This is a genomic window from Vibrio maerlii (genome assembly GCF_003415655.1).
Taxonomy (GTDB): domain Bacteria; phylum Pseudomonadota; class Gammaproteobacteria; order Enterobacterales; family Vibrionaceae; genus Vibrio; species Vibrio maerlii.
Genome location: NZ_QRHC01000005.1, coordinates 1 through 57671, shown reverse-complemented (window position 1 = coordinate 57671; position 57671 = coordinate 1). Strand labels below are relative to the sequence as shown.

The 57671-nt window shown below is 41.7% G+C and carries 51 protein-coding genes, 1 tRNA gene and 2 pseudogenes (1 of these 54 running past the window's edge); 31 read left to right on the top strand and 23 right to left on the bottom strand.

The window, feature by feature from the left end:
- From DPF91_RS09950 to DPF91_RS09930, 5 genes are all read left to right on the top strand, one after another.
- Positions 1–84, top strand: the final stretch of a protein-coding gene (locus DPF91_RS09950; protein ID WP_117234278.1) for a hybrid sensor histidine kinase/response regulator. It extends 2358 nt beyond the left edge of the window; 84 of the gene's 2442 nt are visible here — the last part of the coding sequence; the start codon falls outside the window, past its left edge; its stop codon occupies positions 82–84.
- Positions 85–340: 256 nt separating this feature from the next.
- Positions 341–790: an L-alanine exporter AlaE gene (locus tag DPF91_RS09945; RefSeq protein ID WP_117234277.1), complete on the top strand. Its 450-nt coding sequence runs from the start codon at positions 341–343 to the stop codon at positions 788–790.
- A 131-nt stretch (positions 791–921) separates the two neighbouring features.
- Positions 922–1009, top strand: a tRNA-Ser gene (locus DPF91_RS09940).
- Positions 1010–1290: 281 nt separating this feature from the next.
- Complete coding sequence (locus DPF91_RS09935; protein WP_117234276.1) at positions 1291–2082, top strand: oxalate:formate antiporter; 792 nt, start codon at positions 1291–1293, stop codon at positions 2080–2082.
- 9 nt (positions 2083–2091) lie between these two features.
- On the top strand, positions 2092–2835 hold the full coding sequence (locus tag DPF91_RS09930; RefSeq protein ID WP_117234275.1) for a glutathione S-transferase family protein: 744 nt from the start codon (positions 2092–2094) through the stop codon (positions 2833–2835).
- Positions 2836–2969: 134 nt separating this feature from the next.
- Here DPF91_RS09930 and DPF91_RS09925 read toward each other — a convergent pair whose 3' ends face one another.
- Positions 2970–3902, bottom strand: coding sequence for a sensor domain-containing diguanylate cyclase (locus DPF91_RS09925; protein WP_117234274.1), 933 nt, complete (start codon positions 3900–3902; stop codon positions 2970–2972).
- A gap of 227 nt (positions 3903–4129) precedes the next feature.
- Between DPF91_RS09925 and DPF91_RS09920 the strand changes: the two genes are divergently transcribed.
- The 3 genes from DPF91_RS09920 (at position 4130) to DPF91_RS09910 (ending at position 7179) form a co-directional block, all read left to right on the top strand.
- Positions 4130–4807, top strand: coding sequence for a glutathione S-transferase family protein (locus DPF91_RS09920; RefSeq protein WP_117234273.1), 678 nt, complete (start codon positions 4130–4132; stop codon positions 4805–4807).
- Between the two features lie 69 nt (positions 4808–4876).
- On the top strand, positions 4877–5728 hold the full coding sequence (gene yghU / locus DPF91_RS09915) for a glutathione-dependent disulfide-bond oxidoreductase (protein ID WP_117234272.1): 852 nt from the start codon (positions 4877–4879) through the stop codon (positions 5726–5728).
- Positions 5729–5847: 119 nt separating this feature from the next.
- Complete coding sequence (locus tag DPF91_RS09910; RefSeq protein WP_117234271.1) at positions 5848–7179, top strand: patatin-like phospholipase family protein; 1332 nt, start codon at positions 5848–5850, stop codon at positions 7177–7179.
- A gap of 124 nt (positions 7180–7303) precedes the next feature.
- Here the strand turns inward: DPF91_RS09910 and DPF91_RS09905 are convergent, their stop codons facing one another.
- The 5 genes from DPF91_RS09905 to DPF91_RS09885 form a co-directional block, all read right to left on the bottom strand.
- Positions 7304–7855, bottom strand: a complete 552-nt coding sequence (locus DPF91_RS09905) for a carboxymuconolactone decarboxylase family protein (protein ID WP_117234270.1) — start codon at positions 7853–7855, stop codon at positions 7304–7306.
- Between the two features lie 256 nt (positions 7856–8111).
- A complete protein-coding gene (locus DPF91_RS09900) occupies positions 8112–8657 on the bottom strand; it encodes a carboxymuconolactone decarboxylase family protein (protein WP_117234269.1) in 546 nt (181 codons plus the stop codon).
- A gap of 127 nt (positions 8658–8784) precedes the next feature.
- Positions 8785–9336 carry a carboxymuconolactone decarboxylase family protein gene (locus DPF91_RS09895; RefSeq protein WP_117234268.1) on the bottom strand — a complete coding sequence of 184 codons (552 nt, stop codon included), beginning with the start codon at positions 9334–9336 and terminating at the stop codon, positions 8785–8787.
- Positions 9337–9629: 293 nt separating this feature from the next.
- The gene (locus DPF91_RS09890) at positions 9630–10220 is read right to left on the bottom strand and encodes a TetR/AcrR family transcriptional regulator (RefSeq protein ID WP_117234267.1); all 591 of its coding nucleotides are present in this window, start codon (positions 10218–10220) and stop codon (positions 9630–9632) included.
- A gap of 66 nt (positions 10221–10286) precedes the next feature.
- The gene (locus DPF91_RS09885; protein WP_117234266.1) at positions 10287–10949 is read right to left on the bottom strand and encodes a DsbA family oxidoreductase; all 663 of its coding nucleotides are present in this window, start codon (positions 10947–10949) and stop codon (positions 10287–10289) included.
- A 282-nt stretch (positions 10950–11231) separates the two neighbouring features.
- On the opposite strand from DPF91_RS09885, the gene DPF91_RS09880 reads away from it, so the two are divergent.
- From DPF91_RS09880 to DPF91_RS09870, 3 genes and pseudogenes are all read left to right on the top strand, one after another.
- The gene (locus DPF91_RS09880; RefSeq protein ID WP_117234265.1) at positions 11232–11747 is read left to right on the top strand and encodes a hypothetical protein; all 516 of its coding nucleotides are present in this window, start codon (positions 11232–11234) and stop codon (positions 11745–11747) included.
- A 65-nt stretch (positions 11748–11812) separates the two neighbouring features.
- Positions 11813–12484 (top strand): haloacid dehalogenase type II, encoded by a 672-nt coding sequence (locus DPF91_RS09875; protein ID WP_117234264.1) that lies wholly within the window; start codon positions 11813–11815, stop codon positions 12482–12484.
- Between the two features lie 113 nt (positions 12485–12597).
- A pseudogene (locus DPF91_RS09870) lies at positions 12598–13257 on the top strand (alpha/beta fold hydrolase); the annotation flags it as partial.
- Between the two features lie 192 nt (positions 13258–13449).
- Here the strand turns inward: DPF91_RS09870 and DPF91_RS09865 are convergent.
- The gene (locus DPF91_RS09865) at positions 13450–14376 is read right to left on the bottom strand and encodes a sensor domain-containing diguanylate cyclase (protein ID WP_117234262.1); all 927 of its coding nucleotides are present in this window, start codon (positions 14374–14376) and stop codon (positions 13450–13452) included.
- Positions 14377–14500: 124 nt separating this feature from the next.
- Here DPF91_RS09865 and DPF91_RS09860 point away from each other — a divergent pair, with 124 nt between their 5' ends.
- The 3 genes from DPF91_RS09860 to nrtS all read left to right on the top strand — a co-directional run bounded on the left by DPF91_RS09860 (position 14501) and on the right by nrtS (position 16039).
- On the top strand, positions 14501–14881 hold the full coding sequence (locus DPF91_RS09860; RefSeq protein ID WP_117234261.1) for an HD-GYP domain-containing protein: 381 nt from the start codon (positions 14501–14503) through the stop codon (positions 14879–14881).
- A 329-nt stretch (positions 14882–15210) separates the two neighbouring features.
- On the top strand, positions 15211–15807 hold the full coding sequence (locus DPF91_RS09855; protein ID WP_164684122.1) for a TetR/AcrR family transcriptional regulator: 597 nt from the start codon (positions 15211–15213) through the stop codon (positions 15805–15807).
- Position 15808: 1 nt separating this feature from the next.
- A complete protein-coding gene (nrtS, locus tag DPF91_RS09850) occupies positions 15809–16039 on the top strand; it encodes a nitrate/nitrite transporter NrtS (RefSeq protein ID WP_117234259.1) in 231 nt (76 codons plus the stop codon).
- A 50-nt stretch (positions 16040–16089) separates the two neighbouring features.
- Here nrtS and DPF91_RS09845 read toward each other — a convergent pair whose 3' ends face one another.
- The gene (locus DPF91_RS09845; protein WP_117234258.1) at positions 16090–17013 is read right to left on the bottom strand and encodes a LysR family transcriptional regulator; all 924 of its coding nucleotides are present in this window, start codon (positions 17011–17013) and stop codon (positions 16090–16092) included.
- A gap of 91 nt (positions 17014–17104) precedes the next feature.
- On the opposite strand from DPF91_RS09845, the gene DPF91_RS09840 reads away from it, so the two are divergent.
- A complete protein-coding gene (locus DPF91_RS09840; RefSeq protein WP_117234257.1) occupies positions 17105–17350 on the top strand; it encodes a DUF2798 domain-containing protein in 246 nt (81 codons plus the stop codon).
- A gap of 100 nt (positions 17351–17450) precedes the next feature.
- Here DPF91_RS09840 and DPF91_RS22170 read toward each other — a convergent pair whose 3' ends face one another.
- The 5 genes from DPF91_RS22170 to DPF91_RS09820 form a co-directional block, all read right to left on the bottom strand.
- A complete protein-coding gene (locus tag DPF91_RS22170; RefSeq protein WP_277392917.1) occupies positions 17451–17852 on the bottom strand; it encodes a DMT family transporter in 402 nt (133 codons plus the stop codon).
- 80 nt (positions 17853–17932) lie between these two features.
- Positions 17933–18340, bottom strand: coding sequence for a DMT family transporter (locus tag DPF91_RS22165; protein ID WP_206355556.1), 408 nt, complete (start codon positions 18338–18340; stop codon positions 17933–17935).
- Positions 18337–18789: a hypothetical protein gene (locus DPF91_RS09830; protein WP_117234256.1), complete on the bottom strand. Its 453-nt coding sequence runs from the start codon at positions 18787–18789 to the stop codon at positions 18337–18339. Before DPF91_RS09830 ends, DPF91_RS22165 begins: the two co-directional genes overlap by 4 nt.
- 17 nt (positions 18790–18806) lie before the next feature.
- Positions 18807–19211 carry a hypothetical protein gene (locus DPF91_RS09825; RefSeq protein WP_117234255.1) on the bottom strand — a complete coding sequence of 135 codons (405 nt, stop codon included), beginning with the start codon at positions 19209–19211 and terminating at the stop codon, positions 18807–18809.
- 231 nt (positions 19212–19442) lie between these two features.
- Positions 19443–20093, bottom strand: coding sequence for a cation diffusion facilitator family transporter (locus DPF91_RS09820; RefSeq protein WP_117234254.1), 651 nt, complete (start codon positions 20091–20093; stop codon positions 19443–19445).
- A 121-nt stretch (positions 20094–20214) separates the two neighbouring features.
- On the opposite strand from DPF91_RS09820, the gene DPF91_RS09815 reads away from it, so the two are divergent.
- Together DPF91_RS09815 and DPF91_RS09810 are read left to right on the top strand one after the other, a co-directional pair.
- Complete coding sequence (locus tag DPF91_RS09815; RefSeq protein WP_117234253.1) at positions 20215–20400, top strand: hypothetical protein; 186 nt, start codon at positions 20215–20217, stop codon at positions 20398–20400.
- A 113-nt stretch (positions 20401–20513) separates the two neighbouring features.
- A pseudogene (locus tag DPF91_RS09810) lies at positions 20514–20738 on the top strand (pyridine nucleotide-disulfide oxidoreductase); the annotation flags it as partial.
- 41 nt (positions 20739–20779) lie between these two features.
- On the opposite strand, the gene DPF91_RS09805 reads toward DPF91_RS09810, so the two are convergent.
- Entirely contained in the window at positions 20780–21589 is an 810-nt protein-coding gene (locus tag DPF91_RS09805) for a peroxiredoxin family protein (RefSeq protein ID WP_117234252.1), read from the bottom strand.
- Between the two features lie 384 nt (positions 21590–21973).
- On the opposite strand from DPF91_RS09805, the gene fabB reads away from it, so the two are divergent.
- From fabB to DPF91_RS09775, 6 genes are all read left to right on the top strand, one after another.
- Entirely contained in the window at positions 21974–23200 is a 1227-nt protein-coding gene (gene fabB / locus DPF91_RS09800) for a beta-ketoacyl-ACP synthase I (protein ID WP_117234251.1), read from the top strand.
- A 215-nt stretch (positions 23201–23415) separates the two neighbouring features.
- Positions 23416–24216 carry an SDR family NAD(P)-dependent oxidoreductase gene (locus tag DPF91_RS09795; protein WP_117234250.1) on the top strand — a complete coding sequence of 267 codons (801 nt, stop codon included), beginning with the start codon at positions 23416–23418 and terminating at the stop codon, positions 24214–24216.
- Between the two features lie 106 nt (positions 24217–24322).
- Entirely contained in the window at positions 24323–24859 is a 537-nt protein-coding gene (locus DPF91_RS09790; protein WP_117234249.1) for a DUF924 family protein, read from the top strand.
- A 905-nt stretch (positions 24860–25764) separates the two neighbouring features.
- A complete protein-coding gene (locus DPF91_RS09785) occupies positions 25765–32169 on the top strand; it encodes a beta strand repeat-containing protein (RefSeq protein ID WP_117234248.1) in 6405 nt (2134 codons plus the stop codon).
- A gap of 336 nt (positions 32170–32505) precedes the next feature.
- A complete protein-coding gene (locus tag DPF91_RS09780) occupies positions 32506–33966 on the top strand; it encodes a methyl-accepting chemotaxis protein (RefSeq protein WP_117234247.1) in 1461 nt (486 codons plus the stop codon).
- 2 nt (positions 33967–33968) lie between these two features.
- The gene (locus DPF91_RS09775) at positions 33969–34379 is read left to right on the top strand and encodes a hypothetical protein (protein ID WP_117234246.1); all 411 of its coding nucleotides are present in this window, start codon (positions 33969–33971) and stop codon (positions 34377–34379) included.
- A 71-nt stretch (positions 34380–34450) separates the two neighbouring features.
- Here the strand turns inward: DPF91_RS09775 and DPF91_RS09770 are convergent, their stop codons facing one another.
- The 5 genes from DPF91_RS09770 to DPF91_RS09750 form a co-directional block, all read right to left on the bottom strand.
- Positions 34451–34789: a cytosolic protein gene (locus tag DPF91_RS09770; protein ID WP_117234245.1), complete on the bottom strand. Its 339-nt coding sequence runs from the start codon at positions 34787–34789 to the stop codon at positions 34451–34453.
- Positions 34790–34926: 137 nt separating this feature from the next.
- A complete protein-coding gene (dgcA, locus tag DPF91_RS09765) occupies positions 34927–35895 on the bottom strand; it encodes an N-acetyl-D-Glu racemase DgcA (RefSeq protein ID WP_117234544.1) in 969 nt (322 codons plus the stop codon).
- Positions 35896–35907: 12 nt separating this feature from the next.
- Positions 35908–36783, bottom strand: coding sequence for a serine hydrolase (locus tag DPF91_RS09760; protein WP_123766761.1), 876 nt, complete (start codon positions 36781–36783; stop codon positions 35908–35910).
- 10 nt (positions 36784–36793) lie between these two features.
- Positions 36794–37495 carry a murein tripeptide amidase MpaA gene (gene mpaA / locus DPF91_RS09755; RefSeq protein WP_117234543.1) on the bottom strand — a complete coding sequence of 234 codons (702 nt, stop codon included), beginning with the start codon at positions 37493–37495 and terminating at the stop codon, positions 36794–36796.
- 42 nt (positions 37496–37537) lie between these two features.
- A complete protein-coding gene (locus DPF91_RS09750) occupies positions 37538–39190 on the bottom strand; it encodes an ABC transporter substrate-binding protein (RefSeq protein WP_117234243.1) in 1653 nt (550 codons plus the stop codon).
- Positions 39191–39757: 567 nt separating this feature from the next.
- Between DPF91_RS09750 and dptF the strand changes: the two genes are divergently transcribed.
- The 5 genes from dptF to DPF91_RS09725 are packed head-to-tail and all read left to right on the top strand — an operon-like array spanning position 39758 to position 49911.
- On the top strand, positions 39758–41347 hold the full coding sequence (gene dptF, locus DPF91_RS09745) for a DNA phosphorothioation-dependent restriction protein DptF (protein WP_117234242.1): 1590 nt from the start codon (positions 39758–39760) through the stop codon (positions 41345–41347).
- 1 nt (position 41348) lies between these two features.
- The gene (dptG, locus tag DPF91_RS09740) at positions 41349–42689 is read left to right on the top strand and encodes a DNA phosphorothioation-dependent restriction protein DptG (RefSeq protein ID WP_117234241.1); all 1341 of its coding nucleotides are present in this window, start codon (positions 41349–41351) and stop codon (positions 42687–42689) included.
- Positions 42670–47754 carry a DNA phosphorothioation-dependent restriction protein DptH gene (gene dptH, locus DPF91_RS09735; RefSeq protein ID WP_117234240.1) on the top strand — a complete coding sequence of 1695 codons (5085 nt, stop codon included), beginning with the start codon at positions 42670–42672 and terminating at the stop codon, positions 47752–47754. The genes dptG and dptH overlap by 20 nt, the downstream gene beginning before the upstream one ends.
- 58 nt (positions 47755–47812) lie before the next feature.
- The gene (locus tag DPF91_RS09730) at positions 47813–49471 is read left to right on the top strand and encodes an ATP-binding protein (protein ID WP_117234239.1); all 1659 of its coding nucleotides are present in this window, start codon (positions 47813–47815) and stop codon (positions 49469–49471) included.
- Positions 49471–49911: a GIY-YIG nuclease family protein gene (locus tag DPF91_RS09725; protein WP_117234238.1), complete on the top strand. Its 441-nt coding sequence runs from the start codon at positions 49471–49473 to the stop codon at positions 49909–49911. The genes DPF91_RS09730 and DPF91_RS09725 overlap by 1 nt, the downstream gene beginning before the upstream one ends.
- A gap of 49 nt (positions 49912–49960) precedes the next feature.
- On the opposite strand, the gene dndE is transcribed toward DPF91_RS09725, so the two are convergent.
- From dndE to dndB, 4 genes are read right to left on the bottom strand one after another with little or no spacing between them, the layout of a single operon-like run.
- Positions 49961–50323: a DNA sulfur modification protein DndE gene (gene dndE, locus DPF91_RS09720; RefSeq protein ID WP_117234237.1), complete on the bottom strand. Its 363-nt coding sequence runs from the start codon at positions 50321–50323 to the stop codon at positions 49961–49963.
- Entirely contained in the window at positions 50320–52290 is a 1971-nt protein-coding gene (gene dndD, locus DPF91_RS09715) for a DNA sulfur modification protein DndD (protein WP_117234236.1), read from the bottom strand. Before dndD ends, dndE begins: the two co-directional genes overlap by 4 nt.
- Positions 52290–54251, bottom strand: coding sequence for a DNA phosphorothioation system sulfurtransferase DndC (gene dndC / locus DPF91_RS09710; protein WP_117234235.1), 1962 nt, complete (start codon positions 54249–54251; stop codon positions 52290–52292). The genes dndD and dndC overlap by 1 nt, the downstream gene beginning before the upstream one ends.
- A 20-nt stretch (positions 54252–54271) precedes the next feature.
- Complete coding sequence (dndB, locus tag DPF91_RS09705; RefSeq protein WP_117234234.1) at positions 54272–55366, bottom strand: DNA sulfur modification protein DndB; 1095 nt, start codon at positions 55364–55366, stop codon at positions 54272–54274.
- 114 nt (positions 55367–55480) lie between these two features.
- On the opposite strand from dndB, the gene dndA reads away from it, so the two are divergent.
- The 3 genes from dndA to DPF91_RS09690 form a co-directional block, all read left to right on the top strand.
- Positions 55481–56605, top strand: a complete 1125-nt coding sequence (gene dndA / locus DPF91_RS09700; protein ID WP_117234233.1) for a cysteine desulfurase DndA — start codon at positions 55481–55483, stop codon at positions 56603–56605.
- 2 nt (positions 56606–56607) lie between these two features.
- A complete protein-coding gene (locus DPF91_RS09695) occupies positions 56608–57414 on the top strand; it encodes a restriction endonuclease (RefSeq protein WP_117234232.1) in 807 nt (268 codons plus the stop codon).
- Between the two features lie 50 nt (positions 57415–57464).
- Positions 57465–57671, top strand: a 207-nt coding sequence (locus DPF91_RS09690) for a transposase (protein ID WP_206355536.1), incomplete at its 3' end; no start/stop codon positions are given.

Sequence of the window (57671 nt, the reverse complement as noted above, 5' to 3'; positions counted from 1 at the left end):
CTGGTGAGAATAAAGATCAAGCTAGAGCAAGGTGTAGAGCCATCACCAGAAGATGTTGATGAGCTTACGATGTCAATGGCTTAGTTAACGTGAAGTATTCAATTTGTACTTTTATTTCATGATTTGAATAAAATGTGACCTAAACCCCAAAAAGTAGTGAATGCATCTAGTTTAATCGGAAATATTAGTAATTTAATTACCACTTACTGAAAACTTTAAACTTTATAACTAGGTAATGTGTGATTTAATAGCGAAATAAACTGGATGGTAGCTAGTGTGCTAGTTCATGCATCTATCATTCTTTCGTTACTCTAGTTTTTAGTTCTTTTTGGTAAGTTAAATGAAGTCAAAAGGCCCATTCTGTATCCGCAACGCCGCAGCGGACACCTTCGCTATGGTTGTGTTCTGTTTTGTTTCTGGAATGATCATCGAGATCTTTATCTCGGGTATGACATTTGAGCAATCTTTGGCTTCGCGCTTACTTTCGATACCTGTGAACATTGCTATTGCTTGGCCTTATGGTGTGTTCCGCGATTGGGTTCTACGACAAGGTGCTCGCGTATCCACTTCATCGATTGCAAAGAACGTGTCAGATCTCATTGCTTACGTATTGTTCCAATCGCCGGTTTATGCAGGCATTTTGTTAGCAGTGGGCGCATCGACTGACCAAATCATCACTGCTGTATCAAGTAATGCTGTAATATCATGTGGCATGGGTGTGCTGTATGGCTACTTCTTAGATATGTGTCGTAAGTGGTTCCGAGTACCTGGTTACTACCAAAGTGCTTAAAAAATCACATAATGAGTGATTAAGTGACCAGTCGGTTCGATAAAAGGTCTTTTTATCGAAAAAGCGCTTGACCAACAGCTAGATAGTCATTAAATTAGCGCCTCGTTGACACACGCTGTCAGCCAAAATTTGGAGAGATGTCCGAGTGGCCGAAGGAGCACGCCTGGAAAGTGTGTATACGGAAACGTATCGAGGGTTCGAATCCCTCTCTCTCCGCCAAATTCTAAACCCCAGCAGAAATGCTGGGGTTTTTTCTTAGGTGGCAATCTCCTACAGCATAATGCTAAATCGTCTCACTAGATTAAATCTGTTTATCTTCGAGCTGGCCCATATGTGGCTAGCTCAGATCTGCCCCCAAGTTTGTTTCGGACAAAAATCTCCAATGATCTATTGGTTACTTCTCTTGCAATTATAAATTGGATTTTGATATTCTGGACTACTGCATAAATTTTACCGCACTAGCAGTTGCAATTATCGAAGCAAATTTAATAGGTAAAAATATGAAGTTTCCTGCATCACTTCCTTCTTCTCACAAGACTCTTTTAGTTCATATCGTGAACGTACTGTCTCAGGACGAACGATTCTGTGGCATCGGTTGTAGCGGCTCTTACGCATCAAACTCGATGGATCAGTACAGCGATTTAGATTTTGTCATTGCTGTAAAACCTGAATATCACCAAGAGGTTATGTCACAGCGCTTTGACATTCTAAATCAGTTCAACGATATACTCGCTGCCTTTACTGGTGAGCACGTTGGAGAACCAAGATTGATTGTTTCACTGTTTGGTGGTGACACCGTTGTTCATGTCGATTTCAAGTTTGTCTCATTACCAGATGCAGCTCAACGTGTAGACGATACTCAAGTATTGTGGGAACGAGGCACAATGTTGAGTGATGTCTTTGCAACGAGAGTCCCTCAATATCCACAACCAGACCCGCAATGGATAGAAGACCGAATGTGGATTTGGGTGCATTATGCAGCAACCAAGATTGCTCGTGGAGAGTATTTTGAAACACTGGAGTTTATCTCTTTCCTTCGTTTTTCCGCTCTTTCACCACTTGCACTTAAACAAGCTGGGTTAACGCCATCAGGAGTTCGTACTATTGAGAAAAGGCTACCAGAGTTTGCACAGAAGCTCGCAAAAACAGTCGCACTACCAGAAAAAGAGTCACTTATTTCAGCACTGATGCATTGCGTTTATATTTACTTAGAACTTCAGCAAAAAGAGCATGTTGTAATTCGTGAAAGCGCAAAAGCAGCCAGCATCGATTACCTAGAGCAATTACAATAAGAGGCAAACATGAGCGATACCGTTACTATTTTTCACGACCCAACTTCAGAGCCGAGTAGAGCCGTTCACTGGTTAGCACTTGAAGCTGGAATTGCTTTTGACATTCGATACATTTGGCTTACTCGCGGTGAACACATATCGAAAGAGTTCCTGAAGGTGAATCCACTGCATCAGGTTCCTGCGATGCAACACGGTGATTTTTGCTTGTCAGAAGCAACAGCAATTATGAACTACATCACTGATATTAAAGGATGCAGTGATGAGTGGTTTGGTTACGATATTTGTACTAAAGCGACCGTAAACAAATACTTATCCTGGTATCATACCAACCTAAGAAAAGTATCAACGCTTGATTATTTTTTGCCTGTCCTGTTGATGCCAGCATACCTTGGTTTCTCTAAGCCGCCAGAGGCTGAGATTGAAGCGAAATTAGAGGCGCTACACTCGATGTTCAAGCAGCTGGATTTGATGCTATCTGGCAAGCAATACTTGTGTGGTGATGTCATTTCTGCGGCAGATATTTTGTATGCCTGCGAGGTAGTCGCGCTAGAGATTGACGAGAATTATGAAGCTGTTCTGGAAAAATACTCGAACATAAAGAGTTGGTTAGCCAGCTTGAAAACGCGACCTTGCTATGTCGAATCGCATAAAGCTTGGGAGCAAGTTGTGCCTCAAATTCTCGCACTTAAAGGTGGTACTAAAGGGACTCCTGAGTGGGTTGCTTTGGAATGTGAGAAGGTGTTAATCAAGTAGAATACTGTGGAAGTGACTTGTGGATTTCAAGTCACTTTCGAAACTCACAATTGTCCAGAGACGTGTTACAGCTGAATTGTACTCCGACCTGTTGCATAGCAATGTATCTTAGCAGGCCATCAAAGTAGGCTGGGTTAATTCAAGCGTGCAGAATAAGACTGAACTTGGTTACGCCCATGGTTCTTCGAAGCATACAGAGCAATATCTGCACGATGGTATAGCTCTTTAATATCTCGCTCCCCTTGCTGGGTTTGGCTTAAACCAATTGAGATGGTAATGGCTAGGTCTTCCCCCGAGAAATTAAAGGCATCGCCCTCGATGGCACAGCGGATACGCTCAGCAACATTTACGGCTTGCTCGAAGTCAGCTTGCGTTAGTAGCACTGCAAACTCTTCACCTCCAACTCGACCAACATAATCATGTGATCGTACTTGCTCTGACATGATTTTGGCTACTCGCTTAATGACTTCATCACCGACTAAGTGACCATACTGGTCATTGACGTTCTTGAAGTGGTCGATATCAAGTAAGAGTAGAGTAGATTGTGTTTTGTGCGGCTTATTCAAGCTTTGTAAAGTTTTGGCTGTAAATGAGCGCTTGTTGAGAATATTGGTTAGATAGTCCACCTCGGACATTTTCTTGAGATCTAACTTGGCTTTCTCACTCTCTGTAACGTTTCTAACAATCCAAACGACCGCAGGCTCACCATTGATATCCTCAGGCAGGCGTTGGATCCTACCTTCATACCATTCCTGACTATTCAACGTGATATGAGTTGCAACATTTGGCATCAGTCCAGGTCCCAGTTCGTACATGAACTTTTGTGTTTCGCCTGTTTCAATCGCTTTCTGTATAACACCGTGATAATGCTTTGCACGGGGTAGGTCATCTGAAAATAGGTCGTAAAAGCTCTTTCCAATAAGCTGCTCATTTACGTACTCAATGTTGATATCCGTACCACCATATACTTTCAGAAAAACACTCTCGGCTGAAATAACAAATATACGATCAGGGAGCACGCCTAGCATCGTTTCTAAGTTAAAGTTACCTATTGCATCTTTCTGCATTACACCACCTCGCTATTCTTAACTCGCTCTATAATAGTCAACCTTTAACGATCGTTCAATAATGTAATCATTCAGGCTTGAAAGTTTGCCTTTCAGAAATGGTTGTATTGATGTGGGCTTATACTGTTTAGAAGATTTCAAAAATAAATACAAACCACTTGAACAATCGTTCCAAAGGTGGTTTAATTTTCCTTGTTGAATGAATGTTCAAGATAAGGGAGAACATTATGCTTAAGTTTTATTTCCACCAAACCCCAAACCCAATGAAGATAGCCCTGTTCCTAGAAGAGACAGGTCTTGATTTCCAATTGGTACCAGTAGATACATTAAAAGGTGACCAGCATACTCCAGAGTACCGTTTGATTAACCCTAACGGTAAAACGCCTGCAATTGAAGATGATGGTCAACGTGTATTTGATTCAAATGCTATCTTGCTATATCTATCGGAGAAAACAGGCAAGCTAGGTGGTCAACCTGAAGATCGTGCAGAGCTTCTATCGTGGTTGATGTTTATTGCAACAGGTCTAGGTCCATACTCTGGTCAGTCTGTTCATTTCCGTCATGCCGCACCTGAAGGTCTAGATTACGCTGTTAACCGTTACCTACGTGAAGCTCAGCGTCACTACGAAGTGTTAGAGCAACATATGGAAGGTCGTGAATTTATCGTTGGTAACGAGTTCACGCTTGTAGACGTTGCCGCTTGGGGCTGGATTGACAAAGCAACTGTAGTGCTTGGTGAAGAAGGTCTTAAACAATATCCAAACCTAAGCCGTTGGTTTGATGCTGTAAACAGTCGTCCTGCTGCGCTGCGTGCTCGTGAAATCGACAAAGGTGTAGAGTTTAAAAGCGAATTTGATGAAGAAGCTCGCCGTGCATTTTTCCCATCAAACTACCCAAAAGCATGAGTTAAACGCTAACAACAAATAGTTAAGAGCAAGCTCATTCGAGCTTGCTTATTTTGAAGGAATATCGGAATGACTAACGAATATCAACCACCAAAAGTATGGACTCACGACAGCGAAAATGGCGGTGAGTGGGCTAAAATTAATCGTCCTGAGTCTGGTGCTACTCATGAGGAAGTACTACCAGCAGGTAAGCATCCCCTCCAACTTTACTCAATCGCAACACCTAACGGTCAAAAAGCGACTATCATGCTGGAAGAGTTGTTAGCGGCAGGTAAAAATGCAGAATATGATGCGCATCTTATTAAAATTGGTGAAGGTGACCAGTTCTCATCAGGTTTTGTCGATGTAAACCCTAACTCAAAGATTCCAGCATTGGTGGATAACTCGACTGAGACACCAACGAATGTTTTTGAATCAGCTTCTATCCTACTTTACCTTGCTGAAAAGTTTGATGCATTCCTTCCGAAAGATGCGCAAGCAAAAGTGAAAGTGATGAATTGGTTATTCTGGCTTCATGGTTCTGCACCATATCTAGGTGGTGGTTTTGGGCATTTCTATGCGTATGCTCCAGAAAAGTTTGAATACCCAATTAATCGTTTTACGATGGAAACTAAGCGTCAACTAGACGTATTAGACAAGCAGTTAGCGAATAATCGTTACTTAGGTGGTGACGAGTATTCGATTGCAGATATTGCTACTTGGCCATGGTACGGCAACCTAGTTCTAGGTGCGTTATACAGTGCTAAAGAGTTTTTGGATGTGGATAGCTACCCAAATGTTTTACGTTGGGCAAATGAGATTGCAGAGCGTCCTGCTGTGAAGCGAGGTAGAACGGTTAATCGTACCTGGGGTGAAGATTGGGAGAATGTTCCTGAACGTCACAGTGCTGAAGATATTGATGCTGTGCTCAAGTTGAAATAAATTCTGATATTACAATTTAAACCGCTAGGTCACCACCTGGCGGTTTTTTTTAACCTGTTGAAACATCGACATTACTCTATAGTATTACAGAGTGAATGATTGGATAGAGTCGGTCGATAGTGAAGTCAACAGTATTCGTAACACTTGGTATTACTGCCATATTACAAGGGTGTGCTACCTACGGCACTCCACAGAATAAACCTACGCTTCAGGATAGCGATTTATCTCAATCGTATTCTTATCAAAATTCTGTGAAACGCTACAATTCAGGCGAAGTGATGGTTCTTGTTGCTTTTTCTGGAGGGGGAACAAGAGCCGCTGCATTTGCTTATGGTGTTATGGAGGGAATGCGAGATCAGCCCTTAGAGTCACAGTCGTATGATGTTAGCTTTCTTGACGAAGTTGATAATATATCTTCGGTATCGGGCGGAAGCTTTACTGCTGCTTATTATGGGCTTTATGGCGATAAGTTGTTTACTGACTTTGAACAAGAGTTTCTCTATAACGATGTGACGACATCATTATTGCAGCGTTTTTTGACTCCTACACTCTGGTTCTCAAGTTCTGGTATTACGGATGAAGCCATCACGTACTACCAAGAAGAGCTATTCAAAGGCGCAACGTTCGCTGATATCAATCAAACAGATAAGCCATTAGTCGTTATCAATGCGACTGATTTAGGGACAGGAGTTCGTTTTTCTTATGTGCAAGAGTACTTTGACTTACTGTGCTCTGATATCTCTCAATACCCAGTTGCTAACGCTGTGGCGGCTTCAGCAGCGGTTCCTGTATTCTTTAACCCTGTTGTATTGGAAAACTATGGTGATTGTGGTGACAGCAATATCACTAATCTTGTTGAGCAATCAGAATTAAATAGCGTTGCAAAATCCACACATTCATCGTTAAGTCACTATTTAGATAAAGAGCAGACGAAATACATTCACTTAGTTGATGGGGGTATCACTGACAATCTCGGTCTGTTTTCCTTGTATGACATGATGGCAATGCATGGTGGGCAGGAAGGGTTCTTTACCGATATGGGGGCAGATCTAAAGCCTTATGTGGTTGTTATTTCCGTGGACGCTTCTGCCAAACCCCAGAATACTATGGGGCAGAGTGTCGAAAAACCAGACGTTACTGATACGATTTCATTCATGACGGACATTCAATTGCATCGTTATAATGACTTAACTAAGAATTTGATTAGAGAGACGTTAAAGCGCAATGGACAAGCAGCTACTGAGCGTGGACAGTCAGTATCAACATACTTTGTCGATATTAACCTTAATGATGTTACAGATGAAGAGCGTAGGGTTTCGTTAAACAATATTCCAACAGCATTGAATCTAGAAAAAGAGCAAGTTGATCTACTTGTGCAAGAGGGGAGGGAACAACTTCTTAAAAACGAAGATTTTAGACGGTTCCTAGAAGATTTTCGCAAGAAAAACTGATCATTGTCGCTCATATAAAAAAACCGCAGACGGGCTACGGCTAACTATAAAACAAGGCAGTGTTTTAGTGTTTAAAAAAGGGAAACAATAGAAAGGTTTCCCTAAAAATCTTTGGACAACTTACTTATTTCTTTTCCCAAGCAAATTGCTGGAACATTGAATCTACAGGTGTCTTCGCAACGTGGTTTGTGTAGTTGCTGATCACTTTTTGAGATAAGCCAAGGATGATCTCAAGAACGTTTTGTTGTGTGTAACCCGCAGAAAAGAAGGCTTCCATTTGCTCTTCAGTTACGTTGCCACGTTGACGAACGATCTCAAGCGTAAAGTCTTTAAGAGCTTGAAGCTTCTCAGTTGGCATCGCTTCTTCATTACGCAGTGCTTCAGTTAAAGTAGGATCAACTTTCATTGAGTGTGCAATACCAGTGTGTGCAGGAACACAGTAGTGACATTCGTGCTCAACGTTAATTGCTTGCCATACCACTGTTTTCTCTTCAGCCGTGAATGACGTTTCTAGGAACAGTTGATGAAGCTGAGTGTATGCTTTTAGCAGCTCAGGAGACTCGCCCATCGTGCCGTAAAGGTTAGGAATAACGCCCATCTGCTTTTTAGCGCCAGCGAAAATAGCTTTAGCTTTTGGTGAAACAGTTTCTTCAGTATGGATTTTAAATGCAGTCATGATTACGTTCTCTCATCAATGATTTGGTACTGGGGTTGTCCCCGTTAAGTTGCAGTTACTATAAGTATATTTGAGCAACTGTTCAAGTATTTATTTGAGCGAATGTTCAAATAAATACTTTTTGATTCTAAGTTATTGAATATTAGTTACTTTTTTATTGATTTTGTTGTAGAGTCATTCACACTGCCTGGTGTGATTAGTGGTGGATTGTTATATTGCTGTTGGTGTAATGTTGAAAGTGGAGGTGGTAATTACTCTAGGGCCACTTATGATGTACAAACATGGGATCTAACGGAGTATAGGCGACATGATTTGTATAGTTGCTGATTACCTTATGAGATAAAGCCAGGATGATCTCTAAAACATTTTGTTGAGTGAAACCAGCATTGAGGAACCGCTCTATCTGTACGTCATCAACACGGCCCCGTGTTCGTACCATCTCAAGGGTGAAATCTTTTAGTGCTTCAAGTTGCTTGGTAGGTAATGGGTGCTGGTTACGTAGAGCGGCTGTCAGTGAATGATGGACTCCCATGACGTTGGCTAAGGCAGTATGTGCAGGAACGCAATAAGTACAGTCATGCTCAATATTAAGTACTTGCCATATAACCGTTTTTTCCTCGTTATTTAGTGAAGACTCTGATAGCAAGTTGTAAAGGTGCAAATACGCTTGGAGTGTTTGAGGTGATTCAGCCAAAATTCCAAATAGATTGATTACAGCACCATGTTTTTTTACTTCTTTTCGAAGAGTATTTTTACTACCGACTGGAGCGCTTTTAAGAGAGTGGATGGTAAAGTGGGGCATCTGATACCTTGATAAAAAATACCTGCTGTGTATTTAACTACACAGCAGGTATTGGTTCGATAAATGCTTATGCACCATAGTTTAGCCAGTAGGTGCTCTTTCAGTTTAAATTAACCAATTGATATGGTTATTTTTTTTCCCAAGCAAACTGCTGGAACATTGCATCTACAGGTGTTTTCGCAACGTGGTTTGTGTAGTTGCTGATTACTTTTTGAGATAAACCAAGGATAATCTCAAGAACGTTTTGTTGTGTGTAACCTGCTGCAAAGAACGCTTCCATTTGCTCTTCAGTTACGTTGCCACGTTGACGAACGATCTCAAGCGTAAAGTCTTTAAGAGCTTGAAGCTTCTCGGTTGGCATCGCTTCTTCATTACGCAGTGCTTCAGTTAGAGCAGGATCAACTTTCATTGAGTGTGCAATACCAGTGTGTGCAGGAACACAGTAGTGACATTCGTGCTCAACGTTAATTGCTTGCCATACCACTGTTTTCTCTTCAGCCGTGAATGACGTTTCTAGGAACAGTTGATGAAGCTGAGTGTATGCTTTTAGCAGCTCAGGAGACTCGCCCATTGTGCCGTAAAGGTTAGGAATAACGCCCATCTGCTTTTTAGCGCCAGCGAAGATAGCTTTAGCTTTTGGTGAAACAGTTTCTTCAGTGTGGATTTTAAATGCAGTCATGATTACGTTCTCTTATGTTGATTCGCTGATGAGGTTTGTGTGCCCCGTTAAGTTGGAATAACTATAGCGCCAAGTGAGCGATCGTTCAAGCAATAAATTGAACACTTGTTCAATTTATTGCTATATCTATCTTAAGTTGTTGAAAGTATTCTAGTTTAATTTTTAATGAGTGGGTGGTGATTGGTTGATAGAAAGAATGGGTCAATATGTTGATCTTCGGAAAGGGGGAAGATAGCAGGTAAAAGAAAGCCCAACACAAGGTTGGGCTTAGAATCTATGATATGATTGGTGGCTTACTTAAATGGACCACTCACAAAGATGTCGTCAATAAACTTCTCTACTGCATCAAGCTCTTCTGTTGCACGAGCAAAAGTGCGAAGCCCAATAATCTGAACTTGGACAAAGCGTGCTAGCTCAACTGGGTCTTTATCAGCACTGACTTCACCATCAGCAATTGCTGAAGTTAAAATAGCGGTGAATGCCTTTTCAATGTCACTCAATAGGCGTTTTGCTGTATCTAGTAGATCTGGGTTGTCTTCTTCCGTTAACTCAGAAACAGATTTTACGACCATACACATACCACTAGGTGCGGTATCTCGCCCTTCTAAGATGATCTTTCGGATGAAGCTTTTCAAGCCGTCAATCTTGGTTGGAGCTTCAGCTAAGCTGCTCTCTAGTAACTGGTCGCTGTCCTGTCCGTAGCGTTCGATCGCTTCGATAAACAACTTATCTTTATTACCAAATGTTGCATAGATACTACCAGGGCGCATATCAAGTGCGTCCTGTAGTGCTCGCATAGAAGTACCGTGATATCCCTTTGCCCAGTAGAGGTCCTTCGCTTTAATGATCACATCTTCTCGATCAAATTGTGCTCTTTTACTCATAATGTTACCTAGGTGATTGGGTCTTAATGCGTGGATTATAGCGAATTTATTAACACTCGTTCAAGTTCAGTCTTGCGTATCTGTAGGGTCGTTAAGTAATTCAGTTAGAATCTGTTTGTAGTTCTCTACAGGATGAGCACCAGTCACTGCTGATTCACGGTTAAAGACCATAGTCGGTACACCGCTAACACCGTGCTGTTGCCAAACAGCTTCCTGCATGCGAACGTCTTCTTTTAGTTCTGGCTTATCTAACCATGCAATACCTTCGTCAGCGTCTAAACCAACAGCGATAAGTTCGTTGCGAAGAACATTGCGGTCAGATACGTCTTTTTGCTCGCTAAAGAAAGCATTAAACAAGCGAAGTTTAAGTTCTGTCTGTTTGCCAAACTGCTTGGCAAAATCTAACAGTACATGTGCTTCAAGGGTGTTAACCATACGCATATCTTCGAAATAGTTGAACTCAAAGCCATGCTCTGCGCCTTTTTGAGCAATGCTGATACGAGCACGATCGCTGTCTTCTCGACTAGAGCCATACTTTCTCTTTACATGGTCACGAAGGTTTTCGCCTTCTGCTGGCATATCAGGGTTTAACTCAAAGGGAAGCCACTCGATCTCAATCTTATCTGCAACATCAAGTTCTTTAATAGCAGCTTGTAGGTTGTTATAGCCGATAATGCACCAAGGACAAACCACATCAGAGATAATTTCTAGTTTTAACTTATTTGTCATATCACGTTACCTATATTATTTTGTTTAACAATTTGAACGTTTGTTCATGTTTTATGTATAGTGGCACTGTTTAAAAGAAAAGGGAAGTATAAATGTGATCTACATCTCATTTAATTTCGATTTGATTAACCTTTCAATTATGCACGAATGGATTTCAATATTGCCTGTTTTTGAAATTTAACGATTGATCTACTATTACTCCATCGAAACGAATTGATGAATCTTTCAAGATTTGCAAACAACCAACAAGCAATAAAACGGACAGTAAAAGAGGGCATTAATATGAGTACGCAACAACTAATCCTAGAGTTATCTTTAATCGGTTCTATGATCCTTATTACGGGCTTCTTTTTAGTTCGTTCATATAATGCAAGTGACTCTATTTCACTGAAAGCACAGAAAATTCTGACAGGCTTAATTGGTACCTTCTTACTGATGGCAGGTACGGTGAAGTTCTTTGACCCGTTCACCACAATGTTTACTCAGCAGATTGCACTGAGTGAACTTCCTTTCCCTTTCCTTTCTCGCTGGGCTGGTCAATTGGGTGAAATGGGTGCAGGTGCGCTGCTGATTGTTGTGATGATTGGTGAAAAATCACTGCCACGAGAATTGCTGACAAAGGCAATGTATGCTTCAACTGCACTGACTACGATTATCATGTTTGTCGCGGTATATGTTCATTTACTACCAAGCGTACCAGCAGAAGTGTTACCACTTCAGTCAAAACCACCTGTAATGACATTGGTTATTTTGGCGTTAGCGTGGCTTAATGCTTACCTATACAAAAAGAATTACTAATCGATTTAAACGCCAACGGAATGTTGGCGTTTTTCGTTTTCACTCATTGGGGAAAGAGGTACCACATGAAAACTACATTGGCATTTGATGTTTACGGCACTTTAATTGATACGCAAGGTGTTTTGAGAACGCTTGAAAAATGGTTAGAAACTAGCGATGCATTGTCGGTTTCCAAACTTTGGCGAGAAAAACAATTGGAATACTCATTTCGCCGTGGCTTGATGCGTGATTATGTCGATTTTTCAGTTTGTACCAAAGATGCTTTGGAGTATGCGCTGCTTGACCAAAAAGTTGAGTTAAATGATGAGCAAAAAATACAACTCATGAACGTTTATAAGGCTCTGCCTGCATTCGATGATGTGGTCCCGGCCTTAGAGGCTTTAAAAGAGAAAGACATGGCTCTTTATGCTTTCTCAAATGGCAGTTCAGAAGCCGTATCTGGTTTATTGAAACAAGCAGGGATCTATCACTATTTTGATGGTGTAGTTAGCTGTGCTGATGTTCAGAGCTTTAAACCCGACCCTGAAGTTTACGAGCATTTTTTAAGAGCAGCGGATAGCACGATGGATAAAGCATGGCTAATTTCAAGTAACCCATTTGATGTGACTGGCTCTATTTCCGCAGGGTTTAGATCTGCATGGGTTAAGAGAGACCCAAACGTTGTGTTTGATCCTTGGAATATCCAGCCAAGTGCGGTGGTTTCTTCACTTAAGCACGTAGCACAAGTTGTTGGTTGAACATGAGATGACCAATAGTTGCGTTCCGAGAATACAAAAGCCGTTTTGATTCTGTTGTGGCGATTCATCCAACGCGCAGTGAAGAGTGGGTAACTATGTAAGTTGCCCCTGATCTACCTGGTTTTGGTGAAACACGAGTGGCTGATAAAGCGCACTACGGTATTCAGGCGAGTGCAAATCTCTTGAATGATTGGATTGTTGCTGAAGGTTGGAAAAATATTTGGTTAATCGCACACGACATTGGTGGTGGTGTTGCTCAAGGTCTTCTGGTTGCAAATGAAGCAGCGTTTGAAAAAGCAACGCTTTCAAACTCCATCACAGCAGATACTTGGCCTGTACCTGCAATGCAAGGTCTAATTGACGCTGCAAGCGCTGAGCAATTTGAAATGGCAGCAGAAGCAGGTGCGATTGGCGGTGAGCTAGGTCCATTCATCCGCTCAACTTTTATGAACAAACATCAGATTACAGATGAGATCCTTGAAGCGGTATTCTTAGATTCAAAACTGAGCCATGAAGTAGGTCGTGCTGAATTCGCTAATCTTCTTCGTAGCCTAACTAACGAAGATACTAAAGCGAATATGGAAGCTCTGAAGAAAGTTGAGCTGCCAGTAAACCTAATTTGGGCAATGAAAGACCCACATCAATCTTGGGAAGGTCCTGGTTCAATTCTTTCAAATACATTTAAGAACATCTCGGTTCAGCAGATCGAAAATGCAGGGCACTTCCTACAGATTGATGCTGAAGAAGAGTACTTGAAACTGCTTCTAGGCTAAAAACTTCGACCTAATATGTCGCTATTAAATGATATCTGGGCATCCTGTAAAAGGATGCCTTTTTTGCTATTTGCACGTTTTGTCTCGCTCGTGCCTATTATTTATTTGAGCTTTGGTTTTTTCGATGAACCTGGCGGAATATTCATCGCACTTATGGTGATCAAAGGCATTTTGCCATCGATGATCGCCATACTACTTGAACCAATTAACTTGATTACGTCCGCTTTCTTTAGACACATAAAGGGCGGTGTCTGAGCGATGAAATACTTGTGATAGTAGAGTGTCTGCTGGCTCTATTTTTCCAATACCAATGCTGATAGTAATAGAGAACGAATCACCATTAATCGAAGTGAACGTTATTGCTTCAACTTGTTGTCTTATAGACTCTGCTATATCGGTTGCCTGCTCATCACTCATATTGCATAGCAACCCACCAAATTCTTCGCCTCCAATTCTGCCTGAATAACCAAACTCATCGGTATTGTTCTTGATGATGGAAGCTACGGCTTGAATTACGTCATCCCCAGTTAAGTGACCATAGGTATCATTCACTTTCTTAAAATGGTCGATATCAAGGAGAAGTAGTGTTCCGTCACAAGGTTCGTTACTTTTTCGTTCGATAAGCTGTCGAACTTTGCCATCGAGGGAGCGCTTATTGAGAAGCCCTGTTAGATAATCCTGTTCAGCTTTCTTTTTAAGTTCAGATTTTAGTTGTTCATTTTCAGTAACATTACGTGCGACCCAAACCACCGCTCGATGTCCGTCAACGGTATGGGGAAGGGCTTGAACTCTGCCCTCAAACCACTGGGTGGAATCTGGCACCTTTAAGCCAGGAACGTCAGGAAAGGTTTCTGGAGAGAGCTGATAGGTGATATTTCTCGCACCATTTGAATCTAGGGCTTCATTGATAAGGGCTTTCATTCTGTCAGCTTGCTCAGGGGCAAAATGAAATATGTCGTAGAATGACATGCCAATCATGGAATCTTTTTGGTAATCAAATTGGCTTTCTTTGCCACCGTAGAGCTTTAAAAACTTACCAGATTCCGAGATGACAAAGACTCTATCTGGTAATGCATTCAGCATGGATTCAAGGTTGAAACCACCTATATTGTGTGACATTGAAGCCCCCTTATGTTGCTGTCTACACTATACACAACCCATTTGATGAAACATATAGGATAGGATTCCGTTAAAGTGTTTAAATGATCGTTTTTAGTGTGGTTGCATCCTGTCGAAATCTTCCATGAAAGGGTACGCCAAACTCGGTTACGAGCTGTTAAATCACTCAGAACGTCCTATTTTAAAGGCTGCTGCTATCATAGCTGGCGAGCACCATGAAAAGTGGGATGGCTCAGGTTATCCCCATGGGTTAATTGGGGAAGACATTCATATCTACGGTCGAATTACGGCTATCGCTGATGTTTTTGATGCACTTGGTACTGAACGAGTTTATAAACTAGCGTGGTCTATTGAGAAAATTATTGCGTTATTTAAAGAAGAAAAAGGCAAACACTTTGACCCTGCACTGGTTGATCTACTGCAAGGGTCTGTTGACCTTTCGAGCTGGTTTTTGCAGCAGTTTGTGGGAAATTTCCACAAGGCAGAGGCTTTGATGTGTAGCTAGCCTACATGAGAAGCCGATAACACAGTGGGAATGAAGCACAAACGCTGCCCGAAGGGTTCGGCTAAAATCGTTTTATGCTTTGTTAAGGGGTATTTACTTAGAATGACTAGGCTACACACCCCTTGCCGCGCCTAAAACGATTTTATCTCGAACAAAATTTAACCACGAAAGGTCAACAGACCCTAGATAATCTTGAAAGCTTTTTGGCAATCAGAGCAAAATACTCTCGATAAATTTCATTGACGAGTTGAACTAATTTTCCATTTTGACTGGCATTTATTCATAGTTATACTTACAATATGAACGATTGTTCAAGTAAGAGTTTTATCATGGCTAACTATCCTAAATTCGATCGAGAAGAAGTCTTAAAAAAAGCGATGAATCTCTATTGGGAGAAAGGATTCAATGCAACATCAATACGTAATCTGCAAGACGTTGTGAATTTAAAAGCAGGAAGCATCTACGCAACGTTTGACAGTAAAGAGGGGCTGTATAAAGAAGCTCTCAACTATTATGCAGATACGTTTGTCGAAATGATGAACGACATTGCTTCAAGGAGCGGGTCTGCTCATCAGGCATTAATTGCAATCACTAAAACATCAGTGTTAGAAAGTGCGGAATCTGCTCCGAGTGGTATCTGTATGCTCACGAAAACGATCAGTGAATTAACCGATGAAAATCGTGACTTGTTGGAAGAGGCTCAACGGTTATTAGAGAAATTTGAACAGGCGATGGCAGTCATATTTACGCAGGCATTGGAACAAAATGAGCTTGTGTCTCAACTGTCTGCAAATGAATTGGCAAAACATCTACAGATTCAGATCATTGGCATGCGCTCTTATCTTAAAGGAAGTGGGGATACGCAGGAAATGGAAAGGAACATTGACAAGATGTTTAACCAGTATCCATTAAGCTTTGAGGTGTAGTATGAAATCACAACAACAGAATGCTTTTTCGTTGATAGATGCCCATCTAATCGCAAAGTCTCTAAAAATTGCCTTGTTGGTTGGGACTATTTTGATGCTCATCAACCATGGTGAAGCGCTATTCAATAATCAAATGGATATACAAAGGGGAATAAAGGCTGCTTTGTCATATTGCGTGCCATTTTGCGTTTCTCTTTACTCTGCCGTATCGTCTGCCAGAGAATACCAATAGTTGAATGAGCCAAGCGAATGCTTGGCTCTTTTCTATGTGTAAGAGTCCTCTCAATCGGTTTTCTTTGTGCCAATAGAAGAAAGGAAACCAGAGGGTTGTTGAAAACGCTCAAAGATCATATCTCGAAATGCTACAACTCTCGCTGAGATAAGCTTTCGATCTGCCCATATCATGTAAGCTGTGCCTGTTGGTCCCTCTACGTCTGGAAGTATTGGAAGCAATTTTCCTTGAGCTGCAAATTGTTCAAAAGGGGCTTGAGGCATCAAACAAATACCAACGCCCGCTAAGGCTGCCTCAATTGTCAGTCTTAGGCTGTTTACTGAATAGCTTGGTTTAAACGGAATTCGGACTGGGGTCCCATTCTCTTTAAACTCCCAGTAAGGCATTTCGTTGCCTGCTAATAGTTTGTGATTGATTAACTCTTCAACTTTACTAGGCATACCATGCCTGTCGATGTAGTTTGGTGCCGCCGCCAAAACCAGTGGTGATTGAAATAAGCGGCGCTGAATTAAGTGAGAAGCATGAGGCGGGGTCGTCACCAAAGCCAGATCAATCTGCTCGTCAAAAAAGCGTTCTGTGCCAGAGCTAAATTGAATCGAGATGGATACCTCGGGGTGCATCTCCATAAAATCAATCGCCATTTGTTGTAGGAAGTAATCTGCGAATGGCTCTGGACAAGAAATACGTATTTCACCCGTTAATACAGGTTGACTATTGGAAAGCTGAATCCACTGGTCATCGAGCTGAGAGAAGATTGAGGCAAAACGTTGGTAGTACTCATTACCAGCCGTTGTCAGTTGGAACTGTTTAGCGTTACGATGCACTAGCTTTTCACTCAATTGCTCTTCAAGGTGGGCAACAGCACGTGATAAGGTCGGTGCAGAGACATTGGTCTTCAAGCTTGCCGCAGCAAAGCCCCCACACTCAACAGATTGACAGAATAGATATAAGTTTGAGATGTCTTTTGCTTTCATATATGCACGCTTTAAATTCAGAATTGTCTGTTTTTGATTCGCAAAGGCTAGCCTAGAATACAGCCATCAGTTAGTCAATCGGAGTCAAAAAATGAAAAAGCTTCCACGTAAATTCCAATATCCGCTAATGGTTTCAATGGTTCTTCCAACAATGCTACTTAGCATGCCAGCGATTATGGTTTATAAAAATCTACCAAATGGAATGTCATTTTTTGATGCTTGGGTTGCAGCACTTGGTCAAATGCTTCCGTCAGCGCTTATGTTATTAGCAGTAGTGGCACCAACGGTTCGTCTTTTTGTTACTAAGGTTCTTCTTGAACCAGCGCCAAAGGCATAACAAACAGGTTAGCTAAATCAATTTAAACCTTTTGATATTTGACTCCAAGCCGCACATTGATGCGGCTTTTTGTTGTTTCTATCGTTTATGCGCAGAGTCGCTATTGTTTTTTGAGAGAGAACATTACAAGCCCAATCATTGTTAAAATCATTCCAAAGAATGCTAGAGGAGTGATGCTTTCTTGAAAAATAATCCATGACTCTACAGCTGTGAATGAAGGCACCAAATAGAAATAACTGGATACTTTCGTTGCCTCGCCATGTTTGATCATATGCATCAACAGCAAAGTAGCAGATAGTGACAGTCCAACAACAAGCCAGCCTAAACCTAATACAAAAGATAGACTCCATTGAACGCTCTGATCTTCGTATACAAGTGACAAAACTCCCATGACAAGAGTTAATGCCAAATATTGGAATAGAATCTGGGTAATCAATGAACCATCACTAGTGAAGCTTTTCTGATATAAGGTACCAAGAGTAATCCCAAGCAAAGCAGTGATGGAAAGTAGAAAGGCGTCAAGAGAGATATTGGTTGTATCTGCACTGAATGGAGAGAGGACAAGGAATACGCCTGCAAACCCTACGATAATCCCTCCCCATTGAAGCCAAGATAGCCTTGTCCCTTTCTAGAGATAATAAGAGCAGTTAAAATTGGTTGAAGTCCTGTAACTAAAGAGACAAAAGTTGCAGGCATATTCAGGCTGATTGCCTTAAATGCACCTCCCAAGAACATCGCTTGCAGCATGATCCCAGCTATCATTTGCTTTTTAATTGTCGTCCAACTTGGCCATGGCGACTTAAGTATTGATGCGATGATGATGAAGGTAATGCAAGAAAAGAAACCTCTTAGGAATAACAGCCAGAAAGGGTCGCTATAAGCTACAGTAAACTTCGCTCCAATAAACCCTGTACTCCAAAGGAATACGAATTGAATTGGGATTAAGGCTAGGATCCACTGATGAAGTTTTTTATTAGTTAATAACGTCATCGGCCTTCTAGACCTATCGAATGTTGTTTTAGGGCAATGCCTTCCGACTCTGAAATCAGCGATGCATATTGTGCGAGGGGCAATCGACCAGAGTAAAGGTCGTATGTGACTTGTGTGATATTCTTGCTTGTTATGTAGGCTATCTCATCGATGGTCATTCCCATAACAGTTTGTAGCCCAATGGCAATTCTTGAATCAAGAGGAAGGTGTAATATCTGTTTTAATAGTCGGTGGTTAACCGACAATAGTTCGATCTCTTCTTCGCATATTTCCTGACTGAAACTTTCAGCTTGAAATGTCTCGTAGACTTTACGTAATCGCTGTGAACACTGCATTTTGAAAAAATCTATATAGTCAGTTCGTTTAAATACACTGATAAGCAATTGGTTTGCTTTGCTCATTGAGCCAGTCATCCATAGAGATAACTGAAAAAGTTCTTGTTGTTTCATAAGGATTTACAACGCCTTTAAATCATCGTAACGGCAAGAGTTCCACCAATAGAGATTAGTGTTCCACAGACTACCCAATTAGTGAGGTCTGATGGGTCTTTAGCGATTTTTGTCATGAAGAAGAATGCAATGGATGCAGCAACACTCTTTATAAGAAGCGGAATGCTAAATGGCACTATCGTCCATATGTACGCTCCCGATAAAAAAACGGGTACAAAAACAATGTGCATAGCCCTTAAGCCAAGCTTCTTTTGGGGACCTTTCAATTTAAATGTGGTGATTATAAAAATGATCACCATGATAATCCCGAAAATAAAATGTACAGGGGTATTGTTCATTAGGCTGAATTGCATCTTAGCTCCAATAATGTGTTCTTTTCTAGCGAAGTGCCATAAGTGTAGGAGAGCTAATGATAATGCCATCTGAACGTTCGTTCAAGCTTGTTGAATATATTCCATAACAATGTATGCGATTTCAGGGTGTGCTGCTTTTAGGTGAAGCCGAAGCTGTTTTGAGTAAAGCAGAAGATCATCAATTTTAAAAAAGTGATGGCTTTCTAAATTAACGATTAGTTTGTTTTGAGTGCCATTCTTGAACACCAAAAGGCTGTGTAAGGGGGCATCTATATCGAATTGGTGGATAGTATTGAGATATTATTCCTTTACCTGGTCACTAGTATGCGTGGTCGCTGCATTAATTAAGGCATTGCGATAGATCTCAAGCGATACACCTACAAGGATATAGATAATATATAACGTAGCTACCTTGTCAGCGTACTGAAGAAACCGTATATCCTGTTCAATACCAAATGAAGTGATTAAAACACCAACAACCATAACAAGTGATGTTATGGCATCTCCTCGTCCTTCCAGTCCACTGTTTTTAAGTGTTTCGGATGAGAGTTCCTCGCCTTTCTTTAGAGTGAATTGACTCACAATCAACTTAACCGCAAACGTTGCTATCGCAGTCATGATCACTAATGAAGAAACTGTTTCGGATGGAACTGTAAGAGTCTGGATGAAGTCTACTGTGATGAGGAGCGTGAAAACAAAGATGATTATTGCCACCGTTGCATTAAAGATGTATTCAGCCCCGCCATGGCCGAAAGGGTGGGCATCATCAGGTGCTCTGTTTGATACTTTTAGACCAATAGCAGCAAAGATATCAGTGACAAGATCTGAAAAGGAATGGACACCATCAGCCACTAAAACGGGGGAATGGAATAGGGTGCCGATAATGACCTTGGCACATGCTAATAGTGTATTGACAATGGCATTTAAAACAATGACTGCGAACTCTCTCATGTGACCCTCATCGGTAAATCTTTCTTACGTTCACTTTTGCATGAACAACATTCAAAATTGAAGATATTATATTTTGAACGATCGTTCTATATTGTGTATAAATGATTGCTAGGAGAGTAGAATGAAAGACGCAGTACATTCTGACACAAATGTTCCAGCCTCAGATTTGAACGAAGAAGCAAGAATGAAAGTTCAGCGCAAGGCAAAACAAACAAAAGAGAGTAGGAAGACCAGCGATAGAAACGTAAGAGTACCTGATTTAGAAGAAGGTTGTTTTATGTTTAGTTTTGGCTGTGTTGAGTTTTAGTTCATTCATTCAGAAAGCTGAGAGAGCATATTTATTTGTTCATCGTATACATGAGATAGTCTTTAAGTTTTACTTGATGTAATGAAGACGGTTTTTGAATAACTTTTGTTGGAATCCTTGGAGTTACGATCGACTCTGAGCATGCTTGGGAACTTATTGCTGAGTTTGTTTTAGCGATGAAATATGGATTAGGGCTGAACAAAATCCTTGGTACGATCCATAGCTATCCCACTTGGGCTGAAGGGAATAAGTATGTTGCTGGCGAATGGAAGCGTAACCATGCTCCGCAGTTAGCACTAAAGCTTTTGGAAAAATTTCATAGATGGCGCAGAGGATAAGCAACGCCCACGATAGTGGGCGTTAAAATGGGATATCAGGATCATTCAAAAGCGGTGCGAAGTGCTGCTGTCACACGCTCTTCGCTTGCTCGAATACGAATATCATCGGACTGGTCAATCCATTGAATAATCCCATTTTCATCCACTAGAATCGATGTCGGAACTGCCATTGGTTTAAATTTCATTTTCTTAGGGAAGGGTAGACCAAATACCGTCATTACTCCCTCCGAGTCACCACCTAGTGCCTTATGGTGCTCAACACCAAACGCTCTAATCATTGATAATTCAATATCTGAAAGCAGGGTATGAGAGAGCTTGTCACGCTTCTTATGGATCATAGCGTGTTGAGGTGAGTCATTCGATACGGCTACCACTTCTACGCTGTAATTATCAAATATAGGCTTCATATCTTCGAACATTCTTAACTCTGTACTACAGTACGGACACCATGAGCCACGGTAGAATTTAAGGAAAATACGTTTGCCAACTAAGTCATCGTTTCCAAATGGCGTATTGAAGTAAGTCGTGCTTGAGAAGTTCGGTAACTGATCACCAACTTTTACTGTGATGTCTCCCAAGGGTGCTTTGCTTCCTTTGAGTGTTATATATACGAGCACTGTCATAATGAGTGGAAGCAGCGCTATTGGGATACTAATCAAAGAAGCGAATGGTAATGAAAAACTGAGATGAAAAATCGCTGCAACTCCCAGTATTGAGCCGATAACTAAAGAGGAGATGAATAGCACTGGCACTTGAGGCGTTTTATTCTTTTTCACTTTAGAAAAGTAGTTAAACGAACCAAGTCCAGTAATGAGCAGCCCAGTCAAAGACAGTATTAAATCAGTATTCATTTGGATATCTCAAATCATTAAATGTATTAATTAGCATATATACTAACAAATATGAACGAATGTTCAACTTACTTTGATTAGGCTGTTAATCCCACTGTCTATCACTATCTCTAGCTCGTCGTGAGAGCGACCCGTAGAAGCAATGGATGCGGGATCACGTAATCTCTTTCCTACCTTGATAAAAAACGATTATATCAACCGAAAATGAACAATCGTTCAAATAATCTTGAACGATTGTTCTTGTGGGCGTATAGTTTACCCATCAGTGAGTTGTTAACGACTCATATTCGAGCCATCATTTCTAGTGAACCGCTCAAATATGGACGCAATGACTCTACGTGCCGACAACGATTGAACGTAGTTTAAATAGCGAAAGGTAACACTATGAAACGAGCAGTAATCACAGGTATTGGGATCATCTCTAGTATTGGTAATAATGCTGAAGAGGTGACCGATTCACTACGCAATGCAAAAAGCGGCATCACTTATTCTAAAGAGTTTGAAGAAATGGGTTTGCGCAGTAAAGTTTGGGGGGCGCTAAAGATCGACCCTAAAGAACATATTGACCGCAAAACTCTTCGCTTTATGGGAGATGCATCTGCCTATGCGTATTTATCGATGCAGCAAGCAATCAAAGACGCAAAACTAACACCCGAGCAAATTAGCAATCCAAGAACAGGGTTAGTTGTTGGCTCTGGTGGTGCTTCGGGTCAAAGCCAAGTACAAGCGGCAGATACACTACGTGAGAAAGGGGTACGCAGAATTGGTCCATACCTGATCACTCAAACGATGGCTTCGACTGCTTCTGCAACCTTAGCGACACCATTTAAGATTAAAGGGCTGAGCTATTCATTATCATCAGCTTGTGCGACAGGTAGCCATGCGATAGGTCATGCATGGGAACAAATACAACTCGGTAACCAAGATATCATCTTCGCTGGTGCAGGAGATGAATTGAACTGGACACAAGCGATGGGCTTTGATGCGATGGGTGCGTTATCCACTAAGTATAATGATAACCCGAGTGAAGCATCACGACCTTATGATAGCGAACGAGACGGTTTTGTTATTTCTGGTGGTGGTGGCATTGTCGTGGTTGAGGAGCTTGAACATGCTTTAGCTCGTGGAGCGCATATCTACGCAGAGATCGTTGGGTATGGTGCGACATCAGACGGTGACGATATGGTTGCACCATCGGGTGAGGGTGCTGCTCGCTGTATGACCATGGCGCTAGAAAAAGCAGAACGAAATGGCGTAACAAAGGTAGATTATCTCAATACTCACGGAACTTCGACACCCGTTGGTGATACCAAAGAACTAGCGGCTGTTTTAGAGGTGTTTGGTGACCATCTACCAATGATCAGCTCAACAAAATCGATGGCAGGTCATGGGTTGGGCGCTGCGGGCATCCATGAAGCCATCTACAGCTTACTAATGATGGAAAATGGCTTTGTTGCACCAAGCATTAATGTGAAAAACTTAGATGAAAAGTTAGTTGATCTGCCCATTGTGACTGAAACTCAAGACCATGATCTAAAGGCGGTAATGAGCAACAGTTTCGGCTTTGGTGGGACAAATGCGACTTTAGTATTTAAACAATTCCAACGTTAAGTTAACCATAATCCCCTAGTAAGAGCCGACAGATTCATTGTCGGCTTTTTTGTCTCCAAATCTTTTTTTGAACAGGTGTTCAAAATAACTTGAACGATCGTTATTGTTGTTTTATAGTCTCTACATCGGTGAGGGAGACATAGCCCTCTACATAAGGTTCCTTTGAGAAAAAGACCTTAAAAAATTTCAAAGCAATAGATGCTGGAGTATGAACAATGTCTTTTAATTTTAAACAAAAATACGGTGAATGGGCTTTGGTAACTGGTGCTACATCAGGTATTGGTGAGCAGATGGCAGAGCAACTTGCGGCAGACGGTATGAACGTTGTTCTCGTTGCAAGACGAGAAGCTGAGTTAAAAGAATATGCGAACACTCTTGCAGAAAAGTATGGTGTTAAATCGGATATCATCGTTGCAGATCTCGCAACACAAGCTGGCGTAGATCAAGTAAAAGCGGTGAAGCAAGACATTGCACTTGTTGCTCTATCGGCAGGCTTAGAAACCAATGGTGCTTTCGAGAAGTTAGACCTAGATGGTGAGCGCCGTTTGCTCCAAGTGAATGTCACTTCGACAATGGAATTAAGCCATCACTTTAGTAACACGATGGTAGAGCGTGGCAAAGGCGCGATCTTGTTAGTTGCAAGTATGTTTGGTCAGATGGCATCACCATACTTTTCAACTTATGCTGGCTCAAAAGCATTCGTGATGAACTTTGGTCAGTCTCTATATAGTGAACTAAAACCAAAAGGCATTGATGTTAGTATTCTATCTCCAGGGTTAACCAAAACACCTATGGCGAACGCTACTGGTGTGAACTGGTCAAAGGTACCAATGGCTGCAAAAACACCAGAAAAAGTAGCACAATTAGCGTTAGAGGGTATTGGACGTCGCCTAGTAACCGTGCCAGGTATTCGTAACAATATCATGGTATTTATGTCGAAATTAACGCCTGTGAAAATGTTGTCTACTACAATGAAGCTTATGCTAGACAGAGCTGTAGACCCTAAACGTCTATAAACTCAGCTTTTACGAAGAGTTTAACAATTAAGTATTGAAGGTATTGCATGACTGAATAAGTGCAATACCTTTCTGCTATTTAACCATTAGAGAATTGGAATTCAAGATGCACAAGGAAATCATCGATTTTTGGTTTAACGAACTAGAACCACAGCAGTGGTGGGAGAAAGATGAAGCTTTCGACCAAATGATCAAGTCTCGCTTTGGTAGAGTTCACGAGCAGGCTATAGCAGGCGAGCTGTATTTATGGAGAGAAAGCGCAAAAGGCTGTTTGGCAGAAGTTATTGTACTCGATCAGTTCTCTCGCAATATCTATCGAGATACCCCAAACGCATTTGCCAGTGATGCAATGGCTCTAGTATTGGCACAGTCGGCAATTTCCCGAGGTTTAGACAAAGATCTCACGGATATACAACGAGTCTTCTTATGTATGCCATATATGCATAGTGAGTCTAGGTTAATTCATGTTGAAGCAGTAAAGTTATTTGAGGCTATCGGCATTGAAAATAACCTTGAGTTTGAACATAAGCATAAAGCTATCATTGACCGATTTGGTCGTTACCCGCATCGCAATGAAATTTTAAGGCGAGAGTCTACCGATGCAGAGCGAGATTTCTTGGAACAACCAGATTCTGGGTTTTAATTACAACGTTACTTTATCGAACTCTTAGAGCCTGTCAGTTTAATTCTACAATTTTGTCATCTAGTAGCAGGCTATAAAAGCTACTTTTCCAATGTTCCGGATATAGTTGCTAACAAGTATTTACCCCAAAAATATAGTTTATTTAGAGTGGTGTATGTTTGGTGAATCCTTAGATTGAAAAGCTTAAGTTTCCTGTGGTATTTCAGGTGCTTATTAATACCGTGAATCAAGTAAGTAAAGCTTTTAATGCATGTTTTAAGTAATACTTAAGGTAATACTTTCTTTTGTGTTTATCTTTTAAATTATTATTTATCAAAAACTTATAAATTTAAGTGTGAGGTCTCTCTCCCGCCAGATTCCAAAAGCACTGATTCGTCAGTGCTTTTTTCATTTCTGAAGTATGTAGACCACTTTGAGTGGCACAATCTACATATACCTGTCTAAATCTCGTCAATAGTACCTTTCATGCTGAGGACATCTGTGACTAGCATACAGTTAAGTTATGGCGGTCTTTCTCTAGTGTTGAGCAAAAACTTAGATAACCTATCTCTGTTTAAGATTTACTTTCTATTTGTCGGATTGGCTGTAAGCCTGTTGCTACCTCGATTCTCTGCGAGGTAGGGGTGAATTATGTTAATTGCACTCCAGCTGCTGTCTCATTTATGAGAACTTTAACTATTAGTTCACATTTATTTAGTTTTAATGCTTGGGTACTAGTCGAGCGCAATTACTCGCCGTCGACCTCAAGACCATTGTAAAGCCTTTACATGGAGTCAATCTGAGTAAATACATATCGTCTAAATTATCAATTAGTTCAATGATTAACCATAATCTTTGTGGCGTTGTTGTTTGTCTAAATTTTGCTAGGTTGGTTGTTATAAGTTTAGTAGTAGTGAGTGAATTCTATGGGTACAAGGATGGTACTTTCGTTATTGGCTGCTTCAATTGGTGCGATAACGTTCTCTAGTTCAATTTACGCATTAGAAGTAGATACTGATAATGATGGCGTCTATGACAGTGTTGATCTTGATGATGATGGCGATGGTTTATCTGATGAGCTAGAAGACCTGCATGGTTTTGATTCTCTTGACCCAAACGATGTGTTTGTTGATAGCGACAGCGACAGCATTCTAGACATTGATGAAATCCTTCAAGGCACAGACCATAACGACGTTATGGATGCGAATGTTGTTATTGATGCCCAGTTTAATGGGGGGCAAGCGCTGTTTTTTGATGTCACTGCTGGAGTACTGGATGAATTTCAGTTTGAGGCGATGGGACAAGACGGCGATAAAATCTTATTTGGTGGCTACTACTACTTCGAAGATGACATCGTCAGTGATGATTACATGGTCGTTGTTCGTGTTAATCCTGATGGCTCTTTAGACACGACCTTCGCAGAGGACGGTTTTTTCTATGGGCACACTCACGATATCAATGGCAGCGTTGGCAGCATCTCCATTGCAAATGATGGCTGGTACTTGATTGGCTTAGAAAATAGTGCCAACAACGCACAAGTTTTGTCTATTACTCAAAGTGGTCAGGTCAATACAGATAAATACGCTAGTGGCTTTTTAACATTATCGGGTGCAAAAAACATTGCTCCGGCGGTCTATGAGTCATCAAATGGCACTTTTTATACAGGGTCTAGCACAGCAACTCAAAACGGTAAGGCTTATATAGAAAAGCTTACTAGTGCAGGAGAGCTAGACACCGATTTTGCAACCGATGGTATTTACACCATTGATTATAATAGTGGCTTTGGTTGGGAGAGCGTTCTTCATCTATTCGAACAAGCTAGTGGCAACTTGCTGATTGCTTTTAGACCGAATAGTAATTTGGTGTTTACGGAACTCACCCCTGAAGGAGTGCTTAATTCCAGCTTTGGGAGCTCTGGCTACTTAGAGCACGGTAGTTTTACGGATGTTATTCAACTTTCGGATGGTCGGTTTGCTGTTCTTGAATCTGATGGGACACTTGTTGTTTATCTCGCAACTGGCGAGATTGATACCAGTTTTGGTGATAATGGTTCATATCAATATCAACAAAAGGGCATTAGCTTTGAAGCATTAAGCGTGATTGAGCAAGCAAACGGGACATTAGTCATTGCCAATACATTTACCAGTAGCAGCACACAAGGTATTCAGACAGTCCAACTGACCAGTGACGGACGACTTGATACTCGCTTAGATGGCTCAGGCTATATTCGAACTGTCTTTGATGCAAATGCCGATTTTTCAAACGCCGTTCAGCTAGGAAGTCACAATTTTGCTTATGGTGGTGAGCATAGTAGCAACGATTACCAGGTGGCGTTAGGCGTGTTATCTAATCCTTATGAACACGACCTTGGCGATAGCACGGATACCGATAGTGACGGCATCTTTGACGGTACTGATATCGATGTTGACGGCGATGGCTTGATTGAAATTTCAACCCTTGATGAGCTAAACAATATCCGCAATAACCTCTTTGGTACCGGATACAACAATGGCAGTGGTGACGTAACTACCGGTTGTGGCAATGGTGATGACATCCTCAGTTGTCATGGTTATGAGCTAACCAATAACCTGAACTTTGATGAAAACGGCGATGATGTTGATAACGATACCTTTAACACCGGTCATGGCTGGGTAGCTATCGGTACTGAAGGCGCACTGTTTGAGGCGACGTTCGAGGGTAACGGTTACACGATCTCAAACTTTTATATCAACGATACGACCAATGACAGCGAAACAGACGCCGTTGGCCTGTTTGGTTATGTTGATGGCAGTACGATTCAAAACCTCCACCTTAAAGGCAGTATCTCAGGATCTGGCGGGTATATAGGTAGTCTTGCAGGCATCATCTTAGGTGATAGTCCAAGTAGTGTGGTGAATGTGTCGTTCATCGGGGATATCACTGGCACGCTTAGCAATGGCTATATGGGTGGCCTGATCGCTAAAGTAAATAATGTTAGCTTGAGCCAATGTTACGTAAATTTGGCCGCCACCTCTAACAATCAATCCGGTGGTATTGCCGGCACAGCGGCCAACAGTTCTATCGACAATTGTTTTGTCGTCGGTGAGATTGATTCATCAGGAACGGTTGCTGGGGGCGCTGTTGGTAGTGTAACCAGTACAACTATCTCCAATGTGGCTTCAGATATCGATGTGACGGCAAACAATGCAACAGGTGGATTGATAGCCTCTTCTTCTAACGCTAACAACAATCTGCTAGCAAGCTATTCTATGGGTCGAGCGAGGGGCAGTCGTGATAACGGTGGGGCGGTTGGTGCTGGCATTATTACAGCAACGGATGTGTATTGGGATACCGAGACCAGTTTTAATGACGTGAGTGCCGCAGGTACCGGTAAAACTACAGCCGAACTGCAAAACACGGTGTCCAATAGTGGCATTTATGAAAACTGGGATGCGAACTATTGGGATTTTGGTACCACCTCACAGTACCCGGTTCCGATCATTAATGGTGTGGCTTATCGTGATAGAGACAGTGACGGCACGCCTGATGCCGTTGATGCTTTCCCGGATGATCCGGCAGAAGATACTGACTCTGATAGCGATGACGTCGGTGATAATGCGGATGCCTTTCCTAATGATCCAACCGAAACACACGATACCGATGGCGATCGCATTGGTGACAACTCCGATCCAGACATTGATGGTGATGGTGTCGATAACGAGCAAGACCTATACCCTTATGACGGCTCGGGCAGTGTTGCCGCAGACGATGTGGATCTCGACGATGATGGCTTGATTGAAATCTACACGCTGGCAGACCTTGATGCGATCCGTAATGACTTAACTGGCGCTAGCTTAAATGGCGTTACAGCGGGTTGTGCAGGCCTGACAGATGGCACTGGTTGTAATGGTTTCGAGTTAAAAGCTGACCTAGATTTTGATACCAATGGCGACGGTGATTTATCAGATGAAGGTTACTACAACGCAGGTGCTGGTTGGATAACAATCGGTACGGAAGATACGCCTTATACCGGTCACTTTGATGGTAATGGTCATACAATCAGCAACTTATTTATCAATCGTCCTGATGAAGATCATCAAGCGTTATTTGGTTATATTGGTTCGATAACGGTAAGTAACCTGACTATTGACGGCGCATTGACCAGTGTAACGGGTAAAGATGAAGCGGCGATTTTAATTGGTCGTAATGGCAGCTCGGATTCAAGCGTTCTTGCCAATATTTATGTTAGCGGTACCGTGGTTGGTGTCGATGACAGTGGTCTAGTGGCGGGTAAGCTGTATGATCTAGATGCTGATGAGGTTCACGCTCAAGGTAGTATTACTTCAATTACTTACAATGAAGGCGAATCGGATGAAGATATCGGCTCTGATACAGGTGGCTTGTTTGGTCAGCTATCGGGTACATCGACACTAGATTTCACCAGCTTTGAGGGGCAGATTGACACGTACAACTCTGCTGGTGGTTTAGTCGGTGATGCGGCAAACGTGACAGTGAATGACAGCTACGCAATCGTGGAGATCACCACAACCACGGATCAATCGGGTGGTCTATTTGGTAAGTTGGAAAGTAGCGGTACGTTAACTCGTGTATTCGCTCAAGGCTCTATCTCAGGTGAGACGCAGATTGGCGGCCTCATTGGTAATATTGTCGACCCAATCACCATTACCAATTCATATTCTGCCGTAAATCTAACCGGTGATTCGATCATTGGTGGTATTGCCGGTGACCTTAATGGTGACTCTACGTTCACCAATGTCATCGCGTATGGCGCTATCACAACCAATGATGGTTTGAATACCAATACTGGCGGCATCTTGGGTTATAGCTCGGACTCTACGCTTACCGTCGATGATGCTCACTGGGATAGCGAAGCCTCGGGCATTGCCAGCACCTTTGGCGATCAAGGCACCGCCTATACCACGAGTGAACTGCAGTGCCCTCGCTCAACCAGCGATGAAAGCTGTAGTGCGACACCTTATGACAACTCATGGTCGGATACCTATTGGGATTATGGCTCATCAACCCAATACCCAGCTTTAGTATTTAACAGCAGTGTCTATCGTGATGCCGATGGTGACGGTTATTGGGCATATGAAGATGCATTCGATAATGATTCGACGGAATGGCTAGACTCAGACAGTGATGATGTTGGCGATAATTCGGATGCGTTCCCGAACGATCCAAACGAGTGGTTAGACTCGGACAGTGACAATGTCGGTGATAACTCGGACGCGTTTCCGAATGATCCAAACGAGTGGTTAGACTCGGACAGTGACGATGTCGGTGATAACTCGGATGCATTCCCGAACGATCCTAATGAGTGGTTGGATACCGACAATGATCTGATTGGTAACAACGAAGACACTGATGACGATGGTGATGGTGTTCTCGATGTAAATGACGAGAACCCATTGATTCCGGGTGAAAAGGATACCGTAGCGCCCGTTATCAGTGGCATAGTCGATATCACTTATGAAGCGGTTTATGAGTTCACTCGTATTTATGTACCAGAGCCAACCGTTGTCGATGATAACGATAGTAATCCAACTGTAGAGTATGGTCGTGCAAGTTACGTCTTCAGTGTTGGGCAGCACGTAGTGGTCTGGACGGCTACCGATGCTTCGGGTAACCAGTCTACAGCTGAGCAGCTCGTTACGGTCACTGATACAACCCCACCAACGATCACAAGTGCAGGAATTATTGATATTCATGCTCAAGGGTACTTAACTGATTTAAACAGTGCGCTAGCAATTACCGCTTATGACTTGGTTGATGGTGATATTGATGCGACTGTTGACGGGGAGGCACTACGTGAATCGGGCCAACACATTGTCGATATGGAAGCAATTGATAATGCTGGTAATAGAGCGGTAGTGACATTACTCGTCAATATTTTGCCTGAACTCACCCTTGTAGAACAAATGACGGTTGAGGCAGGAGGCGACTATGATGTTAGCTTGTTCTTAAGTGGTGAAGCGAGCAGTTATCCAGTGACCGTTTCATATAGCCTGGTGACAAATGGTGTTGCCGTGCAGCAAGAAAATGTAGAGATCACTTCCGGTCAACGTGGGAGTGTATCAATCTCTGTTCCTGATGGGTTGAGTGAGTCCGATTCATTTATGCTTCGCATTGATGGCGTTGAGAATGCCTTTATTGATGGTAACACAGAAAGTCAGCTTGTAGTGACTGACGATAACGTGACACCTCAACTTCATTTATCTATATCTCAAGGCGGTAATAATACTATCTTGGTCGATCCAGATGATGGGCTTGTGACAATTTTTGCGACAATCACAGATGTAAACCAGGCAGATACACACACGATCGATTGGCAGGTAGATTCGGCAATGTTTGATGAGTTGCTTGATGATGACACAGCGACCTTTGAGGTTGATCCTAGTTTACTCTCTAATGGTATTTATCAATTTTCTGTAACCGTCGCAGAAGATAATACCAATGATATGTTGAATGTTAGCCAAGATGGCCAGTTTATCGTAGTCGATTTACCTGACTTAAGTGTTGGAAATGATAGCGATAACGATGGTATCAATGACCTGCACGAAGGCTATGGAGATAGTGATGGAGATGGTATCGCGGACTATCTAGACAGTGATGATAACGTTGCCCGCCTCCCAACGGGTGAGGGTGAACAACCAATGCAAGTACTTGATGGTTTATCCCTATCCTTGGGTAGCTTGGCTACGAAATTAGGTGTGGGTGTTAACTCGGCTTCATTTAGTCTTGAAGACCTTATCAGTGTTCTTGGAGATGATGCAGCGAGTATTAACGACGCTGATTTTGTTATCACCACACCATTGTATAATTTTGCCATTGGTGGTTTGGCTGAACCAGGAATATCTGTAAGCGTTGTTATTCCTATGCCATCTGGTTATACACTTCCAGCAGATGCTGTATATCGAAAATACACACCAGAACTGGGTTGGTATGCTTTTGTTGAAGACAGTCGTAACTCAATCAGCTCTACTATCGCTGATATTAATGGAAATTGCCCGGCAGCAGATGATGCGATTTATGATGAAGGTTTATCACAAGGCTTAGTAGAGGGTAATGATTGTATCTTGCTTACTATAGAAGATGGTGGGCCAAATGACGCTGATGGTCTAGCAAATGGTATTGTTGAAGATCCAGGCACCGTGGCTGTTCTCGCTAATAGTGAGGCCCCAGTGAGCGATGAAACGGGTGGTTCGTCTTCTGGCGGTAGCGGTGGTTCTCTAAGTAGTTGGATGCTGCTGATTGCTGCTCTGATATTTCTACTTCGCAGAGAGCAGTGGTGTCGGGTGGCAGTCTCTTATGCACGTCTAGTTAAATAGTACCTATGGTGAAATTAAGAAGGAGGCAAAATGCCTCCTTTTTTTTACCGCAAAGGTTGGCGAACTGAGCAAACTTTAACGTTGTTTTAGGTATCAGCCAAATCCGCTCAAGCGTGGGTTCCTATAATCTCAAAATTCCTCTATTTAACGTGGGACTCTAGCGGCCACCTTTAAAATAAATGGGATATTGTTCTGTTTGATTGGTTGTGATAGTGTTAATTTTTGTGGTGTTAGGTTGCGTTAGTGTAACTGCTGGTGAGCTCAATAGTTTGAGCCGCAATAAATATGACGAACAGAAAAACCTTAGCAATTTGAAGGATAGATGTAGGAATAAAAATGATCTTTAGCCGAGTACTCAATTTTAAAGATAAAACATACGTTATAGCGACCCCATTATCGTTGCTGACCCTCGTTTATTTCTTTCGATATGGCTTCTCTACCACAGATTTGATCGTCGGGTTAGTGCTCACGGTTGCCGCTTTTTCCATGAATAATCAAAGGTTCCGCTTTGCTATTCCGTATGTGATGTATGGGTTCGTTGCTTTGCATATACATCAGGCTTATGGTGATGTGATGCTGCACTTCGAAGTCTTCATTTTGCTAGGGCTAATGGTCTTATATAACGACTGGTTGATGGTGTTGCATACTCTAGTCGCAGCAGCAATTCATCACGTTGGATTCTTCATGCTTCAAAACTCTGGTGTGCCAATATACATATTTCCGCAAGGCGGGAGCCTTAATATGGTAATAGAGCATTGTTTGTACGCCGTCTTCCAAGCTAGCATCACGATGTATGCATCGTTGAATCTTGCGCAAAGTATACGCAGGACTGAATACGTCACTCAATCTGTTGAGAAGTTGGTTCAGGAAGACAAGTTGCATTTAAATATCCCCCTTGAAAAGGGTGATGATTTCTATAATCGTTTCAATAGTTTAGTTACCCAGTTGCAAGGTATGGTCGCAACGCAAAAACAAGCGATACACAGCCTGCAAAATGTGTCTGGAAATTTTTCGAACAACATTATCACTGTTGATCGAGAGGTTTCTCAAAATGCTGAAAACGCGGAAATGGTAGCCGCGGCGATCGAAGAACTAGGTCATTCATTTCACAGTATGTCTGCAACGGCTCAAACGTGTAATGATACAACCCAGTGCGCAAGTGATTTTAGCGCTAATGCGTTAGAAAAATCTTCAAATTGCCGTGTGACGCTCGAGTCACTAAGAGCGACAGTGCATGAAACCCAGGAAAATGTTGTTAACGTCACTAAAGATACTGAAAGCATTCATAATATTTTAGAGACGATTACAGGGATTTCTGAGCAAACTAATCTCCTAGCACTCAACGCTTCTATAGAAGCGGCTCGAGCAGGTGAAGCTGGTAGAGGGTTTGCTGTGGTTGCCGATGAGGTTCGACAGTTGGCTACTCGAACAAACGCGAGCGTAGAAGAAATTAATCAGTCATTATCCGTACTAGATAAGAACATTAAATTGTCCACGAAGAATATCGTTAATGTTATCGATTATTCTGATGAGGTGTACCGATCTGTTAACGATATTATTGATGCGACGCAGCAAGTGTCGATTAATGTTGAAGATGTGAATAAGCAAATGTATCAAGTAGCTAATGCTGTCGGTGAGCAGTCTATGACATTGGACCAAATAACAGAGACTATGTCGGGGGTTAACCGCTCATCAAGTATCATAGCGCAGCAGTCAGAGAGCCAAAAACTATCTATTGACGAACTGACACAATCAATTGATGAGTTGAATCAGACAAGTGAACGCTTTATCTCCTAAAAATGTGGATTAAACTCGTAGGTGTTTTCATTTTCTTAGCCATTGGTTTCATGCTGCCTGAAATTTTTAAGCTGGATAAAAAAATGGAATTTGTTTCAGAAGTAACAGGTATCGAGTTTATCAACTGTGTTCTGGAGGATAATCATTGTGATGCCGGTGACTATCATTTAGCGCTTATTGATGGAGCGTTCGAGGCACTCGAACTTACTTCATTTTCATTGAAAAAAGGTGGAAGCGACATTGATGGGGAGATCTTGGTGACTTCAGATGACAAGCAGTTTGGAACTTTACGAAGTCAAAGAAATTCTCAGACTTTTGAAGTGCTTATCCCATACTGTAGCAATAGCATAATGAAGGTGATAGTGATTGATCTCGATAGTAAAGTAGGTGTTGTTATTAATCACTTGAACTAATACGCCTAAGCTAAAAGCGGCCCCTTTCTTTGAGGGGCGCTCGTACATCTATTCCAGCTTAAGGATTATTATTAATCCATTCGAGTAATAAAGGTTTGTTCGTCATCCACAAAAGCAACAAAGCTGCCGTGATAGATAAACACTCGACCACGTCCCTCAACAATACACGCAAGTTGTGGGTTCAGGTCTTCTTCATTGTCCGGCCTCTGATAGGTACCTGTATCTGTGATCACGCCTTTTAGCGTGGGTAAATATCCATAAGCACGCTTAGCTTGGTCAATTAAGCTCAACTCGCTGGTGGTAGAAAAGTAAGAGGGAATCGGACCAGCTTCTTCTATAAATAGAGGCTTAAGCTCTTCAAAAGCGGTAATCACTAACCAGTCGATGTCGTTAACACGGTGGATAAACATGAGTTGTTTCTCGGTAATTCTGATGCGCAGAGTGTAACACTATCAAGATAGAAGATTGTAGAGCTCTGTTTGTTAAGGCTGATGCCTATAATCAGAAAACCCCAGTAAAAATGCTGGGGTTAGTTTTATTCGTAGAGCTAGTCTAAATGAAGCTTCCCTGAGTGATATTTCAATCCATCTTCTATATCTTGCCCAAGTAACACTGGTCCATCTAAGTCGACGATTTCAGCCCTTGTCGCGATTGGTAATGCGGCTTTCATGGCTACTGATGTGCCTAGCATGCAGCCAACCATGATCGTAAAACCTTGCTCTCTAGCTTGCTGTTCTAGCAACAGTGCTTCTGTTAAACCGCCAGTTTTATCGAGCTTAATGTTGATCATTTCGTATAGACCGGATAACTCAGCTAACTCGCTTCGGGTATGACAGCTCTCATCTGCACAGAGTGGAATAGGGTGGGCGATGTTTGCCAGCGATTGATCTTCTCCTGACGGGAGCGGCTGTTCAATCATAGCTATGTTGTATGGGGCGAGCTGCACAAATAGAGAGGCAAGATCTAACGATTGCCACGCCTCGTTGGCATCGAGAATGATTTTGCAGTCTGGAGCAGCTGCTCTCACGGCTGCCACCCGCTCAATAACATCATCTGCATCCAGCTTTACCTTTAGCAAAGTCGCGCCTTGTTCGACATATTGCTTTGCTTGTCGAGCCATCGTCTCAGCATTACCGACAGACACAGTCATTGCCGTTTCAATCGAGCTATTGATATCGAAGTGTGGGGAAGGGAATGTCTTACCCTCTATTTTGCCAAGTAAATCCCATAAGGCGCAGTCGAGAGCGTTACGCGCAGCGCCGGCTGGCTTGGTTTGTAACTGTTGCTTCGCCGCTTTAGGCTTGAGTCTGTGTAGATCTTCAATCCAACTGTTAATTTGTTCGATCACCGAATCAACACTCTCACCATACCTTGGGTAGGGGGTACATTCGCCAATGCCTTGGTTATCGTCAAAAGAGACAGTGACTCTTACGGTGTGACAGTGAGTTCGTGCTCCTCGTGATATGACAAAAGGAGTGGCAAGTTCGATGCTGTGCGGTTGAGCGTCTATCTTGATCATCGTTTATTTTCATCCATTAGCGTTTAAAGATGCCAATAGGCGTTGGGTTAGTTCTGAAAACAGATACTCATCTTCTACTAACTCCTCACCTTTGGTGAATATTGAAACAACGTAAGAATCTTGTTTGTTCAGAGTGATATAAGCGGTTTCATGTTTCACAGATGATGTCCAACCCGCTTTACTCCAGTAGTTAGCATTTTCAGGTAGAGCACCTCCGATAAAGGGAGTAACTTGGTCAAAGCCATCTGCAGCGAATCGGTTGTCTCCATTGTTTTTGGAAAGCAGTTGCTTTATTTGCTGTTGATATTCGGGCTGAAAGGTATTTTCTTCAAAAATACTCGCCATCATTTGAGCGCAGGCAAAGGGGGAGACCAGATTTCCACCAAGCACCTCTCTCGCTTGTTTATCTCTGCCATAAGGGCTTTCATCGAAAGTAGAGTGATAGAGCTGATATTGATCTTGAGGAATGTTCGGGGAGTGGGTCGCTAACCATTTCTGGACAGTTTTTCGTTTCTCCAACCATGGTTGCAGTTTTGCTTCCTTTAGCTTTGCTCCCGTTGAAGTGTCACAAAGACGGTTCAGAATATAACCCGTTGCATCATTTGAAGACTGAGCAACCATGTTATGGATTGCGCGCCAATCTTCATCATCGGCTTCAAGTTCTCGGTTTTGCACCTTGTCATAGAAGCAAGCTAAGTAGAACAACTTACATACACTTGCAGGATAGAAACTAAAATCACTATTAATCGATACAATCGGTTTGTCCGGAGTATGGGCACTGGCGAGGTAGAGCCCGATATTGTCAGCTTCGAATTCCTCCCTATAGGTGTCAAAGTCGGTGTTATTTTCAGGTAATACGGTGTTATTTTGCATTAAATCGGTCACGATTTACCTATTACTTTTGTAGCAACTCAACCATCGGTAAAAGATAGTCTTCGATGGCTTCATCATTGGAAATGGGTGGGAATTCGACGGTCACGCACGGAATCGTTTGCTCTTTACACCAAGTGCCAAACGATCCTGGAGTGTCGTAGCCTACGTCTTCGACCAGAGGTAAGTTAAACTTACTCGCAAGCCAGTGGGCAAGTTCGGTTTTGTCAGGGTCATCAACACAGGCGAGTGGGTCGTGAAAGCTGACAATAAACTCTGGCTTTCTCTCGTTTATTAGCTCGATTAAGTGAGTCACTTCTGGCTCTCTGGGAAACTCTGAGCCAGTGCTGACTTTCACGTCTCTGACGTCACTATTGGTACTCCATCGGTAGACCTCATCACTAGAATTCCAATTTGTGGTTGGAAAAGCGCGGTTTAAGTCGACTTGGTTGGCGTTTGCACGCGTGCCTAGTTGGTTTCCATCAGGGTTGACTGAAATCACAACATCGTGTTTTAACGTTCCAGCTTGAATAGAGCGAATCGCGCAAGAGAGTGCCACCATGGAAGCTGTTTCATCGCCGTGAGTACCGGCGATGATAAGCCCTCTATTTTCCTCACCCGTTTGGGCGGGAAAATAGAGTAATGGGGCACCTAATACGGATTGTCCATATTTGACTGGATTGACTTCGAAAGAGGCGCGTTCAGAGCGCGTACGTAATTGCTTCATATCCATCGAGGTAATCTTCTCAAATAACGAGTCACACCGACATTAGTCTGCAATACGATACAAGTCTTTTGAGTAGATACGTCCCTCTACGTTATTGGTTGGGAAGCCACCTACATTTGGACGAACTAAGCGAGCTTGCATGTAGTAGTAAATCGGTGCGATTGGCATGTCTTTACTTAGGATAGCCTCTGATTCGTCGTAGTACTTAAATCTTTCCGATTCTGAAGTCGCACTTAGCGCATTTTCAATCGCTTTGTCGTAGCTATCGCTCTTATAGAACGCGTAGTTACCATCGCTGTCTGATGTTAACAGAGTCAGGAAGGTTGAAGCCTCGTTGTAGTCACCACACCAAGAAGTACGGATCACGTCAAACTCACCCGCTCTGCGCGCAACTAGGTATGACTTCCATTCTTGGTTCTCTAGTTCTACTTTTGCCCCTAAGTTCTTGCTGAACATCGAAGCAATACCAACCGCAATCGCTTTGTTGTTTTCACTGGTGTTGTATAGAAGCTTCATATTCAGTGGATTTTCTGGACCATACCCCGCCTCTGCTAATAGCTCGCGAGCCTTTTCATCACGCTGTTGTTGAGTCCAACTCGCGTATTCAGGTTGTGTTGCTTCAAAGCCTGCAATGTACTTGTGAGTAAAGGTATAAGCCGGAATATTACCTACTTGAGTAATACCATCGGTGATGATGTCACGCATCATAGTGTACGACGCTGCTTTACGAACACGCTCATCGTTAAACGGTGCTTTGGTTGTGTTGAAGGCGTAATAGTAGGTACAAAGTAGTGGGACAACCTTGTACGCATCGGCTTGTTCTTTTTGCAGCTTAGGCGCTAGCTGAGTAGGTACATCTGACGTGATGTCAACTTCACCCGAACTGTAGCGAGTCATCGCGGCAGTTTGGTTTTCGAACGGGATGTAAGTCACTGCATTGAGAACAGTGTCATTCGCATCCCAGTATTGATTGTTTCTCTTGAGCTCAATACGCTCATTGACCACCCACTTATCTAGGGTAAATGCACCATTAGAAACGATGTGGTCCGGGGATACCCACTTGCTGCCGTGTTCTTCTACTATTGATTTAGGTACCGGCATCATCGAAGTGTGGCCTGTCATCGCCACAAAGTAGGGGACTTTGCTTTCTAGCTTATATTCAAGGGTGTAATCATCCAGCGCTTTTACACCAATAGTATCGACAGGCTTTTCTCCATCAATGATCGCATCGATGTTTTCAATTTTTGTCAGTTTAAGATACCAACCGTTTGCAGAGGCAAAGTTCGGATCAATGGCGCGCTTTAAGCTGTACACAAAGTCGTGCGCCGTAACGGGTTCACCGTTAGACCATTTAGCATCTTGTCTTAGTTTGAATACGAACGTCTGGTTGTCAGACGTTTCCCAAGAGGTCGCGACACCTGGAATCACGTTGCCATCTTTGTCTTGAATCACTAAGCCTTCGAAGATGTCTCGAATAACATGCATCTCTGGTAAACCTTCGGCATTGGCCGGATCGAGAGTTGCGACTTCAGCATCATTACCGCGAACGATGTGTTGTTCGTCAGCAAGCGTTACATTGTCTGGAATTGTTGCGGCAGTTGCTGGCAGGCAAGCGATTACCAAGCTAGCAAGAAGAGATTTTTGGAAGCTGTTGTTTTTGGAAAAAGAGTTGTTAAAACGATTGCTTTTAAACATCCTTGTGAACCTTTTTATTTAGCCAATCTGCTGTATCAATGAGCAAGCAAATCTAGGTGTTAATCCATTAAATTAGTGACTCTGTTTATTGTTGAAAGTGGGCTGATAAGAATTCTATCAACCATCCAATCAACGTTATTAGCTTTGTAGAGTCGAAAGTTAGATTACATTAGTTGTAGATATTAAAAAAGTTGGATATGCAGACAAGACGATAAAAATGTAATGAGTATCAGTTAATTAGGGGGCGGTGGAAGCTATTACTCTCTTGGCGTGAAATGGTCAGTGTTACAAGAACAACCGCAATAAGAATGAGTTAATAAAGATTAGCTATTATCAGATTTTCAGAAATGTGCTTTTTGACTCACTCAAATGCTTAACTTTTGATTCAATTAAATAAAATTTTAAGTATATCAAAGCTTGACTACTGTATGAGTAGTATTATGGTCCATAGTTGCATATTCATATTTGTTAAATTGGCCCCGTACAAGTTTAGCTTGTTTCAATAATTTGATAGTATGCGGTTCTATAAATTACGTCCACTTAATCAATGTTTTAAGAGAAATAGCCTTGAATTTAGCACACGCCCTCAGCATTCTCTCCAAGTCTTCACCTTATGCGGTAAGTACAGAAAGAGAGCAAAATCAAGATCTTCTGGCTGACTATAAGAGCCATGTATATATCACTACTGATATTGAAGTTGATTTTAAACAGGAGCTATTGTCTTCTCACAGCAACGATATCATTTTCTTGTGTGGTAGTAGTGGTGACGGTAAGTCTGAGATCCTGACTCAATACAGCCAGAAGCACAAAGCGACACATGAGTTTCATCTTGATGCGACACACAGCTTTAATCCAAATCAAACCGCAATTAATGCGTTGGATGAGCGATTCTCACAGTTCAAAGGAAATGAAAAGCCACTTGTTGTTGGCATTAATATCGGAATGTTAGGCAACTATGCTGAGGAAGGTGCTGAGAAACATGACGATATTAAAGTTTCTATAAAAGCGTTCTTGGAAAACAAAACGGACGATATTCCAACGAACCACATTTTCTTAGATTTCGAGCAATACCCGAAATTTACGCTGGGCCATGAAGTTAGCACTTCTGACTTTGCAGCTAAGTTTCTAGCTCGCTTGACTGAGTCAACGCTAGATAACCCCTTTTACGCACTGTATGACAGTGAAGTGCAAAAACTAGGTCATAGCAAGCTCACGGCAAACTATGCTTTGCTGGGGCTGGAATCTGTGCAAAAGAATATTATTTCTTTGTTACTGAAAGCTCGCTTAATCAAAGATCAGTTCCTAACGGCGCGAGCGCTATTGGACTTTGTTTACCAGATCTTAGCGGGCGATGATTACCTGTTCGACAACCTATTCTCTGGCTCAGATAACGAGCTTTTAGAGCATATTCAAAGCTTTGATCCAAGCAATATCCACACTCGCAAAGTAGATGAGTTTGTTCTTCAGTTTGGTTTGGGTATTGAAGATGACGGTTTTACAAAACTGAAAGATCAGGTGAAAGCACAGGGTGTATTTGATGTGCTCACCGCAGCTTCATACTTGCGCATGGTTTACCTGTTGAAAGACGAAGAGCAATTTGCGAATGGCTACATCAATGAGCTGAAAGCAGACTTTGATAACTCTTTGGTTGAGCAATACGCAAACATCTGGCTACTTCATAGCGAGTTTTCTGGAAAGCAGAAAAAAGAACTGAATAAGTTTTATAAAGACACTCTCATTGCGGCTGTACACCGCTATTGTAACCGCAATTCGCCATCACTTGATAAAGACCAGTTCTTTATATCTGAATACAACGGCTTTAAAACAGCGGCTGAACTTGAAGTGAAACCTGATTTCTCATCGATTAAAACCCAAGAGGTGAGCAAGATTGGCTCATTTAACGCTCATATTCGAGTTGATGATCATTCACTTCTGCCAATGCCGATAAGTATTAACTTGTTGGAGTTATTGGATAAAATCAACCAAGGGTACCGTCCGAACAAGCATGACAAAAATGCCGTACTTTTGTTGGATGAAGTAATAGAGCAGATCATCACGGTAGCGAACGAAAAGAATACTCTGTTTATTCTGAAAAACGACAAACGCTACAAGATCGTGAATGAAGATGATGAATATTTCGAAGTGAGTGGCTTATAAAATGACAATGGACAATTACACCCAACCATTTAATCAATCGCTGCCACAAACTGCGGAAGGCGTGCCGAATAAAAACAGCCTAACCAGCTACTTACCTATTCGAACTAAAGGCAATGATTTTGATTTTGATGCTGTCATCGGTTTGGTTTTGCGCGGGCTTCTGCGTAAAAAGGTTGAAGGTTATAGCTACGAACAGTTTGTAGCCGATTGCCAAAGTGCGTTTGAAGAAAAGCTTGGTGAAGAAGAGTTTTGGCAAGTGCTAAAAGAGATGTATTTTGAAAACAAAGACATCTTTACTGTGAGCCCTGAACTCCTTCTGTTCCGTGCTCAAAAAGGTGAATTTGCAGCAGGTGATTCACGTGTTGCTTCTATGTACACCAATTTACTTCAGAACATGCGTGTAGAAGAATTTGATGCCAAATTAAACTTTATTGAACGTGAAATGCTTTCTACGCTTCGCGGAAAAATGAAGTCTGACTCGTCATTGCAAGCGAGCGAGAAACCGTATCTACCTTATCTTTCGAAAGCATTCCGTGACGACCTGAAATTCTTGGCAAGTCGCCCTAAGTATCTGCTTAGTGAAATTGAGTCGTTCTTGTCTTTTTATGGTTTCGCATACACCGCGCAGCTGAGTTTAGCGATAACTGATTGGCGTAGTGGTCAAGAGCCAGTGGCTAAGCCTTTATATTTCATTATGGATCATGAGCGTGCCAGTAACGAACGCACCCATATAAAGAATCATGGTTATAAGTTGTTTAATGAGTCAGCCACTCGACTGTTGCCTATGCTGATGATGCTCGAGCTGCTTCAACCGGGGGCTGGTGATAAAAGCGCGATAAAAGTACCTCTGTGGGAAATATCGAAGGGTATTCAAGAGTCGAAGTCGACGCATTTAAAAGAACAACTAGAAAACTTTGCCAGAGCGTTTAAGTCACAGCGTAATCTAGACACAGCTCTAGATGAATCAGAACTGGCGCTCGACTGGCTCGGTAACATAATGAAGCTCGCATCCGCACAGTTTAGCTTTGGTGAGCGTTTCAATATCAACAAGAAGTATGTGTCAGAAGTAGAGAAGTACTTAGCGTCTCACTTCATTCAAAGTCGAGGCCGCAGCGGTCGAGTATTAGTGCTCAACCAAGACTACATCATCTTATTGACCAACCTTGTTGTTGGAGAAAAGGACAAACTCCGTTTCCACGAACTGATCACAGCCTTTGAGCAACGTGGGATTTTCGTTGATAAACAAACAGAACAAGAACTAATTAAATTCTATGAGCGCATTGGTAACGTAGAGCGCATGAGTGATAGTGGAGACGCAGTTTATGTCCGTAAAACAATTTGAGACCTTTCTAGTAGAGCAGTTTTTAGCGGATGCTGAAACACACATTAAGGCAGGTTTCCGTTATCAGTTTAAGTCGCCAGATAATGAAAATAGCATGCGCTTGTATGAGGCGATGACGGCTCATTCTGAAAACAGTATTGATGCGACTAACGATATCAAATTGCCATTCATTGAACTTTCAGGCTGTAAAATCGTGCCTGTGATTCATAGCGAAAACCCAGCAGAGTTCGAAGGCTTTACTGAAAACTACATCTCTCATCTACGTGATGAAGTGGCGAGTCAATCTGGCTACTTAAAAGGCTGCGCGCTAGTTGTGATCCACAATAGCTTGCTGGACACCTTGATAAACTCTGCAGAAGACTTAGCTCAAGTGGGGCAGGTTTGGAGCGCATCAAAGATCAAAGCCGCAATGAAAGGATTAATTGATCAGCAAGACAAAGGGCGCGATGTGTCAAATTGCCTGCTTGATGATCAATTCGATGCCATTTTAGAAGATGGCGCAACCATGTTTGGTTTCGAGTCTCTATACAAAGCCGTTGAAGACGGTGACTTGCGCTTCAATGAATTGGGTATGTTTGAAGATCCTCTTGTCGCTGAAATGAGCGGCAATCCTAAGCAAATTAAAAAACGCCTAGAAGACAACCGTGCACTTTACGAAGAACTCTCTTTTGAGGTTGAACACTTTGGTGGTCAGCTTCAAGACCGCTTGAAATCATTCGGCGAGAAGTTTATTAAGGAGAATTTCTCAGAAACGGATGCATGGAAAGACGTTGAGCTCGAAGCATTCCTACAAGAGAAAAAGCGCAATGCTCAGCAGCAGCTAGTTCTTGAAGAAGAGCAGGCTTGCGACGGTATGACCATCACGGCTCGTAACCGTGCAGAGACCAAAGCGGGCATGCGTGACCGCCACTTAATCATCGAGTTAGATGAAGATGTAAATGAGTTTGAACTGAAGCTGATCTTCCAAGGTGCGAGTAATCTTGAGAAAAGCCAATTCAAAATTCAGCCTGCAAAAGCGCTCAACAACGAGGAAGTGATTACCACACTTAACGGTCTAAAAACGACACGAGCTAGCTTAAAAGGTACCTATAAGCACGAGCCATTGTTTTTTAACTTGGCTTTGAAGCGCGAAAACAAATCTGAGGTTTATAACTTCCGTTGTTTAGTGGTTCGTAAAGGCGAGTTCTATATTGAGCCATTTAAAAACATCTTCTTGGTAGAGCCTGCACCAGCGAAGCAGCGTTTAACCTTGAACATGGAAGAGAACAAACTGAAAATCAGAGACAGTGAAGGCAGCGCATGTTCACTGCTTGATGCCAAGCAGGTTGTCGATGCTGCAGATTACGCCTTCGTGGATTTTGAAGCACTTGCCAATGAAGCTGACGAAATAGATTTTGCCGTTAAATCAGGTGATAACCAGCTTAAGTTTAATGTTGAAGGTGCAGTAGCGACTGATTCATTGAGTTTGCCTTTACTGCTTAATAGAGGTCGTTATCACAAGCTTTTCAAAGATGAATATAACGGCGAGTTTTATTCTCAAAAAGGCAAAGTGGGTATCGATAATAGTGAGTTCGTTGTACCAGGTGTTCGTTTAAAGCTGCTTCGTTGGGAAGAAGAGTTCATCAACCAAAAAGTTGTTTCTATTGCTGACTTGGGTGCGCTTAAGCTTGATGACCTGCAAGCGATTGATGAGGCTATTCACTCTTCTTATGTTGAGCTTTTTGATTACCTTGAGCAGCGCCGTAGTACGCCATCGTTGGCGTCTTGGGGCGATGAGTTTACAACACTCGTCCAAAATACAGTTGATGCTTGCTTAGCGTACTTTGAAGCAATCCCAACGGGTAGCATGTTGACAAAAGAACAAAAATCAGCGCTGAAAATCGGATTGGTTCAATCTGAAGATGAAGAGTACTACTCGCCTTTCCATCCGCTGATTTTGGCTTATTACCTCAACCTAAGAGGTGCGATTCGTGATGATAAGAGCTTTGCTCAGCTTCCTGATGTTACCTTTGAACGCTTGTCGCCAAAAGGTTTGCTGCCATATGTTTACCATCCTAAACATGAGTTTTCCTACAACCAGCAGGTGAAAGAGAACGCGTTTTGGATCAAGAGCGTGCCTCAAGAGAAAAGTTCTCTTACGTTCGTTCGTAAGCTGGTAAAAGAGAAAATCGATGAGTTCCAAACTGCATTCAGCCAACTATTCACTGGTTCTGAGAAGAGCATTATCGTTAATGCGGTGAATCAAGACAGTGCTGAAGAGCTGTTTATGGGGCTGGTGGATTACATCCGTAGCAATCAAGAGCAGTCAGCATCAATTCACATTAACCTGTATGACGATAAACTGGCGTTCAATGCGTTTGACCGATTCGCAGAAACAGCCAATTACGATGAACTAAAAGAGTGGTTAGAGCTTAACAAGGGTAAAGTGCGTGAGGTTGCCGATACTATTATCGATATCCTTCGTACTCGTCTAACGTACAGTAAGTTCACGAATGCGCAGGCTGAAAAAGATGGCCAGTCTTACGCGCACCTTTCTTTCTTCCGTAATAACGACAAGGTTGATTGTTCAGATATTGCGATAGAAGACATGGCATCAGGCATTGCATGTGATGGCCTGCTAACGGGTGATGCTTCTGAAAGTAAATCAGGTTCGTACTTTACGGGCTTTGGCTTGAAAGGTACGGACTACCAAGACCACCCACACTTAATGATGGCGAAGTATGTTGGCGCTCTATTGAAGCCAGCACTCAAATCGAACACTCAATATCACGGTGCAAATGCAGTTGCCTTAGCAGTCAGTGAGGACTTTAAAGGCTTACTTGAACGTTCATACGATAGCTCTATCTGGACGACCATTATTGACCCTAAAGTGACCTTAGACTTCTTCCACAGTAATGAAGACGTAGTATTGATTCACTATTCAGATCAGTACACCAGCTCTTCTAGCTACGATGCAATCACTGTTACTGCTCAGCGCGGTTTGTTTGAAAAAGTCATCAAGCAAGGTGATGGTGGCCAAATCAATGAGTTCAACGCGTTCAACGGTGATTGGCTGTTGAAAATGATGACTTGCGCGCCAACCATCAATAAAGAGCGCAAAGGCGTGATTGGTGCCTACAAGTTTGTGACTAGCCTAGTCCATGGTTCAGACATTACGTGGGTGCCGCTGTCTGTTGCCGAGATGATTCGAGTATCGGGTAATATTGGTCTGAAGATGTCTGACAGCGAGTTCTCCCGTAACGTTCAAGGTTACAAGAAAGGCGAAATTTCTGACGATGTATTGCTGGTTGGTTTCAAAGACCAAGACATGTACTTGCTACCTGTCGAAGTGAAAACGGGCTCGGTGCCGAATTACAACAAAGCCGTTAAACAATCAAAAGAGCTATTGCGTTACTTAAGCCAAGACTTACTTGGCAACAAAGACTTAGCGAGCAAGTTATACCGTGGTTTGTTCATGCGCCAAGTTTTGATGCAAGTTGATAAGTATCGTTTATACAAGGTGTTCGCTGATGATTACTTCGACACTTTGCTGGCAAACAAAGAAGAGTGGCTAAGAGGTGATTATTCACTGGGCCAAATCGCAGATTACCCAGAAGGCTTTGTGGTTAGCCACCTTGAAGGGGCTGGCTGTTTACAACCTGACTACCAAATGCTGGAAGGGGTGTTAAAAGTTGATCTACCAATGGGGCTACTTCCTGGCTTGGTGGAAACTCCGCTGCAAGAAGTGTTGAACGAATTAGATGTAGTGAAACTTTGCCACGTGCCAAGTGAGTATGTGCTAAATGGTGAAACTCGGTTAGAACAACTCCCTGAAGCTGAATCACAGCCTGTAGTGGTGGGATCTGATGAGGTTGAGACTACAGAATCAGCGCAGCCTGAACAGCCTGCTGTTGAAGAGCAAGTAGTGCCAGCAGTTGAGCCTATGAAGGTTGAGGTTAACAGTAACCTAAACGTGCTATTTGGCCACAATGCGCTAACACGAGCACCACTGAACTGGGAGCCAACCAATACTGCCAAATTCATGAATACCAATACCGGTATTATCGGCACCATGGGTACGGGTAAAACTCAGTTTACCAAGTCGGTGATCACTCAGCTTTACCGCAACCAAGCTGACAACGTAAACGGTGCGCCTATTGGTATGCTTATTTTCGACTATAAATCCGATTATGTAGACGATAAGTTCCAACAAGCGACTGCAGGTAAGAAGTTCAACCTTCACAAACTGCCGTACAACCCATTGAGCTTGTTTGGTGATACGCCAATGTTGCCAGTACATACCGCGCGTGGTTTCTCTGAAACCATGGGTAAAGCGTTTGGCCTAGGGCAAAAACAACAACTGCGTTTGCGTAAGCTAGTAGGTGAAGCGTATGAGTTAGCGGGTATCCGCAAAGCAGATCCAAGCACTTGGTCAAAGCCAGCCCCGACAATCTCACAAGTATGGGACTTGTTCATTGAAACAGACCCAGATGAAGATTCATTATATGCGGCACTTGAGAGCCTGTACGAGCTAGAAATTTTTGAAGACGACAACACCAAGTGCATGAGCCTTTATGACTTGGTGGATGGCATCACAGTGGTTGAACTAGCGGGTTACCCATCAGAGATCCAAAACCTTGTAGTTGCACTTACGTTAGACCTTTTCTACTCACAGATGCAGAAGAAGGGTAAGCCAGAAGTGCAGGGCGATTTCCGTCAAATTACTAAGATGATCTTGGTGGATGAAGCCGACAACTTTATGTCTCAGAACTTCCCAAGCTTACGTAAGATCTTGAAGGAAGGTCGTGAATATGGGGTAGGTGTGATTCTTTCTACGCAAGATATCACCCACTTCCAAACTGGTGAAAACGACTACTCAAGCTACGTACTTACATGGGTAATTCACCGCGTCGCGAAGATTCGCCCACAAGAGCTGAAAGCCATGTTTGGTGTCAATGAAAAAGCTGAGCAAGAGAAGCTGATGGAAACCATCAATAAGCTAGAGAAACACTACAGCTTATACATTGATGGAGCGAAGAAAATACTCCCAATGAGAGACCGGGCATTCTGGGAGATCATCCAATAGTATTTGCTACCAAACTTTTTGTTAAATTAGAGTACAAAATATAATAGTAGGTTGAAAAATGACATTTGTAGAAAGGAAACAAAACGCTGACCGCATATGTGAAGGTATCTCAAAGATTGGATACACTTTTCACGCTGCAATTGAGGATCTTGTCGATAATTCGATTGCAGCGGAAGCTACACATATTGATATTGTTTTGGAACTTACCGACGGAGCAACAACGAGAGAAAAAAGCAAAGTTATCTCAGTTCGCGTAATTGATAATGGAATAGGTATGGATGAACTTGGCTTAGAGAAAGCTCTAGACCTCGGTTCTGATGTAATATACAAGAAAAATAGTTTGTCAAAATATGGCTTTGGCCTGAAGAGTGCCGGTTTCTCTCTTGGGCGACGGGTAAGTGTTTACTCTAAGCAAAAGGGTATATATAGCAATCGTCATTATGTCGATCGAGACATTATAAAAGATAAGGGTGTGTATGGAGCTTGTATAGAATCGATAGATTCTAATGATAGCTTTTTAAGTAATTATGAAAACGGCACAGTAGTCGAAATTACTAAAATCAATACACCTCATGACTCTGCCAACAAGACACTTAAGCATTTAAGAGAAAGGCTCGGTGTTTTGTACTGCGAGTTAATAAAGGAACATGGAATTAAATTAAATATCATATGTAACAACGGTATAGAAGCCGTTAAACCGAGAGATATCTTGTCTTGGGATGACTGTACAGGCACTTTTGACCCAGATCAGTACGATGGTATTACGCCTAAGTTGGCGTTGGATAGAGAGATTGAGATATCTGGGGCTCCATCTATAAAAGTAAGAGCAGTTATCTTCCCTAAAGATTCAATGAAGAAAAATGCAGCTTTTTCAGAAGATGAAAGAAGTGCAATAAAATCTTATGAGATAAGTAGAAAGAATAGCGGTTTCTTTATTTTTAGAAATGGAAGACTAATTAAATGGGGGGATGGTCTGGGAATATCAAGCCGAGATGACATTAACTTCCGAGCTACGATTTCACTGGAAACTGCACATGATGAAGTCTTACATGTTGATGTTTCAAAGCAGAACCTTGAATTATCCGAGCAGTTTTTAGATAGTTTGCAACTTGCATGTAGGGTTCCATTATCACAAGCTGAATCAGCGAGAGCGCTATGTGGTATCATCGAAGGGCGAAACGGTGAAAAAGAGGGGAAGAAGACGAATGATACACTAGAGGTATTTTCAGAAGAAGACCCTGATATAGACTATTCACCAGTTAATAAAGAAGAGCAAAAAGCTCGTCGTAAAAAGAATAATGAAGAGTCAAAAAAAAATGAAAATGAAGGTGGTTCTTATGAAAGTAATGAGGCACCGAAAGATAATAAAATCAATGATTCCGATGATGGATCTTTTAAAAAAATAAGATATACAGATGCAATATTTAAAAGTGTGATATTTAAGTCTGAATACGATGAAGTTGAAGGTGTTTATATTCGAATTAATAAAAATCACCTATTCTATCAGCTTATATTGTCATCTTTACCTGAAGGAGATAAAACAAGAGTGGCTATAGAAGGGCTACTTTATTCCCTGGCTTTAGGTGAGAAAAAGACAGAAGAAAACTTACATGATTTAGAGCACGCAGATATCTTGAAAGTATTCGAGAAGTACCACCGCGTTGCTTCATATAACATGGAAAACTGGGCGTCAGGTAATCAGGATATATTTAACTAGTGGAAGTTATTTGTCTATTTGATGGGCCTGTCAAAGGCCCATATGTTTATATTATTCAATATAAAGAATACGTTTATATTGGAGAAACACAGGGCCATCCAGTAAAACGATTTTCCGATCATTTGTCTAACAAAACAAATTTTTCTCCTAGACTTAAATATTTTGAAGATGAATGGGAGCTTGGGAGTGTGCGCTTTTACTCTATATATGTAGGTGGGATTGTTTCCTCTTTAGTTAAAAGATACTCTTCTAAGTCAATTACTCAGGCTGTAGAACATACCTTTCATTGCTACTTCTCTGAGAAGCCATCTTTGTGTGGTGGTCGGTTCTATATTTTATCTGACACTGAAAAAACAGCGCCAAGAAAGTTTTATGCTTGGGGTGAAATTGAAGACTATGTATCAAGAATAATCCCTGAACTCAAAAAATATATAGTTTGAATATAATGCACCACGTTAAAGAATTAACAGTATGGTGCATATAATATAATTATAGTGAAATTAAGTAGTCTATAGATCTGCTATTTCCAGATAAGTATGATACCCCACGGTGAAGATGAAGCTTAAAGTGATAATTGAGTTCATCTTCATCTATTTCCCCAAAGTCGGTCTTTATTCTCTGACGCAGTATCGCTAAATAGATATCTGAAAATTCACCACCAAATACTTTCCATGTCATTTCAACATTACTATTAGTAACGATGTCTTCATGTGGTGGGATACTTTCCTCTTTCAAGGAAAGCATTAATGCCCAACGACAAAGTACGTTCCAGTTATCGATTTTGGTGTTCTTTTTTACTGTGATAAGTTGCCCTTTGGCTTTTTCTGATAAGCGAACGGTTTCAATGCTCATACTGACTCTCCAAAGTAGCCTTTAGTAATAGTTGATGTTTTGACTGCCTCTTCATAGCTAATGTGATATTCCTTCGCTACTGAAGGTTTTAGTTTTTTGTAGTACTGTCCAGCGATCTCTTCATCGGTTGATAGGAGAATGACTTGACCAGCAGCCTCTGGGAAATAGTTTTCAACAAGTTTTGTTCTATGCTTACCATCTAGTCGTCCCATAGGGGTGTCGATGATAGTTGGAATTTCTTTTCCTGATGCTTCCGCCAATGCCCAAAGAATAGCCACAGATAATAGTTGGCGTTCACCTGCAGAAAGACGTTTAGTATCTAAAGCTAAGCCGTCTAAGCCTAAAAGAGTTAAGTTAAACGTTTCTGGGTTAATCTTAACTTTTGCGACCAGTTCAGATTTTCTCTCTAGAGAATCAAACTTACTTTTAATACGCTTTTCTAATGTCGCAATGTTTTCTTTAATAAGTTGCGCTTTGAATGCATCCACAATGCCTTTCATTTCGACGAGATGTTCGGCGACTTGTTCGTTGCGTTTACCTTCAAAGTCTTCAGCATTTTGTTGGATCAAAGTAGCATCTAGACGTGCTTCATTCTCATTTATTTGAGTTTTACATAAAGCCATCTCTTCCATGAGAGAGTCTAAGGTTGTTTTCGAATGAGCAATAGACGCTTCAATTCTACCTTTTTCCTTAATCTGTTCTTTAACAGATTCTGAATCTGGAACAGCATCAAGCTTTTTGTCTAATAGAGCTAGAGTTTCTTGTAGCTCTTTTTTCTGCTTTATTAGTTCCTCACACTCTGTTTTATCTGATTCTATTGCGGTTTCGGCAAAGTCAAATATTACAGGGTTAGTGTTTAGATACTTTTCTTGGCTTAAGCTATCCTTAGACTCTTTCCATATAGAGTTTAGTAACTGGTCCACTTGCGCAGCAACATCGTTAGTAGCTGTAGCTTTTAAGCGTTTAACTAGTTCGTCATTATTTGCTTTGATATGCTTTTGTGCATTATCAAAACCAGTAACCTCATCCTCTAATAGAGCTTGCTGTTTTGTCTCTTGCAGTAAAGTTTGAGCAAGAGACAACGGCATAGCCCCCGCAGCCAGCTTGATAAGGTTGTGATCAATTGCTTCTAATTGGGAAGTAATTGCTCTTCGGTCAAGTTGAATGTCGTTAACATCGTCCAGCAAGTTAGCACCAGAGGTTTGCATTTGAATTTCGATGTCTTTTAGTTGGTCTGTTAGAACGTTCTCTTCATCTAGCATGTTCTGAATATTTTTCTCGATACCCAGAAGGTTGTTATCTAGAAGTTCTTTTCTTTGCTTGAGCTCTTCAACTTTTTTAATCGCAGTGCTATCTAAGTTACGCTCTTGACGACGACGCTTTTGGCTATTTAGATCCTTGGATAGTTGAGTGAAGAGTTCTAACCCAAGGAGAGCTTCAATACCTGTTTTTAGTAGTTGTGCAGAGCGAACTGGATCTGCTAAGTCTTCAATCTTTTCGCCGTCAAAAAAGAACAGCTCTGACATGCTTTGAGGAATAAATTCGGATACGAAGTCGTTCCAATTATCCGTTAACAGTTTATCAAGTTCTCCATTAACTAGAACTTGAACTTTGTCCGTGATTTCTTTGTTAGCAGTAGCCTCCCATGAGCGAATGACTTCGTATCGCTTGGTCTGGGTTCTTTGAGTATGTCGGAAAGACAAGGCTACAGAGGCGGACTTGTTCTCACTGTATCTATTGACTGCTTGCTTTAGATAGTCGCTGTACGACAATTTGCCACGATTAGAACATTTCGCGTTTTTCCCGTATAGCGCTAGCTGAAGAGAGTCTAGAAACGTCGTTTTTCCTCCACCATTCAACCCTCCAAATAAAACAACAGGTTTAGTGTGGTCTGTGACATTAAGATCTACGATATGTTCGCCTTGGTAGATACCAAAGTTGTTGAGCGTTACTTGTTCAAAAATCACTATTTGTCTCCCGTTGCAATTAAGTTGTCGGCAGACAATAGTTTGTTATTACGGTTATTCATTTCGAGGGTTTCTTGAGCTTTGCGATCTAGTAGAGCAAAAGATTTATCAATTTGATAAATATAATATTCGTATAGTTTAGTTAGGCCATTTACTAATTTAATTTCTAATGTGAATGCTTCGTCAGCTTGGTGGCTATCTGAAGTTAGCTCAACGTAATAAGCTTTGTATTTCTTTACTTTACTTATCTCTTTCTTAGCATCCAGAATCTGAAGGTTTGAAGCTAGATTCTTTAAGAACTCATGTTCATGTCCAACAGTTTGAAGGCGATTCAGTTTAACGAGTGCTTCATTTTTCACTTTGTCTAACGCAAAGCGACGAGCATGATCGATGCTCTCAAATGCACCCTTGTCGATAGCAGACTCTAAGTCATCTGAAATTTTAGCTCTTCTCAGTTGGTGCTTATATCTATCTTCAATAGAAAGCAGCGTTCTAAGCTGTTGGTACTTAAGTTCGTCAGGGTCGTCATGTTTTGCACAAAACTCTTTGAGTTGGCTAAGAATCTTGTGGTTAACAACGGGGCTATAAGCTCTAGGCGCACCGTCATATTTCTTTCCTGTGACCTCTTGATAGATTAGAGGAACGTTGTCTTCCGCCTCATTTTTTTCATCAACCCAAATACGGCGAATCTCTTCTAGATCATCAAGTGTTAGAAGCTCTAGATTTTTAACATCAGATGGTCCGCACTCTCTAACTTCCATCTGAGCTTGCAGAACTTTACGAAGCATTGATTCCCTGAAGGTCTGTTTATAAGGACCACGAACAATATCAGCAGGTAAATTTTCGTACTTAAAATCGGTGTTATCTTCATATTGAGCTAACAACTCAAACATATCCTCACTATCAGCCAGATCTTTTTGTTCGCTGAACTCTTTCATGCTGATATGAACGGTAAGGCTACCATTCATTCTTCTAAAGTCGCGATTGTGTTTATCTCTCGCGATTTTATTGGCTTTAGCGTCTTTGTTAGAGTCATTGATGTCTATCTCATTGCGCAGAGCAAGCAGTGGTAACATCCACTCTTTTTCTTCGTCATTAGCAATCATTGCTGCCATAGACTTATCTTCCCCTACCATAGTGCATACGTAACAACCAAAACGGCTGTCACCACAACTTGGAGTAGACTTATCAACGACAAGAGGACATTCACCACCGTCAGTAGCACCTTGGTACATACCTAAGAGGTCTGTGTTTCTATAACCCCAAGGGTTTTTCTGTTGGGTTAGAAAAGACCAAACATCATCATTTGTCCAATCTTCCACGGGTGTATATACCCATACGCGATCAAGCTGAGTATTTACGTTTAATCCATCATCTTTACGAGTATTGTCTGAGCGGTTTTCTATGTTCTCCATACTCGCAGCGCGAACTGTGCTCTCATGTTTACGAGTACCTAGTACTAAAATCGCTTCGCCGTTCTTTTTAACAACATCCTGAATAAATGTGTTTGAAGGGCTGATCTTTAATCGATCTGTACACCAACGGAACTTATAGCGTGGTGCAGGGTAACCTTTACCAATTAAGTTAACCCAGAACCTGTCTTCAGTTTTTGGTGTAAGACGATGAGGATGAATAGGCAGTTCTTGTTCATCAACTGCTTTCTGCATTTGTTTAAGAGAACGATCAACCCAAAGAGCTACGATTGGATTTTCGACTAATGTGTCGGTGCTAATGACGTGAACAGGCTTAGTCGCTTTTCCTTCTTCTTTCAGTTCGGATACTGCATTCCAAACAATTTGAAGTATGGCTGTTGAATCTTTACCGCCGCTATAACCTATAACCCAAGGAATATCATCCTTTTGGTAAAGTTCTTTTGTTTTGGCAACTAAGCGTTGGATTGTTTCTTTGAACCCAAGCTCGTTAAATGCAGAATAACGTGCTTGTTGAGTATTTACTGTCATAATTTAATTTACCCGGGGGCTTACTTGTTTCGCTTCGCTTGGTTGAATTTGTCTTCTTCAGCTTTTTCTTTCGAGCTTAGAGGTATAGATAAATAGTGCTTGATCCTATTTGCTGTCAGTTTCATAGCAACGGAGGAGTTCCTCATTGCACCATTGACAACACATCGACCTTCCCAGTCTTTTTTATTACTTCGTGACCAATCAATATCTTTGAGCGATTCGGTTGTCTTTTTCCATGAAGGATCGTGATTTAGTAGCCAATTGCCTACGATGCCTAATGCTTGGAAAGTAACGGAGTATGCATGAATGGATTCTTCTCTTACTTCACCGCCTGAGACTTGCTCTTTATAGACAAGTTTCCAAGCCGGTATCATATCGACTAAATGTTCCCAAAACTCGCGAGCAATTGTTGCCTGCTTTTCGTATGAACTTTCGTCAATTACATCGAATAGTTCTTTCGTCGCTTTGTTTAGCGCACTGTGGCTTACCAGTTTCTTAGATCGTTTGCCTAAGTTGCTGTTTTCCATGTGTATTAGTTTAGAAAGTACTTTGCTCTCGAATACGACGTTTTTAGATAGAAGTGCATCGGGTTTTCCATCGTAAGTAATACTTAAAGAGCTATCGGTTTTTACGGGGTATAAGTTTAGATCTTTGAAGATTTTTTGTCTTTCAGGTAAAGACTTTCCAACAAAGAATACAACTGAAATGTTCTCTTCGCCAAGTGATGGATCCTGCTTCAAAGCTTCTTGAATTGCGGCATTACGATGCTGACCGTCAGTAATGTAAACTTCAGCATCGTCATCAATAGTTAATGTGCCTATTTTCTGTTGATGCTTACCTGGCCCGATTGGAACAAAGCCTGTTTCACCGTCAATGCATGCAGTTAAAGCTGAAAATACATAACTATCTCGGTTCTCAAGGATATAGTTGCTTATTTCAGGGATTCGTTCCGGGTTTAATATCCTTTGAGCACGTTCATTTACAGGGAGTGTACTTTCATCAAATGTAAATATGCGCTTAAGCCTTTTTAGGGGGCACATCACCGTGTAGAATTCAGTATCTGCTTGTATGCCTTTTATGGCTGGGAATGAAGTTCCCGAAATTACATCAGTCATATCATTATCTATTTATTGGTGTTTTTACGAACAATGAGATTTGTTCGTACGAACAATGGCGTGTACTATACGCTACTCAGATTCCAATGTCTCCCACTTTGTTAAGGCTTTCCAATGACTACATATCTAGACTGCAACGCAACAACTCCAATAGCACCAGAGGCCGCTGAAATTGTTAGTAAATATATGTTCGAAGAGTACGGAAATGCAGGAAGTCGAACTCATGAATTTGGTGTAAGGGCAAAGCAAGCTACTGAGTTAGCAAGGCAACAAGTTGCGGATGTTGTTGGAGCTGGGAAGAATGAGGTGATTTTCACTAGTGGTGCAACTGAAAGCAATAATATTGCTATTTTAGGTCTGAAGTCATGGGCAAATAGCCAAAACAAAAAACACATCATAACCACTAAAATTGAGCATAAAGCGGTTTTAGAACCATTTGAAGTTCTTCAAAAAGAAGGGTTCGATGTTACCTATTTAGATTGCGACGAATCTGGACTGGTATCGAAAGAGTCATTAGCAGAGTCCTTGAGAGACGATACTTGTTTAGTGAGCATTATGCATGTCAACAATGAAACTGGTTCTATTCAGGACATTTCCGGGTATTGTGAAGTTTTAGAAAACCACACTGCATATTTCCATGTGGACGCTGCACAAGGTTTTGGGAAGTACAGTGAACCTTTAAAACATAGCCGTGTTGATATGATGAGTATAAGTGGTCATAAGTTGTATGGCCCGAAAGGTATTGGAGCTCTTATTGTTAAGCGCCGAGGCTTTAAAAAGGTTCCTCTACAACCATTGATGTTTGGTGGCGGGCAAGAGCGAGGTTTGAGGCCGGGAACGCTACCTGTCGCATTAGTTGCAGGGCTTGGTGAAGCATGTTCTTTATCTCAAAAGTATTCAGATGCTTGGTCGCAACATTGCCAATCTTTAAAAGATAAAGCTTTGAGTGCTTTATCTGAGATTGGAATAGAGGTTAATGGAAAAAATACTGCACCACATGTACTTAATTTTTCTATTCCAGAAGTTAACTCTGAGGCTGCTATGGTTGCTTTAAAGGGTATTGTTGCTGTTTCAAATGGTTCTGCTTGTACTTCTTCAAGCTACACACCTAGTCATGTTCTAACTGCTATGGGGCTGGATGAAGATCGTATCGATAGTGCGATTCGTATGTCTTGGTGTTATCAAACAAAAGAGTTACCATTAGCGGAAATTATTGAAAAGATTAAACAATACTTGTAGTGATGAAAATTTATGAAGCTGCTATAGCGGCATTAAACTCTCTCCAAAAACCAGCAACTGCATCTGAAGTTTATGAAGCGATTGTTGATGAGCAGTTATATGTTTTTGGGGCAAAGAAGCCGGTTGAAGTTCTTCGCGTGACAATGGATAAACACACTAAGAACAAAGCGTTTACAAAAATGAATGCTGAAAGGTATTTTTATAAGCATACAAACGGAAAGTATGAGCTTTTGGATGAGTACCGCAAGTTTTCAGTAGGTTATGAAGTAAAAGAACCTTCTCCTGAAGAAATTCAAAGCGATGATTGTGCTGAGCAAATTTTTGAGTTGGCTGCACAACAAAAAGAGAAGTGTAAAGCTGAAATCCTTTCTTACCTAAGGGCTTTAACTCCAAGTGAATTTGAAGAGTTCAGTGAGTTGTTTTTAAACCGGTATGGCTTTAAAAGTATGAATGTTACCTCTGTTGGTAGAGATGGTGGGATTGATGTGAAAGGAGCTTTGAAAATTGGCATTGCAGAGATGAGAGTTGCAGCTCAATGTAAACGGTATGCTGAAAACAGTAAAGTTGGCCGTCCGGATGTTTCTCAGTTTCGAGGCGACATTACCGGTGAGTACGAGCAAGGAATTTTTATAACGACGAGCAGCTTTACAAAAGAAGCCCAAGAGGTTTCATTCAAGCCAGGTTGCGTTCCTATCGTTCTAATTGATGGTGAACAATTAGCGGAAACAATTATTGAAAAAGGCATCGGTATTCAAAAGCAACAAGTTGAGATTTATGACTTTGATGCTGACCTTATGAGACTGTCTTAAATTCTGTGTAACTGTCTAAACTTAAAGCCGTAATGGCTAAGGATAGGCACATGGATAAGAAAGCACTTGAAGCTTTTGCTAAAGAAGCTGCAAAGGGAATTAAAACTCCCGAAGACTTAACTGAATTCAGTCAGATGCTCAAAAAGATCACTGTTGAGGCTGCTCTCAACGCTGAAATGGATGAGCATCTTGGCTATGAAAAACACCAACCTTCTAAATCCAATAACAGCCGAAATGGAAAGAGTTCCAAGAGTGTA

Coding starts and splice junctions, on each gene's coding strand:
- DPF91_RS09900 (WP_117234269.1), bottom strand. CDS start 8,657: ATGCCCCACTTTACCATCCACTCTCTTAAAAGCGCTCCAGTCGGTAGT.
- DPF91_RS09865 (WP_117234262.1), bottom strand. CDS start 14,376: ATGTCACACAATATAGGTGGTTTCAACCTTGAATCCATGCTGAATGCA.
- DPF91_RS09805 (WP_117234252.1), bottom strand. CDS start 21,589: ATGAATACTGATTTAATACTGTCTTTGACTGGGCTGCTCATTACTGGA.
- DPF91_RS09785 (WP_117234248.1), top strand. CDS start 25,765: ATGGGTACAAGGATGGTACTTTCGTTATTGGCTGCTTCAATTGGTGCG.
- dndA (WP_117234233.1), top strand. CDS start 55,481: ATGACTACATATCTAGACTGCAACGCAACAACTCCAATAGCACCAGAG.
- DPF91_RS09730 (WP_117234239.1), top strand. CDS start 47,813: ATGACATTTGTAGAAAGGAAACAAAACGCTGACCGCATATGTGAAGGT.
- DPF91_RS09790 (WP_117234249.1), top strand. CDS start 24,323: ATGCACAAGGAAATCATCGATTTTTGGTTTAACGAACTAGAACCACAG.
- DPF91_RS09830 (WP_117234256.1), bottom strand. CDS start 18,789: ATGAAACAACAAGAACTTTTTCAGTTATCTCTATGGATGACTGGCTCA.
- DPF91_RS09855 (WP_164684122.1), top strand. CDS start 15,211: ATGGCTAACTATCCTAAATTCGATCGAGAAGAAGTCTTAAAAAAAGCG.
- DPF91_RS09815 (WP_117234253.1), top strand. CDS start 20,215: ATGAAAGACGCAGTACATTCTGACACAAATGTTCCAGCCTCAGATTTG.
- mpaA (WP_117234543.1), bottom strand. CDS start 37,495: ATGAAGCAATTACGTACGCGCTCTGAACGCGCCTCTTTCGAAGTCAAT.
- DPF91_RS09845 (WP_117234258.1), bottom strand. CDS start 17,013: ATGAAAGCAAAAGACATCTCAAACTTATATCTATTCTGTCAATCTGTT.
- DPF91_RS09750 (WP_117234243.1), bottom strand. CDS start 39,190: ATGTTTAAAAGCAATCGTTTTAACAACTCTTTTTCCAAAAACAACAGC.
- DPF91_RS09795 (WP_117234250.1), top strand. CDS start 23,416: ATGTCTTTTAATTTTAAACAAAAATACGGTGAATGGGCTTTGGTAACT.
- fabB (WP_117234251.1), top strand. CDS start 21,974: ATGAAACGAGCAGTAATCACAGGTATTGGGATCATCTCTAGTATTGGT.
- DPF91_RS09770 (WP_117234245.1), bottom strand. CDS start 34,789: ATGTTTATCCACCGTGTTAACGACATCGACTGGTTAGTGATTACCGCT.
- DPF91_RS09925 (WP_117234274.1), bottom strand. CDS start 3,902: ATGCAGAAAGATGCAATAGGTAACTTTAACTTAGAAACGATGCTAGGC.
- dndE (WP_117234237.1), bottom strand. CDS start 50,323: ATGAGCATTGAAACCGTTCGCTTATCAGAAAAAGCCAAAGGGCAACTT.
- DPF91_RS09840 (WP_117234257.1), top strand. CDS start 17,105: ATGAAAAAGCTTCCACGTAAATTCCAATATCCGCTAATGGTTTCAATG.
- DPF91_RS09860 (WP_117234261.1), top strand. CDS start 14,501: ATGAAAGGGTACGCCAAACTCGGTTACGAGCTGTTAAATCACTCAGAA.
- DPF91_RS09945 (WP_117234277.1), top strand. CDS start 341: ATGAAGTCAAAAGGCCCATTCTGTATCCGCAACGCCGCAGCGGACACC.
- DPF91_RS09885 (WP_117234266.1), bottom strand. CDS start 10,949: ATGACAAATAAGTTAAAACTAGAAATTATCTCTGATGTGGTTTGTCCT.
- DPF91_RS09695 (WP_117234232.1), top strand. CDS start 56,608: ATGAAAATTTATGAAGCTGCTATAGCGGCATTAAACTCTCTCCAAAAA.
- DPF91_RS09820 (WP_117234254.1), bottom strand. CDS start 20,093: ATGAGAGAGTTCGCAGTCATTGTTTTAAATGCCATTGTCAATACACTA.
- dptG (WP_117234241.1), top strand. CDS start 41,349: ATGACAATGGACAATTACACCCAACCATTTAATCAATCGCTGCCACAA.
- DPF91_RS22165 (WP_206355556.1), bottom strand. CDS start 18,340: ATGACGTTATTAACTAATAAAAAACTTCATCAGTGGATCCTAGCCTTA.
- DPF91_RS09880 (WP_117234265.1), top strand. CDS start 11,232: ATGAGTACGCAACAACTAATCCTAGAGTTATCTTTAATCGGTTCTATG.
- DPF91_RS09895 (WP_117234268.1), bottom strand. CDS start 9,336: ATGACTGCATTTAAAATCCACACTGAAGAAACTGTTTCACCAAAAGCT.
- DPF91_RS09920 (WP_117234273.1), top strand. CDS start 4,130: ATGCTTAAGTTTTATTTCCACCAAACCCCAAACCCAATGAAGATAGCC.
- dndB (WP_117234234.1), bottom strand. CDS start 55,366: ATGACTGATGTAATTTCGGGAACTTCATTCCCAGCCATAAAAGGCATA.
- DPF91_RS09935 (WP_117234276.1), top strand. CDS start 1,291: ATGAAGTTTCCTGCATCACTTCCTTCTTCTCACAAGACTCTTTTAGTT.
- DPF91_RS09890 (WP_117234267.1), bottom strand. CDS start 10,220: ATGAGTAAAAGAGCACAATTTGATCGAGAAGATGTGATCATTAAAGCG.
- dndC (WP_117234235.1), bottom strand. CDS start 54,251: ATGACAGTAAATACTCAACAAGCACGTTATTCTGCATTTAACGAGCTT.
- yghU (WP_117234272.1), top strand. CDS start 4,877: ATGACTAACGAATATCAACCACCAAAAGTATGGACTCACGACAGCGAA.
- DPF91_RS09905 (WP_117234270.1), bottom strand. CDS start 7,855: ATGACTGCATTTAAAATCCATACTGAAGAAACTGTTTCACCAAAAGCT.
- dptH (WP_117234240.1), top strand. CDS start 42,670: ATGTCCGTAAAACAATTTGAGACCTTTCTAGTAGAGCAGTTTTTAGCG.
- nrtS (WP_117234259.1), top strand. CDS start 15,809: ATGAAATCACAACAACAGAATGCTTTTTCGTTGATAGATGCCCATCTA.
- DPF91_RS09780 (WP_117234247.1), top strand. CDS start 32,506: ATGATCTTTAGCCGAGTACTCAATTTTAAAGATAAAACATACGTTATA.
- DPF91_RS09775 (WP_117234246.1), top strand. CDS start 33,969: ATGTGGATTAAACTCGTAGGTGTTTTCATTTTCTTAGCCATTGGTTTC.
- DPF91_RS09930 (WP_117234275.1), top strand. CDS start 2,092: ATGAGCGATACCGTTACTATTTTTCACGACCCAACTTCAGAGCCGAGT.
- DPF91_RS09825 (WP_117234255.1), bottom strand. CDS start 19,211: ATGGCATTATCATTAGCTCTCCTACACTTATGGCACTTCGCTAGAAAA.
- DPF91_RS09875 (WP_117234264.1), top strand. CDS start 11,813: ATGAAAACTACATTGGCATTTGATGTTTACGGCACTTTAATTGATACG.